The organism is Shinella sp. CPCC 101442, assembly GCF_024704725.1.
In the GTDB taxonomy this organism is placed as follows: Bacteria; Pseudomonadota; Alphaproteobacteria; order Rhizobiales; family Rhizobiaceae; genus Shinella.
Map to the genome: position 1 here is coordinate 273516 of NZ_JALIQS010000004.1, position 54248 is coordinate 327763.

The following is a 54248-nucleotide window of genomic DNA, read 5'->3' on the forward strand; positions in this document are numbered from 1 at the left end:
GTCGAGCAGCTTCATGTCGAGAAAGACCTTCTTGCCGTCCTTGGCGAGATCGCGGGCGAATTCCAGGCCGCCGGCAAAGACCAACTGGTAGCCGATCTTGTAGAAGAGGGCGGTGCTGCCGAGTGTCCGGACCACCTTTTCCGCCTCCGCGATGGTCGGTACATCGAGGCCAACGATCAGGCGGTCGCGCGCGGACATGGTCAAAACCCTTTCCAAGATTCCATTGGCGTCCAGTCGCATGTGACAGCGCGGTCCGCAAGCCGGAATGCAAAAAGATTGCCGCCACCGGCCGGCTGGTCGCCGTCGCGGGCAATCGGTTTTCCCATGAGATGACACTTCAGCAGCGTACCGACGCCGCCGTGACCGATGAAGGCGATGGGACGTCCGGGATCATGGCCGGCCAGCACGCCCGCGACAGCGGCAACGATGCGCGCCTGCGCATCCACCGCGCGCTCCCAGCCTTTGAAGCTTTCCTCAGGATGCGCGAAAAACCAGTTGGCGGCATCCTCGAAGGCATCGGGCGGTAGGAAGCCGGTGGCGGAACGGTCGTTCTCGCCCATGGCATGGTCGGTCTCGACCGGAAGCCGCCCGGCGGACAGGATTTGCGCCGTCTCGATCGCCTTGCGTTCGGTGCTTGCGGCGAAGCGGCTGATTTCTTTCGCCCAGTTCGAGGATGCGGCAAGCTCTGCCCGTTCGCGGCCGCGGTCTGAAAGACCCCAGTCGGGCACCGGCACGGCCGGGTCGATCCGGACCTGCGGATGCGTGATGTAGAGGGCATACATGGCCGCACCTCAATGGGTGCGGCGGTAGGTCCACAGCTGTGCGGGCGGGATGTTGCGCACGACGAAGTCGAGATGGGTGATCTGGTAGCGATCCGGCATCGCGACGACGGGCGAGAGCGGGCCGTAGGAGATCTGCACCACGGGGCGACCGGCGGGGATACGCGACAGCAAATCCTCGATCATCGAGACGCGCATATGCATCGGGAAGTTCAGGAGCGGCACGGCGGAGACGACGCTGTCGAAGGTCGTGTCGCGCAGTTCGCCAAGCGTCTTGTCGAGATCGAAGGCGTCGCCATTGATGAAATTGACGCCGTCGAAGCGGGCGACGAGATGGTTGTAGAAATCCGTCGAGAATTCGATGGAGGTCAGCTTTTCCGGGGCAAGACCGGTTTCCAGGATCGCCTTGGTGATGACCCCGGTGCCGGGGCCAAGTTCCAGAACCGGAAGGCCGGACTTGGGATCGATGACGCTCGCCATGCGGCGCGCGGTGATGGAGGAGGTGGGGATGATCGAGCCGACGGCTCGCGTATTGTTCATCCAGCCCTTGAAGAAACGGATTTCGTCGCCGAATTTCTTGCCGAGCCGTTCCTTGACCTTCACGCGCAACGTCATGCCATCCCCCTTCATGGTGCATTTTCTGGCCGGCAGCGGGATTCATTCCCATCCGCGTCGTCCGGCCATGGCGAATATGTGACGCGGTTTACGTCAAAAACAAGTCTGATTGCGCCGTCGCCTTCAAGTTTCCCCGACATGCGAAAGCGTCTGCTTAAAAAAGAACCCGCCGGCGGCCGGCGGGTTCGAGAACGGTTTCCCAATGCCGCGCGGACGGTCCTAGACGCGCATCGGCATGAGTACGTAGAGCGCGTCGTCGCCGGCGAGATCGCGAACCAGCGTCGGCGAGCCCGGATCGGCGAGCATGAAGACGGCTTCGGAGCCCGAAAGCTGCGCGGTGATGTCGAGCAGGTATTTCGCGTTGAAGCCGATTTCGAGCGGGTCGTTGTCGTAGCCGACGGCCAGTTCTTCCGTGGCGCTGCCCGAATCCGGATTGTTGACCGTCAGTGTCAGCTGGCCCTCGACGAGCGCCAGTTTCACGGCGCGGCCGCGCTCGGAGGAAATGGTGGAGACGCGGTCGACGGCCTGCGCGAAGGACTGGCAGTCGATCTTCAGTTCCTTGTCGTTGTTGGCGGGGATCACGCGCTGGTAATCCGGGAACGTGCCGTCGATCAGCTTGGATGTCAGCACGATCGAGCCGATGGTGAAGCGGATTTTTGCATCGGACACTTCGACCGTGACGATCAATTCCGGATTGTCGACCAGCTTCTGCAACTCGCCGACCGTCTTGCGCGGGATGATGATGCCGGGCATGCCCTCGGAGCCCGAGGGTGCTTCGACATCGGCGCGGGCGAGGCGGTGGCCGTCGGTGGCGACGGCGCGCAGCTTCAGCTGGCCGGCGCTTTCGATCGTGTGAATGAAGATGCCGTTGAGATAGTAACGGGTCTCTTCCGTCGAGATCGCAAACTGCGTGCGATCGATCAGCATCTTGAGGTCCGTCGCCTTGAGGCGGAACGTGTGCGAAAAGCTGCCGGCTGTAAGGTCGGGGAAATCCGACTGCGGCAGGCACTGCAGCGAGAATTTCGAGCGGCCCGAGGTGACCGTCATGGAGGCGCCGTCGGCACTGGTGGCGAGCAGCACTTCCGAACCGTCCGAAAGCTTGCGCACGATATCGTAGAGCAGATGGGCGGGAACGGTCGTGGCACCCGCCTGCTCGACCTGGGCGGGGGTCGCCTCGGTGATTTCGAGGTCGAGGTCGGTCGCCTTCATATCGAGGCTCGCGCCGTCGGCGCGCAGCAGCACGTTCGAGAGGATCGGGATCGTGTTGCGCCGCTCGACCACGCGGTGAACGTGGTTCAACGACTTCAGAAGATTGGACCGCTCGAGAGTAATGCGCATGAACTGTACCGCTTTCGACCGCTGGCACGCCGGAACCCGGCGCGGCATTGCCTTGAAACTCCGGCTGGGCCGGAAAGATGGGACCGGCAAAATGGCAGAATTTCCCGCCCGATTGCAAGTGCTAACGGCGCGGCACACACGATAGTCAACGGTCCGGCCTTGCGGGGGCATCGGTGCTCGCCCATAAGGAGTGAAAACTGCGGCCGTCCACCGGCCGGAAAGGCGACGGCAATGCGGGACGAGACGGCGGCGGGCGGCACGGGCGAAAGCGGCAAGACATTCCGCCTGCACAATGCCGTCATCCCCGCCCGGCCGCTGGAGCCGGCGCTCTATCTCGTCGCAACCCCCATCGGCAATCTCTCCGACATTACGCTGCGCGCGTTGGAAACACTTGCTGGAGCCGACGTGCTCGCCTGCGAGGACACCCGCGTCACCCGCGTGCTGCTCGACCGCTACGGCATCGTCAACCGGCCCTACGCCTATCACGAGCATAATGCGGATGAAGCAGGCCCGCGCCTCATCGCGGCGCTGGACGCCGGCAAATCCGTGGCGCTCGTTTCCGATGCCGGCACGCCGCTCGTTTCCGATCCCGGCTATCGCCTCGCGCTGCTGGCCATCGCGGCCGGCCACCGCGTCGTGCCCATTCCCGGCGCTTCCGCGCCGCTTGCCGCGCTCGTCGGCTCGGGCCTGCCGAACGACGCCTTCTTCTTCGCCGGCTTCCTTCCGACCAAGGACAAGGCAAAGCGCGACCGTCTCGCCGAATTGGCGAGTGTGCCCGCGACGCTGCTGTTCTTCGAATCACCGCACCGCATCGCCGCGACCGTTGCCGCCGCCGCCGACGTGCTGGGCGAGGGGCGGGCAGCCTGCGTCAGCCGCGAACTGACCAAGACCTTCGAAGAATTCCGACGCGGCACGCTCGGCGAACTCGCGGCCCACTATGGCGACGGCCACACCGTCAAGGGCGAGATCGTTTTCGTCATCGGTCCGCCCGGCGAGGCGGCCGCCCCCGAGGCAGAGGATGTCGACAGGCTTCTGACGGCTTTGGTGAAGGACATGTCGGCCGGCAAGGCGGCGACGGAAGCGGCACGCCAGACGGGCCTGCCGCGCCGCGACCTCTATCAACGCCTCATCGATCTCAAGGGTGGCGATGCGGGATAGAGCGGCGGACCCCAACCGGCTCAAGGCTTTTCGCCGGGGTCACGTCTCCGAATATCTCGCCGCGCTCTATCTTCTCGCCAAAGGCTACCGCATCCGCGCGATCCGCTACCGCACGAAGCTCGGCGAGATCGACATCATCGCGCGTCGCGGCGATCTTGTCGTCTGCGTCGAGGTGAAGGCGCGTCGCGATGTGGGCAGCGCCGTCTTCGCCGTCACCGGCACCGCGCAGCACCGCATCCGCGCGGCCAGCGACATCTGGCTGTCCCGCCAGCCGGACGCCCATCGCCTCTCGTTACGGTATGATATCGTTGCGGTCTTGCCGTGGCGGCTTCCAAAACACTTCGTGGATGCGTTTTGAGCAAAAGGAAAATGTAGCGAAACTGACATGAAAGCGTAACGCGCCTGTCACGGTCGCTGCTTAGTGCACGCCTCACACCAAGTCCGGTGAAGAGGAGCTCCCATGTTCAAGCCGCTTTCCCTCGCAGGTTTCGCACTCGCCATGTCCGCTACGGCATCGATGGCCGCCACCAACATCACCTGGTGGCACGGCATGGCCGGCCGCAACGGCGAAGTCATCAACGAAGTCGCCAAGAAGTTCAACGACGCCCAGACGGCCTGCGCCATCACCCCGGTTTCCAAGGGCACCTATGAGGAGGCGCTCGCTTCCGGCATCGCGGCCTTCCGCGCCGGCGAACAGCCGAACATCCTGCAGGTTTTTGATGCCGGCGCAGCGACGATCATCAACGCTCCAGGCGCCGTCATTCCGGCCGAAGACCTGATCACCCAGGCCGGCTACACCTTCGACCGGGAAGCCTTCATCGAGGGCGTGCGCTACTTCTACGCTGCTCCGGATGGTAAGTTCGTCGGCATGCCGTTCAACTCCTCGGCGCCGATCATGTATGTCAACACCGAAGCCCTGGAAAAGGTCGGCGTCGAAGCGCCGAAGACCTGGGAAGAGTTCGAGGCGATCGCACCGAAGCTGAAGGAAGCCGGCTACCTGCCGCTCGTCCAGTCGCAGCTGACCTGGCAGTTCACGGAAAACTTCTTCTCGCGCCACAACATCCAGTTCGCGACGAACAACAACGGTTACGACTCGGTCGTCGACACCAAGATCAACATGACGGACCCGAACCTCGTCATGATGTTCACCAAGCTCAAGGCCTGGGCTGACGAAGGCTATTTCGGCTACTACGGCGCCGGCTGGAACGACAACCAGAAGCTCTTCGAAGACGGCAAGGCCGCCTTCTGGATCGGTTCCTCGGGTTCGTTCGGCGGCCTCCAGAAGACCGCGCAGAAGCCGTTCTCGGCAACCTTCCTGCCCTACTGGAACAGCATCCAGGGTGCCGGCACCAACACCTTCATCGGCGGCGCTGCTCTCTTCGCCATGTCCGGCAAGCCGGAAGCCGAAAACAAGTGCACGGCCGACTTCTTCCAGTTCCTGACCTCGCCGGAAGTGCAGAAGTTCTACCACGAGGCCACCGGCTACGTCGCCATCACCAAGGCAGCCTATGAACTCGCGAAGTCCGAAGGCTATTACAAGGAAAAGCCGGCTGCCGAAGTCGGCATCCAGCAGTTGATGCTCAAGTCCGGCGACTGGTCGAAGGGCTACCGCCTCGGCTTCTACCCGCAGATCCGTGAAATCATGGAACGCGAATACGGCCGCATCTTCGCTGGCGAAACCTCCGTCGAAGACGCCCTGAAGACGATCGAGACCGAAGCGAACGACCTGCTCGCCCGCTTCGCCAAGACCGCCGGCTGATCCGTCGCTCGCCTGAAATCCGTGCCGGGGGCTGAAGCTCCCGGCACGCCGCTATGAAGGTGGCCCCATGAAGCGCGTGCAGTTTTCCTCGCCCTATCTGCCCTATCTCTTTATCGCACCGCAGATGGCGATCATCTTCGTGTTCTTCTACTGGCCGTCCGTACAGGCGATCCAGTCGTCCTTCTATCTCGAAGACCCGTTCGGTTTCGGCTCGACCTTCGTCGGCCTGTCCAACTATGTCGATGCGCTGGGCTCTGCGCAGTACCAGTCGATTGCCCGCTTCACGGTGGTCTTCACCGCGCTGGTGACCTTCCTCTCGCTCGGGTTCGGCATGCTGCTCGCCGTCAAGGCCGATGCGGTGCTGAAGGGCAGCTCGACCTACAAGACGCTGCTCATCTGGGTCTACGCCATCGCCCCGCCCGTCGCCGGCCTGATGGGCATGATGTTCTTCGACCAGCATATCGGCCCGCTGGTGAAGTTCGCCGCCCTTTTCGGCTGGGACATGAAGGTCGGTCTCAATTACAATGACACCGCCTTCGCAATGATCGCCGTCTCGGTCTGGAAGCAGATCCCGTACAATTTCATCTTCATTCTCTCGGGCCTCCAGAGCATTCCCGTTTCGGTGCGCGAAGCTGCCGCCATCGATTGCCGCTCGGGCGTGCGCCGCTTCTGGACGATGACGCTGCCGCTGCTGGCGCCCACCGCCTTCTTCCTGCTCATCATCAACATGACCTATGCGCTGTTCGACACGTTCGGCGTCATCGACGTGATGGTGAAGGACAAGGCCGCCAACAACCCGATCACGCTGGTTTACAAGGTCTATATGGACGGGTTCCGCGGCAACGATCTCGGCGGTTCCTCGGCCCAGTCCGTCATCCTGATGATCGTCGTCTTCGTGCTGACTGTCTTCCAGTTCCGCTTCATCGAGCGGCGCGTGCACTACAATTGAGAGGGCGAGCCCCATGAACCGCATCCGCCTTTTCGATCATCTGGTGCTCATGTTCGGCGTCTTCATCATGGTGGCGCCCGTCGTGGTCGCCTTCATGACCTCGACGCACGAGGCCGCCGACATTCACCGCAACGGCCTTTCGCTGACCTGGGGCGACCATTTCGCGGAAACCTACGACAAAGTCCTGACGCGCAAGGGCGGTTTCACCGGCGAGATCACCGGCGCCCGCATGATCTGGAACTCCATGATCCTCGGCGTGGGCTTTGCGGCCGGCAAGATCGTCCTGTCGATGCTCGCCGCCTATGCCATCGTCTATTTCCGCTTCAGGCTCGGCACGCTGTTCTTCTGGATGATTTTCACGACGCTGCTGCTGCCGCTCGAAGTGCGCATCGTCCCCTCCTACGAGGTGATGAACAAGCTGGCGCTCACCAACACCTATACCGGCCTCATCGTGCCGCTCCTGGCGTCGGCCACCGGCACCTTCTTCTTCCGCCAGTTCTTCAAGTCCGTGCCCGAAGAGCTGCTGGAGGCCGCGCGCATCGACGGGGCGGGGCCGTTCAAGTTCTTCATCGACGTGCTGGTGCCGCTCTCGCGCACCATGATCGCGGCGATCTTCATCATCATGTTCGTCTATGGCTGGAACCAGTATCTCTGGCCGACGCTGATGACGACCGACGAGCGCTTCTTCACGCTGGTGCGCGGCATCAAGCAGATCCTGCTCGTGTGGGTCGGCTCCAACATTCCCGATTACAACGAGGCCTTTGCGCTGGCGATCCTCGCCATGCTGCCGCCGGTCATGATCGTGCTGATCTTCCAGCGGTGGTTCATCAAGGGCCTCACCGAAAGCGACAAGTAAGGAGACAGTCCGATGGCATCGATCGGCATTCGCGACGTATCCAAGATCTATAATGGCGGCGTGACCGCGGTCAGCGCCGTCAATATCGACATCGCCGACGGCGAATTCATCGTGCTCGTCGGCCCCTCGGGCTGCGGAAAATCGACGCTTTTGCGCATGGTCGCGGGACTGGAGACGATCAGCCAGGGCGAGGTGACGATCGGCGGGCGCACCGTCAACGATATCGACCCGGCCGATCGGGACATCGCCATGGTGTTCCAGAACTATGCGCTCTATCCGCACATGACCGTTTACGAAAATCTCGCCTACGGCCTAAAGAACCGCCGCACGCCGAAAGCGGAGATCGAAGCGCGCGTGGCGGAAGCCGCCCGCATGCTCGAACTCCAGCCCTATCTGGAGCGCAAGCCGCGCGCGCTTTCGGGCGGCCAGCGCCAGCGTGTCGCCATGGGACGCGCCATCGTGCGCAAACCCTCGGCCTTCCTGTTCGACGAACCGCTGTCGAACCTCGACGCGAAGTTGCGCGTCTCCATGCGCGGCGAGATCAAGCGCCTGCAGCGCCGCGTCGGCACGACCTCGATCTACGTCACCCATGACCAGCTCGAAGCGATGACGCTCGCCGACCGGCTCGTCGTTCTCTCGGGCGGCAGGATCGAGCAGATCGGCCGTCCGCTCGATGTCTATCACCGCCCGGCAACGACCTTTGTCGCAAGCTTCATCGGCTCGCCAGCCATGAATCTCGTCAACGGCGAAGTGCATGGCAGCAAGCTCGCGCTCGGTCCGGCGCTGATCGATCTCGGCGCCGCCGTGCCGACTCAGGGTGCCGTCACCGTCGGCCTGCGTGCCGAAGACCTGCGCCTCCATGACGATGGGCAGGGCGGCCTGCCGTTCCGCATCGACTATGTCGAGGAACTCGGCGCCCAGCGCCTCGTCCATGGCATGGTCGGCGACCAGCCGCTTGTCGCGGCCCTCTCTTCGGAAATCCCGTTGCCCGAAACGGCATCGCTTTCCATCGCACCGTCGCGGCTGCATTTCTTCGATACGGCAAGCGGCCGGCGCATCGACTGGTCGGCCGAGGCGGCCGGGCCGGTCGCGGCTGCCGTCGTCTCGGAGGTCGTGGCATGATGATCCGCACCACCGTAGACCGGCTCGCCGCCCCGAGCGAAGATGACCGCAAGGCGATTGCCACGCTGGAAAAATCCATTGCCGCCCATGATGGCCGCATGGCGGAGCTTGCCTGCATGAATGCGGTGGAGGCGGGTGGAAGCGCCGAACGCGCCGAGCCGCTGCCGTTCCCCCTCACCGTCGCCGCCTGGAACCTGGAGCGCTGCCTCTTTCCGAAGCAGAGTGCCGACCATCTTGGCGTCACCGGCGCCGAGGTCGTGCTGCTCTCCGAAATGGATGACGGCATGGCGCGCACGCGGCAGGCCCATACGACGGCTGAACTCGCTGACGAACTTGGCATGGCCTATCTGTACGGCGTGGAGTTCATCGAACTCGGTCTCGGCTCCGATACGGAGCTGGAATTCTGCAAGGATAATTTCAACAGCCGTGGCCTGCACGGCAACGGCCTGCTTTCCACCGTGCCGCTGCATCAACCTTTCCTGCACCGCTTGGCAGGCGAGCGCCTGTGGTTCATGGGCGAGGTCGATCAGCCGCGGCTGGGCGAGCGCATGGCGATCGGCGCCGTCATCAACACCGAATCCGGTCCGCTCGTGCTCGTCTCCACCCATCTGGAGAGCGCCACGACGGCCACCTGGCGCGAACGGCAGGTCGTCGACCTGATGGACGCAGTTGATGCCGCTTTCCCTGGCCTACCCGTTCTCATCGGCGGCGATCTCAACACCGGCAACCATGCCGGCGGCGATTTCGAGGCGGAGGGTCTTTTCACCCGCTCGGCCGAGCGTGGCTTTACCCGCCATGGCGGCCCGCTCGATGGGATGACGACGCGCCCGAGCCTCATCACCCGCTGGCCGGAACGCGCCATGAAGCTCGACTGGTTCCTGTCGCGCGGCCTTGCTGTCTCTGAGACGGCAATCGTCTCGTCGCTCTCTCCCTCCGGCCGGCCGCTGTCCGATCATGACCTCATCACCTGCCGGATCGATGGCTTCGCCTGAAATATGACGGATATTTAAAATTCGATCGATTGCTTGAACGGCGCTGTTACCCGCTTCGGCTAGTCTTTCCCCGGATTGTAAGGGGGATAAGATGGTCTTCAAGCTGATGTTCGTTGCGATGGTCGGTGCCGCCATGCGCTCGCGTTCGACCGAGGAGAAAACGCCTCGGCCGTTGGTCGCGGCTTCGCTCGATGACTTGGAAATGGCGCCGAGCCCGATCGAACCGTCATGGATACTGGAAGGAAACCCCGAGGCGCGGCTTTCGCTGCATTCGCGGGCCTATGACGAGCAGGCGACGACAGCGATCTGGGATTGCACGGCCGGCACCTTCCGCTGGTACTTCGGCTGGGACGAGACGGTGATGATCCTCGAGGGTGAAGTTCACATCACCGCCGAGGATGGCAGCCAGCGCACGCTGAAGGCCGGCGATATCGCCTATTTCCCCGGCAAGAGCTGGGCGACCTGGCGCATCGACACCTACGTCCGCAAGATCGCCTTCTGCCGCAAGGAGTTTCCCGCGCCCGTCAACCTGGCGCTGAAATTGCGCGACCGCCTGCGCGGCGGCAGTCCACCTTCCGGCGGTCTCGCCGCCTGACATTTTCAATACTGCATCAAAAATCCGGTATTGTATGTTGCCGGATGTGCTGTAAGCCATATTCACTCAACCCCGGAGGGTGTGCGGTGGTGGCTATATGGTTTGTCAGGCTGGCAATTCTTCTGCCTTTTTGCATGGGTCTTTCCGCCCGGGCCGATGATTTCGATCCGGCCCGCATCGCCTCAGACAGCGAATGGCGCATCATCGTCAGTCCCTATATTTGGGCGGCGTCGCTGAAGGGGGATGCCAAGCTTGCCGGCCGAACCACGGGCGTCGATGTGCCCTTCAGCGATGTCCTCGGCCATCTCGATTTCGCCGCGATGGGCAATATCGAGGCGACCAACGGCCAGTGGGGCGTCTATTTTGACGGCCAGCATGTCGTCACCAGCCAGGATGAGGAGGTATTCCACCACCAGCTTGGCCTCGATATCCAGACGACAGTTCTTTCGGCCGGAGCCTTCTACAAGGTCTACGAGGAGCAGCTTGGCGGCGTTACCGTGTTCGGCCAGCCGCGCCGCTTCTCCGTCGAGCCGACCGTCGGCGTGCGGTGGACCCGCCTCAGGGCGACGGTCGATGCCGGTTTCCTTGAAACGACGAAGCGGGCCGATTGGACTGATCCGTTCGTCGGCTTCCGCGTAAATGCCGATCTCAACGACCGCTGGACCCTCAACGCCGAGGCCGATGTCGGCGGTTTCGGCATTGGCTCGAAGCATAGCGTGAACGCCCAGGCCTATCTCGGCTATCGTACCCACATGGGAAGCCTGCCGACCATTCTTCGCGTCGGCTACCGCATGCTCTCGCAGGACTACGAAGGTGACGATTTCACCGGCAACACCTTCAAATGGAACGTGACCCAGCACGGGCCGGTTGTCGGCCTGTCCATCCGCTTCTGACGCAGGGAGAAAACCATGCGACGTACGATTCTCCTTAGAGCCAAGACGGTCTTCCTGGCGCTGGCCGCGTCTTGCATGGCGCTTGCGCCGGTTGCAGAGGCCTGCACACGCTTCGTCTATCATGGTTCCAATGATAACGTCATCACCGCCCGCTCGATGGACTGGAAGCTCGACGTCGCCACCAACCTCTGGGCCTTTCCGCGCGGCATGGAACGTAACGGCGAGGTGGGACCGAACTCGCTGAAATGGACCTCGAAATACGGCAGCGTCATTGCAACCGGCTATGACGTATCTACGACGGACGGCATGAACGAGCGTGGCCTCGTGGCCAATGTGCTGTGGCTGGTGGAATCGGACTATCCGAAAATCGATGGAAACAAGCCAGGCCTCACGATTGCGGCCTGGGCGCAATATGTGCTCGACAATTTCGCGACGGTCGACGAAGCCGTATCCGAGCTCGAGAAAGAGCCTTTCACAATCGTGTCGGACAGCGTGCCCGGCGAGGAGCGACTGACGACGCTGCATCTGTCCATTTCGGATTCGACCGGCGACAGTGCGATCATTGAATATATCGACGGCAAGCAGGTCATCCACCACGATCGCGCTTACCAGGTGATGACCAATTCGCCGGTCTTCAACCAGCAGCTGGCGCTTAACAGCTATTGGAAGCAGATTGGCGGGACGGTCATGTTGCCGGGTACCAATCGCGCTTCCGACCGTTTTGCGCGTGCATCTTTCTATGTGAATGCCATCCCAAAGGCCGAGGACCCGAACCGCGCGCTAGCCAGCGTCTTCAGCGTCATCCGCAACGTATCCGTGCCCTTCGGCATCACGACACCGGACGAGCCGAACATTTCCTCGACGCGCTGGCGCACCGTCGCCGATCACAAGCGTGGCCTCTACTTCTTCGAATCCGCCCTGACGCCGAACACCTTCTGGGTCGATCTGAAGAAGATCGATTTCACGCCGGAGACCGGCAAGGTGCTGAAGCTCGATCTCGGCAAGGATCAGGATCACACCTATTCCGGCGATGCCACGACGGATTTCGTGCCCACCGAGCCCTTCCACTTCCTCGGCCTGCAGCTCTGATCCTTTTGCAGGACCGCCGGAGATGCGCCGATTTCGCCGCTCCGGCGTTGTCTTCGCGCCTGCGACATCCTAAATGTGTCGGGCATTGCTGAGGGGACTTTCATGGCTAAGATCAAGAACGTCGCGGTCCAGATGGACCACGTGTCAACCATCAATATCGCGGGCGATTCCACCTTCGCCATGAGCCTCGAGGCGCAAAGCCGCGGCTACAAGCTCTTCCATTATACGCCCGATCGCCTGAGCCTGCGCGACGGCACGGTTTACGCGATCGTCGAGCCGATGGAGCTGCGCGACATCAAGGGCGATCACTATACGCTGGGCACGCCCGAACGGGTCGATCTGTCCACGATGGATGTGGTGCTGCTGCGCCAGGATCCGCCCTTCGACATGTCCTACATCACCTCGACGCACCTTCTGGAGCGCATCCATCCGAAGACCCTCGTCGTCAACGACCCGGCCTGGGTGCGCAATTCGCCGGAGAAGATCTTCGTCACCGAATTCGCCGACCTGATGCCGAAGACGCTGATCACCCGCGATCCCGCCGAAATCCGCCGCTTCCGCGACGAGATGGGCGACATGATCCTGAAGCCGCTCTATGGCAATGGCGGCGCCGGTGTCTTCCATTCCACCAAGGACGACCGCAACCTCTCCTCGCTGCTCGAAATGTTCGGCCAGATGTTCCGTGAGCCCTTCATCGCGCAGCAGTATCTGCCGGATGTGCGCAAGGGCGACAAGCGCATCCTGCTCGTCGATGGCGACCCGGTCGGCGCGATCAACCGGGTGCCGGCGGAACACGACGCCCGCTCGAATATGCATGCCGGCGGCCGCCCCGAGCCGACCGAACTGACAGCGCGCGAAAAGGAAATCTGCGCCCGCATCGGGCCCTCCCTGCGCGAGCGCGGCTTTCTGCTCGTCGGCATCGACGTCATCGGCGACTACATGACCGAGATCAACGTGACCTCGCCGACCGGCCTGCGCGAAGTGAAGAAGTTCGGTGGCGCCGATATCGCCGCCCTCCTCTGGGACGCGATCGAACGCAAGCGCTGAGCCGCGTTCCACGCGCCAAAACGTTTTTCCGGGGCGCTCCGTTCGCGAACGTCCCGGCTTCGTTCCGCAAATACAACCGGCCACAACCGTCGCGCGGAAAATTGCTCGGCAAGTTCTATAATTGTTCTTGTTTCATTCCAGCTTTCATGCCAGATTTCCAACTGCAACCCAGAGGCGGGTGGGCGGGCTGTTTTCGGCATAAAAGTGTTGCGGCGGTCCCGCGCCATGATGGCGCGCCGCGCTGCAGGACGGGCGGGGCGATCATGGTGGCACGGGTCGGTACGATTGCGTTTCAGGGCATCGAGGGCGTGCCTGTCGATGTGCAGGTCATGGTGGCGCCCGGAAAGATGGGCATGCAGATCGTCGGCCTGCCGGACAAGGCGGTCGCCGAAAGCCGCGAGCGGGTGCAGGCCGCTCTCCACGCCTCCGGCCTCTCGCTGCCGCCCAAGCGCGTGACGGTCAATCTCGCGCCGGCGGACCTGCCCAAGGAGGGCAGTCACTACGATCTGGCCATCGCGCTCGGCCTCATGGTCGCGCTCGGCGCCGTGCCGGCGGACGCGCTGGAGGATTTTCTCGTCATCGGCGAGCTCAATCTCGACGGTACGATCGCAGCCGTCGCAGGCGCTCTTCCAGCCGCCATGGGTGCCAATGCGCTCGGCAGGGGGCTCATCTGTCCGGCGGAGAATGGCGCGGAGGCGGCCTGGGCGGGCGGCGGGCTCGATATCCTCGCGCCGCGCAGCCTGATTGCGCTCGCCAATCATTTCAAGGGAACGCAGGTTCTTGGTCGTCCGACGCCGGCGATCCGCGCCGCGCCGGGAGACCTGCCCGATCTCTCGGACATTCGCGGGCAGGAAAGCGCCAAGCGCGCGCTGGAGGTGGCGGCCGCCGGCAGCCACAATCTCCTGATGGTCGGTCCGCCCGGTTCGGGAAAGTCGATGCTCGCGGCGCGGCTCGCCGCCATCCTGCCGCCGCTCGCTCCGGCCGAGCTGCTCGAAGTGTCGATGATCCATTCCATCGCCGGCCAGCTCTCGGGCGGGCGGCTGTCGGATCGCCGTCCCTTCCGCACGCCGCACCATTCCGCCACCATGGCGGCGCTGGTCGGCGGCGGCCCGCGGGCGCGGCCGGGCGAAGTCTCGCTCGCCCATAACGGCGTGCTCTTCCTCGACGAGCTGCCGGAGTTCACGCCGCAGGCGCTCGATGCGCTACGCCAGCCGCTCGAAACCGGCGAATGCATCATCGCGCGCGCCAACCACCGTGTCAGCTATCCCGCCGCCGTCCAGCTCGTCGCGGCGATGAACCCCTGCCGGTGCGGCATGGCGGGTGAGCCCGGCCGCTCTTGCGCCCGCGGCCCACGCTGCATGAGCGACTACCAGGCTCGCGTTTCCGGTCCGCTGATGGATCGCATCGATATCCGCATCGACGTGCCCGCCGTCTCGGCATCGGACCTTATCCGGCCGATGACCGGGGAATCGAGTGCGGTGGTGGCAAAGCGTGTCGCCCAGGCCCGCGCCCTGCAGGCCGATCGCTTCGCCCGCCTCGGCATGGCTTCGGTGACGAGCAATGCGCGCGCCTCGACCGCCCTCGTGGAGAGGGTCGCGGAACCCGATCCCGGCGGTCTCCAGCTGTTGCGCGACGCGGCGGAGAAGATGCGGTTTTCCGCCCGCGGCTATCACCGCGTCCTCAAGGTCGCCCGCACCCTTGCCGATCTCGACCAAGCCGCGATCGTCGGTCGTATCCATCTGGCAGAGGCGATTTCCTATCGCATCGCAGGCGAACGGCTCGTTTCGGCCTGACGATCTGTGGGATCGGCGCAAGGCAAACACCAAACGGTGTGATGTGTCGTTTGCGAGGTGCTGGCGGTGTCCTTGCATGTGTCCGGCACGGCGGCGCGCTGTTCTGGTCGGTTGTGGCGGATTGCATATTGGCCGGCAAAGGCGGAGCCGGCGGCATCACCGTCATGCCGGCCCTTTGAAAACCGATTCGATATGGTGCCCGTCCGGATCGACGATGAAGGCGGCATAATAGGTGGGGCCGTAGTGCGGGCGCAGGCCGGGCGGGCCGTTGTCGCAGCCTCCGGCGGCGATTGCTGCGGCATGGAAGGCATCGACGGCGGCGCGGCTTGGTGCGGTAAAGGCGGCGTGAAAACCGGGGCCGGGTGCGCGGGCTGCATCGTCATGGGCCTTGAGGGTCAGCTTGTCACCACCGTCAGGTGGCCCGTAGCCGGCGGCCTGGCCGGTTTCGCCACGCCGGAGGTCGGACCACACGCGGACATAGCCGAGCGGCGCCAGCGCCGCGTCGTAGAAGGCGACTGCGCGGTCGATATCGCGAACGCCGAGGGAGAGGTGATGAAGCATGGTCGACGGCCGGTTTGGTCTGGCGGGGACCGCCGCATGGCGAGCCAGGCGGCAGTTCTGTCCGAACTAGCGCATTTCCAGCAAAAGCGCGAAGCGGTTCTGTTGGAAATGCGCCAGGACAAGACGTCAGGGTCTTTTCGCTGCTCGGAGAAAAGCGGAAATGCTCTAGCTGGCGAGCCCTTCGAAGAGCGCGGTCGAGAGATAGCGTTCGGCGAAGGAGGGGATGATGACCACGATGGTTTTTCCGGCATTTTCCGGGCGGCTGCCGACCTTGGCGGCGGCGGCGAGTGCGGCGCCTGAGGAAATGCCGACGGGCACGCCTTCGAGTCTTGCGACAAGACGGGCATTGGCGAAGGCTTCGTCATTGCTGACGGTCACGACCTCGTCATAGACGTCCTTGTCGAGGATGGCGGGCGCAAAACCCGCGCCGATCCCCTGGATCTTGTGCGGGCCGGGGTTGCCGCCCGAGAGCACCGGGCTGTCGGCGGGCTCGACCGCCACGACCTTGAAACCGGGTTTTCTGGCCTTCAGAACCTGACCGACGCCGGTGATGGTGCCGCCCGTGCCGATGCCGGAGACGAGAATATCGACAGCGCCGTCGGTATCGTTCCAGATTTCCTCCGCCGTCGTCTTGCGGTGGATTTCCGGGTTGGCGGGGTTTTCGAATTGTTGGGGAATGACAGCGCCGGGGATGGTGCTTGCCAGCTCCTCGGCCATGGCGATCGCGCCCTTCATGCCCTTCGGTCCCTCGGTCAACACCAGTTCGGCGCCGAGCAGGGCCAGCATCTTGCGCCGCTCGATCGACATGGTCTCGGGCATGGTGAGGATGAGGCGGTATCCTTTCGCGGCGGCGGCGAAGGCGAGCGCAATACCCGTATTGCCGGAGGTCGGCTCGACCAGCGTCGATTTGCCGGGCGTGATCTTGCCCTGCGCTTCCAGCGATTCGATCATCGCGACGCCGATGCGGTCCTTCACCGAGGCGATCGGGTTGAAGAATTCGAGTTTGGCGAGAAGGGTGGCGACGACGCCCTTTTCCTTGGCAAACTTGTCGAGCCGCACGATCGGCGTGTCGCCGATGGTCTCGGTGATGGAGGCGTAAATCCGGCCCCGGCCGGGTTTGCGTGTGTCGCTCATCGGGTTCTCCCTCGTTTCTCGTTGGAGGAAGATAGGAGGGAATGGCGCGCGAGACGAGTCCGGAATTCGCGACAAAAACGCTTCATGCGAAATAATCGATTCACGTACCGACAAAAGCCGGAAAAACCGTCACGCCGCGCGGGTGGCGATATAGGCCGCAGTGCCTGCGAGAATGCCGGCGGCGACGCGGTTCAGCCGCTGCAGCGCCTTCGGCTGCTTGAGCAGGACCCGGGCGCGTGAGGCGAGCGCGATATAGGGCACGACCACGATGAGCAGCACGACGAAGGTCGCGGCAAGCAGCACACCATAGTCCGTGAGGCCGATTGCGCCGAGATCGACCAGCGTCGGAACGAGCGCGACATAGAACAGCATCGTTTTCGGATTGCCGAGCGTCACGAAAAGGCCGGACAGGAAAGACATGCTCACGCTGGTCGAGCGCTGCTCCTCGATATTTTGCGGCAACAGGCTGCCCGTCCAGAGCTTCCAGGCAATGTAGGCGAGATAGAGCGCGCCGGCGATCTTGATCACCATGAAGGCGGTCGTAAAGGTCTGGGCGATGAAGGCAAGGCCAAGAATGACCGCCGTCAGATAGACCATGTCGCCGAGGATGAGGCCGAGCCCCATGAAGAAGGTCGGCCGGAAACCGGAGCCGAGCGCGCGGGCGACAATCGCGGTAATACCGGGGCCGGGAATGATGGCGGCGATGAACAGCGCACCGCTATAGGCGAGCAGGACGGCGAGGGTCATGGGAAACTCCTTGGGCGCGCTCCTTCTACGCCTGAAGGCGTTTTTCGACAATGGCCGCATGGCCGGGTGGGTGCCGCATCTGTCGCCTTTTTAGGAGTACGTGGCCGGGTCCGACAAATCCGGTCCTGCGGCGGGAGGGAAATCTTGTCACGGGGACGGGCGCGCGGCTTGTGGCGGCGGGGGGCGATGGATAATCCTTTCCTATCCACCAGGGGAGCCGCATCCGTGCCCGAACTGACCAGCCTTGTCGCCTTCGCCCTCATCGCGCTCGGCATGGTGCTGACGCCGGGTCCGAACATGATCTACCTCGTCTCCCGCTCGATCTGCCAGGGACCGGCGGCGGGCCTCGTCTCGCTCGGCGGCGTGGCACTCGGTTTTGTCTTCTACGTGCTGTCCGCGGCGCTCGGCATCACGGCGCTCCTGATGGCGGTGCCCTATGCCTATGACGTGCTGCGTCTCGCCGGCGCGTTTTATCTGGCCTGGCTCGCCTGGCAGGCGCTGCGCCCCGGCGGCCGCTCGGCCTTCGAGGTGAAGGCGCTGCCGCGTGACAGCAACAGAAAACTTTTTCTGATGGGGCTGCTGACCAATCTCCTGAACCCCAAGATTGCCGTGCTCTATCTTTCGCTGCTGCCGCAGTTCATCGATCCGGCAAAGGGCAGCGTCTTTCTGCAGGCGCTGCTGCTCGGTGGCATTCAGGTCGTCGTCAGCATCAGCGTCAATGCACTGATCGCCGTTTCCGCCGGCTCGATCGCATCCCTGCTGGCCACCCGCCCGCGCTGGGTTCTGGTGCAGCGCTGGCTGATGGGAACGGTGCTGGCGGGATTGGCCTTGCGCATGGCGACGGAAGCGCGTCGCTGATCAGAATTCTGCCATGGGCGGTAGGGCGAAAGGTCGTTCCGGTCGCAGGTTTTCCGCCCCGCGCAGCATGAGCACCATATCGCCGGCATCGGCGAGGGCCTCGCCCTCCCAGTCCAGATGATCGGGCGCGAAATGCACGAGTGCATTGGATGGTGAGATGCGCAGGCTCGCAAGGATGTCGGCAAGCGTGGGGACAGATGCCCCGGCCACGTCGAAAAGCGCGAACACGCCATCCGGCCCGCTCTGCCAGGCGATCACCGTATTCTCGTTCTCCAGCAGGCTTAGCCGAAGGTCCGGCATCAGGGCCGCGTTGAACAGGAACATTTCGGCCTGTCGCAGCGGCGCAAAGCGGTCGGAGACGGGGCGGCGAGCGTTCAGTAGCCGGCGAAGCAACGTCACGTCGGCGTCTCGGGCGATATCGAGGTGCCGCATTGCGCCCACGCGCCCGCCCGTCGGCGCAGGGCCGGCAAAGCGATGTTGCGGCAGCGTTCGAAAACCGTAGTTCTCATAGAGCGTGGGCTTGTCGGTCAAAAGCGCGACGGCTTCGAAGCCTTCGCTGTCGCAATGATCGAGTGCCGCCTCCATAACGGAGCGAAAGAGCCCCTGGCCGCGATAGTCCGGCCGCACCGCGCCGGATTGCAGCCCGGCGGCGCGCACGAAGGTGCCGTCTATGACGAGCGGCATGGAGAAGGCGCTGATATTGGCGATGCATCTGCCCGAAGCGTCGAACCATGCGAAGGGCGCGCTGGTCGGATCGGGGCCGCCGAGCCGGTCCAGCATCGTCACGTCGATGCCGAAGATATCCTCGAGCATGGCTGCGAGCGCTCGCCAGGCGGCCGCATCGCCAAAATAGTCCGTGCGAAAGACAAGACCCTTGCGGTCCGGCATGGTCTCAGCGAACGCCGGTGGAGCCGAAGCCGCCGGTGCCGCGGGTGGTCTCGCTGGCTTGCGTCGTCTCGCGCACGGCGACCTGCGTGACGGGCGCGATCACCATCTGGGCGATGCGCATGCCACGTTCGATCACGAAGGGTTCGTCGCCGAGATTGATGAGCAGGACCTTCACCTCGCCGCGATAGTCGCTGTCGATGGTGCCGGGCGCGTTGAGGCAGGTGATGCCGTTCTTGAAAGCGAGGCCGGAGCGCGGGCGGATCTGCGCCTCGTAGCCGAAGGGGATTTCGAAGACGAAGCCTGTCGGCACCAGCGCGCGCCTGCCCGGCGAAAGCGTCAGCGGCGCGTCGGTTTCCACGGCGGCGCGCAGGTCCATGCCGGCAGCCCCCGGCGTCTCGTAGGCGGGAAGATCGATGCCCTCGCCATGCGGCAGGCGGAGGAGGGCGAGGGACGGTTGTGCGGGGGCGTGCGCGTTCATGCGGCCCATAAGCCGGCCAGGGCGCCACCCCGTCAATTGCATCTTCCGGGCGGAGCCTGTAAAGACGCCGGCAACTCACAGGATATTGCAGAAAAATGGCTGAAACCCTTGCCGAGGCGGTCTCCCGCCGCCGCACTTTCGCGATCATCGCACACCCGGACGCCGGTAAAACCACACTCACCGAAAAGCTGCTGCTGTTCGGCGGCGCCATCCAGCTCGCCGGCGAAGTCAAGGCGAAGAAGGACCGCATCCAGACCCGTTCGGACTGGATGAAGATCGAGCGCGAGCGCGGCATCTCGGTCGTCACCTCGGTCATGACCTTCGAATATGACGGCAAGGTCTTCAACATCCTCGATACGCCCGGCCATGAAGACTTCGCCGACGACACCTATCGTACGCTGACGGCCGTCGATGCGGCCGTCATGGTCATCGACGCCGCCAAGGGTATCGAGCCGCGCACGCTAAAACTCTTCGAAGTCTGCCGCCTGCGCGATATCCCCATCATCACCTTCGTCAACAAGATGGACCGCGAAAGCCGCGACCCGTTCGAAATTCTCGACGAGGTGGAAGAGAAGCTGGCCCTCGACACGGCTCCGGTGACGTGGCCTGTCGGCCGCTCCAAGACGTTCTGCGGCTCCTATCACCTCGCCGACCGCACCTTCCGCGGCTCGGATACGCAGGTGCAGCCGGTGAAGATGGAAGACGTGGCGGATGTCGCCAAACATCTGCCGGAAAACGAGCGGGACGTCTTCTCCGAGGAACTGGAACTCGCCCGCGAAGCCTGCCGCCCGTTCGATCGGGAAGCCTTCCTCGAAGGCCACCTGACCCCGGTCTTCTTCGGTTCGGCGCTCCGGAATTTCGGCGTACGCGATCTCATCAACGCGCTTGGCGATTTCGCACCGCCGCCGCGTGACCAGGTGGCGGATATCCGCAAGGTCCATGCCGCCGAGGACAAGATGACGGCCTTCGTCTTCAAGATCCAGGCCAATATGGACCCGAATCACCGCGACCGCATCGCCTTTGCCCGCGTCTGCTCCGGTATGCTGGAGCGCGGCATGAAGGTGCGCCTTGCCCGCACGGGCAAGCAGATCGGCCTGTCCGCGCCGCAGTTCTTCTTTGCCTCCCAGCGCCAGCTCGCCGATACGGCCTATGCCGGCGACGTGGTGGGCATCCCCAACCACGGCACGCTGCGCATCGGCGATACGCTGACGGAAGGCGAACCGTTGGTCTTCGAAGGCGTGCCGAACTTCGCGCCGGAAATTCTTCGCCGTGTGCGGCTGGAAGACGCGATGAAGGCCAAGAAGCTCAAGGAAGCCTTGCAGCAGATGGCGGAAGAGGGCGTCGTGCAGCTCTTTTCGCCGGAAGACGGCTCGCCCGCCATCGTCGGCGTCGTCGGCGCACTACAGCTCGACGTTCTGAAGGAACGGCTTCAGGGGGAATACGGCCTGCCGGTCTCCTTCGAAATGTCGCGCTTCTCCGTCTGCCGCTGGATTTCCTCCGACAGCCCGGCGGAACTGGACAAATTCGTCACCCAGCGCCGCGGCGATATCGCACGCGACCTCGACGGCGATCCGGTGTTCCTGGCGCAGGACAGCTTCTCGCTGCGCTACGAGGCGGAGCGCTATCCCGCGATCAAGATGGTTGCCATCAAGGAATACCACGTCACCAAGGCGTAACGGATTGATGCCACTTTGCCGCCTGTCACTTTCGGGGTGACAGGCGGCTCTTCATTTGCGAAAAGCATTGCCGAGACAGGGGCGTCCGCCGGAAGGCGGGCTGAGAAGCACCCTTTGAACCTGAACCGGATCATGCCGGCGGAGGGAGTCGAACGGGCGCCGCATCGCTGCGCGCCTCAAGGCCGCCTCCGTCCCAAGGAGGCGTTATGGCCGATACGATCGCAAACATCCTCTCCATCGCGGGCTCGGACCCGTCTGGCGGTGCCGGCATTCAGGCCGACCTCAAGACGTTTGCCGCACGCGGCACCTACGGCATGGCGGTGCTGACGGCGCTGACGGCGCAGAACACGCAAGGGGTTTCCGGCGTGCATCTCGTGCCGCCGGCTTTCGTCGCGGCGCAGATCAGGGACGTCTTTGCCGATGTGCAGGTTCACGCGGTGAAGATCGGCATGATCGCATCGGCCGAGATCGCGGAAGCGATCGCCGGTGCGCTCGCGCGCCATCGCGGCGCGCCGCTGGTGCTCGATCCTGTCATGGTCGCCAAGGGGGGCGCGTCGCTTCTGGCGCGCGAGGCCGTCGAGGCGCTCACGCGCCATCTGCTGCCGCTTGCCACCGTGCTGACGCCGAACCTGCCGGAGGCGGCTGCTTTGCTCGGCGAGGCGGAGGCAGCCGACCGGGAAACCATGGCGGGCCAGGCTAACCGGCTGCTCGCGCTCGGCCCCAAGGCGGTGCTTCTGAAGGGCGGGCACTTGCCGGGCAACCAGTGCCCGGACGTGCTGGCGACGCGAGATAGGCTGCGCTGGTTCGAGGGCGTGCGCGTGCTGACGCGCAACACCCACGGCACCGGCTGCTCGCTGTCGAGCGCGATTGCCGCCGAGCTCGGCAAGGGAAAGACCCTCCCCGATGCGGTGGCGGCGGCAAAAAGCTTTGTCGCCGGCGCCGTGCGCGGGTCGGATGCGCTGGCCGTCGGCTCCGGCCACGGCCCGCTGCATCATTTCCACGCTCTCTGGAATGAGAGCATTTCCAGCCGAAGCGGCATCGCTTCGGCATCGGATAATTCGGCTAAAACAAACCCATAGAATGTTTCCGGTGAAACGGATGTCACCGGAAACATTCTAGCGGTCCGCAAGCGCGAGCCGCAGGCCCATCAGGCCGAGGGCGGCGGCAAAGCTTCGCTGCATCCAGATCATGATCCCGGGACGGCTCAGGACCTGCCGGCGCAGGCCTGCTGCGAGCGCGGCATAGAGCGCGAAGACGACGAAGGTCATGAACATGAAGACGCCGCCGAGGACGAGCATCCGGGCGGTTACATCAGGCGCGTCCGCCGGCACGAACTGCGGTAGGAAGGCGAGGAAGAACAACGAGAGTTTCGGGTTGAAGATATTGGTCAGAATGCCCTTTCGCACGATGCGAGGCGCGCGTTCCGCCGGCTGGTCCGGCCCGAAATCGAGCGTGTTGCTGTTCTTCAAAAGGCTCCACGCGATGAAGATGAGGTAGGCGACGCCGATGTAGCGCAGCACTTCGAAGGCCAGCGCACTGGCATGCAGCACGGCGGCAAGGCCGACGACGCTGGCGAGAATATGGGGAATGATGCCGAGCGTGCAGCCGAAGGCGGCCAGAACGCCGGCGCGAAAGCCGCCGCTGATGCCGAGCGCCAGCGTGTAGATGACGCCCGTACCCGGCAGCAGGATGACGACGAGCGAGGTGATGAGGAATTCGGTGGTCATGTGGTGTTCCCATGCTGAGGAGCGGGCAGGAAACACCGGAGCGACCATCGCGGTCTTGAACGAAATTGCAGGACAAGCAATTCCAGCAAAAGCGTGAAGCGGTTTGCGTCCGGAGTTGCGAAAGGTCCCTAGGTGCGGGCGGCGAGCCAGGCACCCGGCGTATAACCGTAGCGGCGGGTAAAGTTGCGCGTCATATGGCTCTGGTCGGCAAAGCCCGCCTCCGACGCCGCTGCGGCGAGCGGCGTTCCCGTGGCAATCAGCCGGCGGGCGAGTTCGGTGCGGCGCTGGAGCAGATAGGCGTGCGGCGTCAACCCTGTCATGCGGGCGAAATCGCGCACCAGCCGGAAGCGGCCGATGCCGCTTTCCTCGGCGAGTTCTTCGAGGGTGATCGCTGTGGCCGGTGCGCTGTCGAGCCGGTCGCGGGCGCGGCCGATGCTCGAGGTAGCGATGCCGGCGCGCCTTGGCGGGCGTTCGTGCAGCACGGCCGCCAGCAGCAGGAGAAGACGCTCTTCGTGGGCGAGCGGTGCTGCGATGCCGTCCAGCAAGGCGGCGAGGGCTGCTGAGGCCAGGGCGGCCACGCGCCGATCCTCCAGCACCGGTGCATGAAATTCCTCGCGCGGCGGGCCTTCAAAGATGTCATCCGCCGCGGCCGCGACGATCTCCGGTCGGAGATAAAGCATCCGCCAGGCACGCGGCGTGTCGCCGATCGGGACGCCGTCATGGACCTCGCCGGGATTGACGGTGATCGTATTGCCGGCCTCCGCCATCACGCGGCCCCGCCCACTTGCGGATGTCTGAGCGCCGCGTTCGATCATCCCGATGCCGTAGGTGTCGTGGCTGTGGCGCGCGAAGGTGTGGCTGCTGTCAGCGACGACGGCCTCGACGCCGTCGATATCGGTCCGGAAGATCTGGAAGTGCCCGATGGACATGCCTCACTCCCGGGGTGTGCCGGCAAGGGCGGTCGTTTCGCCAAACCAGTCGGTGGCGGAGGAGCACCAGATCTGGCGCGCCGGTTTCAGGCTAGCGCGCTGGTTGATGCTCCCCCAGCGGATGCCCCAGGTTTCGGCATCCTCGCCCGTTCCCGTCGAAAAGAGCGGCGTGCCGCATTCGGGGCAGAAGGACAGCAGGCGCGCACGGCCGCTTTCGGCGATCTTGGTGTAGATTTTTGGCGGGTTGGCGGTGAGGCGCACAGCCGCGCGTGGCGCACGGACGGTCACACGATAGGGCGAACCGGTCAGCCGCTGGCAGTCCGTGCAATGGCAGATCAGCACGGCGCCGGGGTCGATCTCGGCCTCGTAGGTGACGAAGCCGCAATGGCATTGCCCGTCAATGTGCATGAGAAATCCTTCCGCCGCAGCGATGGACGGAAGGATAGGGGCTTGGCGCGTGGCGTCAATGCGCCGGCTTGATGAAGGTGCCGTTGCGAAGCTCGCGCATCGCCTGCTCCAGCTCGGCCTGCGTGTTCATCACGATCGGGCCGTGCCAGGCGACCGGCTCCTGGATCGGCTTGCCGGAGACGAGCAGAAAGCGGATGCCTTTCTCGCCGGCCTGCACCGTTACCTCGTCGCCGGTGTCGAAGACGACGAGCGTGCGGTTGCCGGAGAGGTCGCGGATGTTCAGCTCCTCGCCCTGGAACTCCTTCTCCACCTTCACGCCGAACGGCTTGGACGCGTCCCGGAACGTGCCGGAACCCGCGAAGATATAGGCGAAGGCCGAGCGGTAGGTGTCGACCGGCAGCCGCTTCGTCTGGCCCGGCGGCACGGAGATGTCGAGATAGACGGGCTCGGCGGCGATACCGTCGACCGGGCCGGTCTTGCCCCAGAAGCTGCCGGCGATCACACGGGCCACGGTGCCGTCGTCATCGACGACGACGGGGATATCGCCGGACTTTATGTCCTGGTAGCGCGGCGCGGTCATTTTGAGCGACGAGGGCAGGTTGGCCCAGAGCTGGAAGCCGTGCATCTTGCCGGCGAAATCGCCGCGCGGCATTTCCTGGTGCAGGATGCCGCTGCCGGCGGTCATCCACTGCACGTCGCCCGCGCCCATCACACCGTGATTGCCGAGGCTGTCGCCGTGTTCGACGGAGCCGGCCAGAACGTATGTAATGGTTTCGATACCGCGATGCGGATGCCAGGGAAAGCCGCGGATATAGTCCTGCGGATCGTCGTTGCGGAAATCATCCATCATCAGGAAGGGATCGGTCATCGACGGATCGCCGAAACCGAAGACGCGGTGCAGTTTCACGCCCGCGCCTTCCATGGCGGGGCGGGCAATGCTTTCATGTTTGACGGGGCGTATGGACATGGGAAAGTCCTTTCGTTCGGGGTGTTGAAGCCCTTATACGCCGCAGCCATCGTTCACGAAATCTGGCGCGTGCAGAACGGACTGTTCACAAAATCCTGTTCCGCCGGAAACTGCCGCCGGAGACCATCGTCATCACAATGACACGCATGGTTTCGCCCTGTTTACTTTCGTTAACGCATTTTTACCCATTTGCGTTGAAAATCCGGGCAGTGCCATGGTTAATGCGTCGGGTCGAGCACCGGTTCGCGCCGGTCCAAACAAGCGGGAAGTGTCATGTGCCGTTGGGCAGCCTATCGCGGAGAGCCGCTTTTCCTCGAGGAACTTGTATCCTCGCCCGCGCACTCGCTGATCGAACAATCCCATTGCGCCACCCGCGCCAAGACGGCGACCAATGGCGACGGCTTCGGCATCGCCTGGTATGGCGAACGTCCAGAGCCCGGCCGTTACCGCGATATCCTGCCGGCGTGGTCGGACTGCAACCTGCGCAGCATCGCGCGCCAGGTCCGCTCGCCGCTCTTCCTCGCCCATGTGCGGGCAGCCACCGGCGGCGGCACGCGGCGCGACAATTGCCATCCCTTCGTGCAGGGCATCTGGTCCTTTATGCACAATGGCCAGATCGCCGATTTCGAGCATCTGCGCCGCCCGCTCGAAACGATGCTGGACAACGACCTCTACCACGCCCGCACCGGCTCGACGGATTCGGAGCTTCTCTTCCTGCTGGCGCTGCAGTTCGGCCTTGCCCGCGATCCGCTGGGCGCCATGGCCGAGACGATCGCCTTCGTGGAGCGCCTCGCCGCGCATCTGGAACGCCATGTGCTCGTACGCTTCACCGCCGCCTTCACGGATGGTCAGCAGCTTTATGCGGTGCGCTACGCCACGGACTACAAGGCCCCGACACTCTATGCCGCGCCGATGGGCGAGACGGGCGGGTACTGCCTCGTTTCCGAGCCGTTGAACGACGATACGGAAGCCTGGGTGGAAATTCCCGATGGCAGCGCCGTGGTGCTCGGCGAAAACGGCGTCGACGTGCGCATCTTCTCACCCGCCGGCCGGCCGGCAAGCGCCATGGACGCAAAGCTCAGCCTCGTCAGGTAAGTCTTGCCGCGATCCAGTCGGCGAGACGACCCGCGACGTCGTCCTTGGCAAGCTCCGGCCATGCCTCGATGCCATCGGCCGTGATCAGCTTCACGCTGTTGCGCGTGCCGCCCATGATGCCGGTTTCCGGTGAGACGTCGTTGGCGACGATCAGGTCGGCGCCCTTCTTCTGAAGTTTGATCCGGCCGTTGCTTTCGACATCCTGCGTTTCGGCGGCAAAACCGACGACGACTTTCGGACGCTTCTCGTGGTGTCCGACGGTCTTCAGAATGTCGGGGTTTTCCGCCAGCATCAGCGGCGGCGGGCCTTCGCCCGGCTGCTTCTTGATCTTTTCCATGTTCGGCGTTGCCACGCGCCAGTCCGCGACGGCCGCGACCATGACGGCGATATCCGCCGGCAGCGCGGACAACACGGCGTCCAGCATTTCCGAGGCGCGCTCGACATGGATGACCTCGACGCCCGGCGGATCGGCAAGCGTCACGGGGCCGGAGACGAGTGTCACGTCGGCACCGAGCCGGGCAAGGGCCGCCGCGATGGCGTGGCCCTGCCGGCCGGAGGAGCGGTTGGCGATGTAACGCACCGGGTCGATCGGCTCATGCGTCGGACCCGATGTGACCACGGCCTTGCGGCCGGAAAGCGGTTTGGCGCCATCCTCGAGCAGGCGCTCGGCTTCAGCGACGATCTCCAGCGGCTCGGCCATGCGGCCAAGCCCGGCTTCGCCGCTTTCCGCCATCTCGCCGGCATTGGGGCCGATGAAGGTGAGGCCATCCTTGCGCAGCGTCTCGACATTGCGTCGCGTGGCCGGATGTACCCACATCTTCGGGTTCATGGCGGGCGCCACCAGAACCGGCCGGTCGGTGGCGAGCAGGATGGTGGAGGCGAGATCGTCGGCAAGGCCGTTGGCCATCTTCGCCATCAGGTCGGCCGTGGCGGGTGCGACGACGATGAGGTCGCAGTCGCGCGCCAGCCGGATATGCCCGACATCCTGCTCGTCCTCGCGCGAAAACAGCTCCGTATAGACATGACCCGACGATAGCGCGCCGACGGCGAGCGGCGTCACGAACTGCTGCGCACCCGCCGTCATGACCGGCCGAACCTCCGCACCGCGCTCGCGAAAACGGCGGATGAGGTCAAGGCTCTTGTAGGCGGCGATGCCGCCGGAGATGACGAGGAGGAGGCGTTTTCCTGCAAGCGGCATGACGGATCCCGGGCTCATGAGGCACAAGACCGTCCCCAGACAGGACGGTCATCCCGTCCTACCCCGTTGCCGCGGCATTTCCAAGTCTCGGCCGGCGACGGACGTCTCAGTGGCAGACCTTCACCTTCTTGATGACGAGGTTGCCGTAATAGTCGTATTTCTTGATTTTCTTCCAGAAACATTTCGGCTTGTGGCCGTAGTAATGGGTGACGTGTTCGACGCCGCCCGACATGCGCAGACCGGAGACATCCGGCATCACGCCCGCAGATACGGACACGGAAAAGAAGCTGAAGGACAAGGCGGCAATCGTGGAAACAAGCATGATCCTGCGCATGGGACGGCTCCCCTTTGGCCCTTGGAGAATACGGTCTTGCACTGCAATTCGCCGGTCGATCCGGCTTTGCTAAAGTAACACCTTCGCGCATTGCCGCAAGCGGTCGGCGCGGGCCAACACGGGGTGGTTTTGCACTCAGGCCCCTTCGTCGGGAATATTGAGCACATGGCCGCAGGCCTTGCAGTGCACGGCATCGGCATCATGGCGCGAAAGACCGCATTCAGGACAGGGGAATGTCACCTTGTAGGGTCGGACGATCGCTTGCGCGAGGCGCACGAAAAGCGAAATACCGACGATCATCGTGACGATGGAGGTGAGTTTTCCGAGCGTGCCGGGCAGCGTGATGTCGCCGAAGCCCGTCGTCGTGACCGTCGCGACGGAGAAATAGAGCGCATCGACAAAACCCGCGAACCCTTCGGCGCCGTAGAAGAAGTTGGCGTAGACGAAGCCGGTGACGAGGAAGAGAAAGACGAGAAAGTTCACGCAGGCCTGGATGACGTCTTCCAGATAGCCATAGCCGAAGCGGCGCAAAAGCAATGTCACGAGCTTGCTCTGGCTGATCGACCAGATGCGCAGGACACGCAGGAAGGCGAAATTGTGCAACTGGTTCGGAAAGAGCAGCGTGCCGAGAATGACGATGTCCACCCAGGTCATCGGCCTGAGCGCCCAGTACCGCAGGTTCGGCGCAATCAGCGCCCTTGCGCCAAGCTCGAAGGCGATGACCGCCGCAATGGCATAGTCGAGGATGACATAGGCCGAGCCGGTGCGCAGATACGGCCCGGCGATGAAGAAAATCAACACCACGATGTCGATGAACAGCATAGCAAGCTGAAACCGCACTGCCTCCCGGTCACGCCCGAAATAGAGCCCGCGCAACTGGCGGCGCGTCCGTTCGAGAAAGGATGGCGGTTCGGTTGCGATTAGCGGTTTGTCGATCATGCCGAAAAGACTAGCGCCGGGCGGGTGCCGGTCAAGCGGCGTATCAGAAGTTCGCTTTCAGCGTCGCAAGGAAGCTGCGGCGGGGGCCGGGAACGTCGAAGGCCATGTCGACATGGTTGTCGAAGATGTTGAGCAGCGTCAGGCCGAGTTCGAGATGCCCGGTTTGGGATTTCCAGGTCAGCGCCGCATCGGTCGTCGTATAGCTGTCGATATCGATGACGAAGGGGCCTGAGTCGAGATCGTAGCCCTGCACGCCCGTACGCTCGCCGACAAAGGTCTGGGCGAGACTGAAGGTGATGCGCGACGGGTGCACATAAGTGAAGCCGACCTGCCCGACATAGTCGGGCACGAGAGGAACGGGGAGGTCCCCGCCGGTCAGGAAGGTCGTATCCTTGCTGTCGTACCAGGTGAAGGAGCCGAACAGCCCGAGCCCTTCGCCCACCCAGTAGTTGGCGCTGACATTCACGCGATCGATTTCGCCGGTCGCTGTCTCGAACGCGCTTGCGAAGCCCGGAGCGCCGATGCTGGAGCCATCGAACGTGACATGCTGGTAGTCGAGCGAGGTGAAGAAGCGATCGCTCCACTCCGCGTCCCAGCGCACCATCGTCGTGTCTTTTTCACCCTGGATGAAGAGCGGAATACTCAGCGGCACAAGGCCGACCGTGGAGACGGGCGAGAGCGTCTGGGTAACGGGATATTGCGTATCGCGGCGATAGGCGGCGCGCAGCCAGTGGTTTTCGACCGGCGTCCAGGCAATGCCGAAGCGCGGATCGACTTCTTCCAGCGTTCCGCTCTTCGAATCGAACCAGGAATAGTAGGCGCCAGCCTGAAGCTTCAAGTCGTTGGACACATCGAGTGTCGCATCGGCGTAGAGCCGCGCGGCGCGCCAGTCGGACGGGTAGCCGTATTCCGAGATAAGGTCGTCCGCCGGCCGGTTGAAATAGCGCGCGACGTTCCATGAGGTGCTGTCATACAGTTCCGCGCCGTAGCGCATCGTGAACGGGCCCACGCCAAAAAGGTGGCTTACGCCGCCACTCAGGCTTTTGGCCTCCGATGTCTGTTCGAACGTATACCCGCCGTCGCCTTCGGGATTGATATCCCAGTCGAAGCCTTCGTAGTGTTCGAGCGACGTGCTGTGTTCGTACATGGCGAAGGCCTGGACGACGTTCTTTTCGGAAATCGTGTGGCTCCATCCGCCGCCGATCGTGTCGCCCTTGCTGGTCAAGGCATCGTTTGGCGTCGGGTAGAACAATTGCCCGGGATAGCCGATGCGTGCCCGGTTGAGATGACCGAAGAGATAGACATTGTCCGCAAGCGTCGGGCGCAGGCCGAGCTCGAACGCCCCGCCTTCGAAATCGTTTCTGTCGTTCTCGCGCACGCTTTCCGGCCGGGAGATCTGGCCCATGAAATTGTAGCTGAGCGGGACGACGTCGTAATTGGTGCCGTGGAAGCTGACGTCGCCGTTCCAGCCGGTGACCCCGGGCTGGGCGGAAAAGCCGCCGATCACCGAGGTCTCGAAGAACGCCCGGCTTTCAATGGAGTTGGCGCGCTGCTGCGAGGCGACGCCGAGCGGATCGAGCAGGAAGTTCTGGATGTTGGTCGGCAGGAAGATCGAGCCCGAACCGTAGCGATAAAGGCCGCTCGGCGGCGTGACGACGAACGGGCTGAGCTGGCCGGCGGACTGTTCGTCATCATAGCTGGCGGCCAGGAACGGATCGTAGGCGCGCGCCTTGTGGTACTTGCCCCATTCGTCCAGGCCGAGATTTTCCAGCGCGTCGCCGAGTACCGAGGAGGCCTGCCGGTGTACGTCATAGCCGGAATAGAAGCCGCCGCGTGCCTGGCGCCGGCGCAACCCCTCGCGCGCGTCGCGGATCGCATCGTCGGCGCGGAACTGGTCGATGGCGACACCCGCACGGATCATGGCGATCGAGGGATTGTCCTTGTCGAAGCGGTCGGCATTGTCGAGCGCCTGTTCGGTCTCCTGGACCGCGCCGCTCTGGTAGCTGGCAATGGCAAGGCCGATCAGCGCGCCGCCATAGGTCGGGTTGATGGCGGCGGCCTCGAGAAGAACCTTCTTGCCCTCCTCCGTCTTGCCCATGCGCAGGAGATAGCGCCCCTTGGCGGCGAGCACGGCATAGGTGTTGGGGTCCAGCGCCTCCGCCGCGTCCAGTTCGCGCTTCGCGTCCGCCATCTGTTCGTGGCCCATCAGGAAGAGCGCGTAGTTGGTGCGCACGGCGATGTTTTCGGGATTGAGCGCGACGGCGCGGCGGTGCGCCGCATCCGCCTCCATCGTGGCATCACGGTCGCTCTGGACGCCGGCGAGGTCGTCCCAGGCCGCGTCGTCGCCGGGGGCGATCTCGATTGCGCGTTTCAGGTCGGCGAGCGCCCCGTCGATATCGCTCGAAATGACGGAGCGGTAGCGGGCGTTCGTTGTCAGATAGCCGACATCGTCAGGGTCGATCGAGCGGGCACGGTCCAATGCCGCGCGGGCCTCGTCGCGCCGGTCGAGTTCGAGGGCAAGGCTCGCGCGCATCGCCGGCAGGCCGGCATCGTCCGGGAACCGTTTCTCGGCCTGTGCCAGAAGGGCGATCGCGGCGGCCTGTCCCTGCAGATGCGCGACGACCGAAGCCTGCACGGAGGCTTCGCCGGGTGTGGCGGGCGTGCGGGTGAGATAGGCCGGCACCTTCTTCTTGTCGGGATAGGCGAGCGACGACGCGATCCATTCGCCATAGTCGGCCATCACGCGCCGCTCGCCGGAAAGCCGGGGCCGAGCCTCGCGGAAGAGGCGGATCGCATCGCCATAGCGCAGCGCATTGCCGGCGATCATGGCTTCTACCAGGACGGCGCGGGCCTCCAGCGCCGCGGGAAGGGGGCGCGGCAGATGCGAAAGCGCGTCTTCCGCCACCTGGCGGCCGTCGGCGGGCAGCGCCAGCTCGGCGAGCTTCAGCCAGTCCTCCCGGCTGCGCGAAGCCTCCGGCTTGTCGAGAAGCCGCCGCCTGTCGCCCCGCGCATCGATCGTATTCTCGCCCGAGATCGGCAACGTGATGAACATGCCGCGGATCTCGCCATAGAGCAGTATCTGCTCGCGCTCTTCGAGATTGACGAGCACATATTTGCGGGGGGCCTCGCCAAGGGTCGCCACGGCGCCTTCGCCCTGGTTGACGGTGACGCTGCCATGGGCGTTGCTGAGTTCGACCGTACCTTCGAGCACGGTGAGCGTGGTGCGGGTGCCGTTCGTGTTGAGTGCCCAGTCGGTGCCACGAATGGCGGCTGCCGCGGCAGGGGTGTCGATCACGATACCACTGCCGCCGCGTTGGGCGCGGCCCCAGATCGTGCCGCCCTCGAGGTTCAGCAGGCTGTCGGAGGTGCCGTCGATCTTGCGCACGCGCAATACCGTCTCGCGCGCCATGCGCACCAGCGTGTTATCGGCAAAGCGGATGGCGAGGCTACCCAATGCATTGGTGCGCAGCGTGTCGCCGGCCAGCAGGTCCTGGTTGACTTCGACGCCCTGCCAGTCCTTGGCCTCGACGAACTGGACTTCTTCGCCGCTTTTGCGCTCGACGACGGCACCATCCGCGGTGGAGGCGCGCGGGAGCACATCGGCAAAAGCCGGCACGACACCCCCAACGAACGCCAAGGTGGCAACGCCCAGTCTCAAAGCACGCATGAAATAGTTGATCGTTCACCCTCGAAGGCGACGATATGGGTGCAATTGTTTGGCGTTGTCAACGATGGGCGACAACCGCGTCAGCCGAGTTTCCAGGCGATGTAGACGAGTGTTGCAGCAATGACCCAAAGCGCGATGCGCCCCGATCTGCCATGGCGGGCCTCCGAACGGCCGATGGCCTCGGCGGTATCCGCATCGAAACGCAGCCCTTTTTCGGCCATCGATGTCAGGTCCTGCGAGAATTTCTCGGCCTTGGCGGCGATTTCGGGGGCGGCTTCCGCAAGGCGCAACGCGGCATGCGCACCGTCGCGCAGGTCGGTCAACAGGCGCTTCGGTCCCAGATTGTCCCGGATCCAGTCGCCGACGACCCCTTCGGAAGCTTTCCACATGTTGAAGCGGGGGTTCAGCGTGCGCGACACGCCTTCCACCACGACCATGGTCTTCTGCAGCATGACGAGTTCGGTGCGGGTTTCCATGTCGAAAAGCTCCGTCACCTCGAAGAGTAGCGTCAAGAGCTTGGCCATGGAGATCGTCTCGGCCGGCTGGCCGTGGATCGGCTCGCCGATGGCGCGGATCGCCTGGGCGAAGCTCGCGGTATTGTGGTGGGAGGGCACGTAACCCGCCTCGAAATGCACATTGGCGACGCGCTGGTAGTCTCGCGTGATGAAGCCGTAGAGGATTTCCGCGAGGAAGCGGCGTTCTTTCTTGCCCAGTCTCCCGACGATGCCCATGTCGACCGCGACGACGACGCCCTCAGGGTCGACGAAGAGGTTGCCCTGGTGCATGTCGGCATGGAAGAAGCCGTCGCGCAGCGTGTGGCGCAGGAAGGACTGGATCAGCGTGTCGGCGAGCTTGTCCAGATCATGGCCGGCGGCGCGCAGGCCCTCGACATCCGACATCTTGATGCCGTCGATCCATTCCATCGTGACGACGTCGCGGCCGGTGCGCTCCCAATCGACTTTCGGAACACGGAATCCGGGGTCGCCGCTGGTGTTTTCGCCGAGTTCGGAAAGGGCAGCGGCCTCCAGCCGGAGATCCATCTCGACCTTGGTCGTCTGCTCCAGCGTGCGCGTCACCTCGACGGGCTTCAAGCGGCGCGTGTTGGGCAGGATCTTCTCCTGCAGATGTGCGGCGGCATACATCGCCTCGAGGTCATGGGCGAAGCGCTGACGCACGCCGGGACGGATGACCTTGACCGCCACCTTGCGCTCGCCAGTGGCATCGCGCACCGTCGCGGGATGGACCTGGGCGATGGAAGCGGCCGCGACCGGATCGCCAAAATCCGCATAGAGATCGTCGAGCGTCCGGCCGAGCGACCCTTCGACCGTCGCCACCGCCGCCGCGCGCGGAAATGTCGCCATGCGGTCCTGAAGGGCGGAAAGCTCGACGGCGATCTCGGCGCCGACGACGTCGGGGCGCGTCGCCAGAAACTGGCCCATCTTCACATAGGAGGGGCCGAGGCGCTCGATGGCGCGGGCAAGCCGGTCGCCCCGGTCTTCACGCGACGCCTTGCGACGCTCGAGGAGGCCGGCGAATGCGTGCGCCGTGCGGGCGAGCGGCGGCATGCCCTCGGTCGGCAGCGCCGAGACGACGCCCTCGCGCACGAGAACCCAGCCCACGCGGGCGAGGCGAAGATAGGCGCCGATGACACTCATGCGAAAAGGCACTGCTTGGGGAGGGGACGAACCATGTTCAGAGCTTCCAGCCCGAATGCAGCGCGGCGATGCCACCCGTGTAATTGGTGTAGCTCACGCGCGAAAACCCGGCGGCGCGGATCATCGCGGCGAAGTCTTCCTGATTGGGGAACTTGCGGATCGATTCCACGAGATACTGATAGGGCTCGGCATCGCCCGTGATCATCTTGCCGAACTGTGGGATCGCGTTGAACGACCAGGCGTCATAGACCTTGTCGAGCAGCGGCATTTCCACCTCGGAGAATTCCAGCACCAGGAGGCGGCCGCCGCGCTTCAGCACGCGATAGGCTTCCGACAGCGCGACATCGATGCGCGGCACGTTGCGGATACCGAAGGCGATCGTATAGGCGTCGAAACTGTTCGCCTCGAAGGGCAGGTCTTCGGCATTAGCCTCGACGAAGTCGAGATTGGCGGAAAGGCCCTTCTTGGCGGCGCGGTCGGCGCCCACGCCGAGCATCGAGCCGTTGATATCGAGCACGGTGGAATGGGCCAGGCGGTCGGAGGCCTCGATGATGCGGAAGGCGATGTCGCCCGTGCCGCCGGCAACATCGAGCGTCCGGTAGGACGCATCCTTGCGCGGGTTGAGGCTTGCGATCATCGCGTCCTTCCAGACCCGGTGCAGGCCGGCGGACATGACGTCGTTCATGATGTCGTAGCGCTTGGCGACCTTGTGGAAGACGTCGTTGACGAGCGCCTGCTTTTCGCCCTCGCGAACCTCGCGAAAACCGTAGGAGGTTGCCATGCCGCCGTCTGCGGATGTGCGCTGTTCCGTCATCGTCGTCTCCATGGGCCGGTCTGTCGCAGCCATATTGCCGCAAAGACCATAGCGAATTGGCTTTGGCCGCGCTATCTGAACGCTTCGCCGGGTATATAGGACATAGATTGCCGAGAGGGAAATGCCGGAGCGCGGCAAATGCGCTCAAGGTTAAATCCCGTTCAAGGAGACGAACATGCCGGAACTGCCGGAAGTGGAAACGGTCAAGCGCGGGCTGGCCCCCGTCATGGAGGGATCGCGGATCCGCCGGGCGGAGCTGCGCCGTCCGGATTTGCGTTTTCCCTTTCCTCCGGCCTTTTCCGAAAAGCTGGAAGGCCGACGCGTCACCTCGCTTGGCCGGCGGGCCAAATACCTGCTGATCGATATCGAGGGCGGCGATGTCGTCATCGCCCATCTCGGCATGTCCGGCTCCTTCCGGGTGGAGGGGGCGGAGGTTGCCGAGACGCCCGGCGAATTCCACATGCCGCGCAGCAAGGACACGCGCCACGATCACGTCGTCTTCCATCTGGAGACGCCCGAAGGCGAGCGCCGGGTCGTCTACAACGACCCGCGCCGCTTCGGCTTCATGGATCTCGCCAAACGCGAGGACCTTGCCGGCCACGCCTTCTTCCGCGATCTCGGCGCGGAGCCGACGGGCAACACGCTCGATGCCGATTATATCGCTGCAAAATTCCGCGGCCGGCAGACGCCGTTGAAGTCGGCCCTGCTCGACCAGAAGAACATAGCAGGCCTCGGCAACATCTATGTCTGCGAGGCGCTCTGGCGGTCGCATCTGTCGCCCGAGCGGCTGGCCGGAACGCTGGTGACGGCGGCGGGCAAGCCGAAGAAGGAGCTTCTCGCCCTGACCGAGGCGATCCGGCAGGTCATCGCCGATGCGATCGAGGCGGGCGGCTCCACGCTGCGCGACCATATTCGCGCCGATGGCTCGCTCGGCTATTTCCAGCACTCCTTTGCCGCCTATGACCGCGCGGGAGAGCCTTGCCGAACGCCCGGTTGCACGGGCACGATCGGCCGCATCGTGCAGAGCGGGCGATCGACATTCCACTGCGCCGCCTGTCAGAAATAGACCGGCCGAAGCAATCAAGAGGAGAGAGACACATGGCCTATGAAACCCTGCTGGTGGAGACGCGCGGACGCGTCGGCCTCATCACGCTCAACCGGCCGCAGGCGCTGAATGCGCTGAACCGCAAGCTGCTCGAGGAGCTGAAGAGCGTGCTTTCCGGCTTCGAGGCGGATGCAGGCATCGGCGCCATCGTCCTCACCGGCTCGGAAAAGGCTTTTGCCGCCGGTGCCGACATCAAGGAAATGCAGCCCTACGGCTTTGCCGATGCCATGATGGACGATCTCGCCGCCGGCTGGGACGAGGTCGCGGCCTGCCGCAAGCCGATGATCGCGGCCGTCAGCGGCTTTGCGCTCGGCGGCGGCTGCGAGGTCGCGATGATGTGCGATTTCATCATCTCCTCGGAGACGGCGAAGTTCGGCCAGCCGGAGATCACGCTCGGCATCATTCCGGGCATGGGCGGCACGCAGCGCCTGACGCGCGCGCTCGGCAAGTCGAAGGCGATGGATCTCATCCTGACCGGCCGCCTGATGGATGCGGCCGAGGCCGAGCGCTGCGGCCTCGTCGCCCGGGTGGTCGCGCCGGAAAAGCTCCTCGACGAGGCGCTGGCGGCGGCGGAAAAGATCGCGGGCTACTCGCTGCCCTCGACCATGATGGCCAAGGAGGCGGTAAGCCGCGCCCATGAGACGGTGCTGTCGGAGGGCATGCGCGCCGAGCGGCGGCTGTTCCATGCGCTCTTCGCCACCGAGGACCAGAAAGAGGGCATGACGGCCTTCATCGAGAAGCGCAAGCCGGTCTTCAAGAACCGTTGAACCTGTCGGGACGGCGTTTCTTGCAGAATCCGCGTTGACGACCCCGCCGTTTCCAGCTATACGCCGCCCACAGTTTGGAAAGCCGAATTCTGAGGTTTTCCGATATTGCTCCCGAATTGCTTGGATGACAGGTCGCAGTGACCCGGCACGGCGAGGGTGGAGTTCGTGTCAGATTTCTGAAGAGAGGCATACATGGCCAATACAACCTCGGCAAAGAAGGCGACCCGCAAGATCGCCGCGCGCACCGCAGTCAACAAGTCGCGCCGTTCGCGCGTCCGCAACTTCATCCGCAAGGTCGAAGAAGCCATCGCTTCCGGCGACCAGGTTTCGGCCGCTGCCGCTCTCAAGGCTGCCCAGCCGGAGCTGATGCGCGCTGCGACGAAGGGCGTGCTTCATTCCAACACAGCGTCCCGCAAGGTTTCGCGTCTCGCGAACCGCGTCAAGACGATGACGGCCTGATCAGCTCACAACCAGAGCTATGCAATATTAGCAAAAGCCCGGCGCCTGCGCCGGGCTTTTTGTTTTGTTTTTCGGCCTCGCTATGGTTAACGTGCACGGCTCGATCGTGTCAAAAGGGTGACGAAGAAAACTCTTTAAATTCAGTTACTTGCGAGAGGTTATCCCGTCCTGTGGTCCCTTTCGTAGCGGGAGTTTGACAGCAATTTGAGTCAAGCGAATTTTTATTTTTTTCGTTTTTGGAGTGCTGCGAAACCCACCCGAAAACAAAGCCATTGATTCCTAACGGATTCTATTGGGAGAGAGGCTTTCCGAGTCAAAAACGCTTCTCCGAGTCAACGCCCGCCCCTTAATTTTGCGTAAAATTCGTGATTGATCTTGGGGCATGATCCTGCCTAAATGCTTTCCACAGGGGGCGCGGACAAAGCCTAAAAATGATCGCCGGAAAGACTGTCTCACAAGGCAGCGGTGGTTGTTTTGCCCCCTGGAACGGAGCGGCCCACGCTTCGTAAAATCATCCAACCGGCAAAGCTTGCCCCAGGTGCCCTGGCACTCTGGAAGAGGCTTTTTGTGACTTTGGTTGCGCCGGATGAAAGCCGCGAGGACGGCCGGATGAACGCGGGCATGCCGGCCGGACGCTCAACGAGGGAGCGGATGGCATGGCTCACAAACGGACCGACAAGGATCGGGCATGATGCCGGATCTTTCGAGGGCCGACTTGTGTTTGGGAACAAGGGGCAGTGCCGAAGGTAGGGGGTCGGCGCAGCCCGGGACACCGGAACTCGTCCGTGCGATTGGCTCGACACGGAAGGGGGATGGCAAACATGGAAGGCGTCGGCAGGACTGCCGGCGTGGCGAAGAAGCATGAAAGAAGGCGGCAAGATGCAGATGAATACGGCCAGGACGACTGGTGCATTCGCGAACGGGGAAAATGCACTCAAGGCGCTTCCGAAAGAAGAAGTGCAGGCGGCGGGGGCCTCATCCGATATGAAGCAGGACGCGATTTTCGAACGGGTCAGCACGCGCCTCAAGGCGCAGGTCGGGCCGGACGTCTTCGCAAGCTGGTTCGGTCGGCTGAAGATCCATTCCGTCTCCAAGAGCGTCGTGCGCCTTTCGGTGCCCACGACCTTTCTGAAATCCTGGATCAACAACCGTTATCTCGATCTCATCACCAGCCTGTTCCAGCAGGAGGATGCCGAAATCCTCAAGGTGGAGATCCTGGTGCGCACTGCGACCCGCGGCGTGCGTCCCGGCAGCCTCGACGAGGCCGTTGCCGAACCCGTGCCGCAGGCCCAGCCGCGCCGCAGTGCCGGTGGCCCGCAGCCTATCGCCAATGCCATTGCCTCCATCACTCCGGCTGCCCAGCCGCGCGTCCAGCACACCGGCCCGCTGTTCGGCTCGCCGCTCGATCAGCGCTATACGTTCGACGCCTTCGTCGAGGGCACCTCGAACCGTGTCGCCCTTGCCGCCGCCCGCACCATTGCGGAAGCCGGTGCCGGCGCCGTGCGCTTCAACCCGCTCTTCGTCCATTCCAGCGTCGGCCTCGGCAAGACGCATCTCCTGCAGGCCATCGCGCTCGGCGCGCTTTCCAGCGCCCGCAATCCACGCGTCGTCTATCTGACCGCCGAATATTTCATGTGGCGCTTCGCAACCGCGATCCGCGACAATGACGCGCTCTCCCTCAAGGAGACGCTGCGCAACATCGATCTTCTGATCATCGACGACATGCAGTTCCTGCAGGGCAACTCGATCCAGAACGAATTCTGCCATCTCCTCAACATGCTGCTCGATTCCGCCAAGCAGGTCGTCGTCGCCGCCGACCGTGCGCCCTGGGAACTGGAATCGCTCGATCCGCGGGTGCGCTCGCGTCTTCAGGGCGGCGTTGCCATCGAGATGGAGGCGCCCGACTATGAGATGCGTCTGGAAATCCTCAAGCGCCGCCTCGCGGTTGCCCAGCGGGAGGATGGCTCGCTCGATATCCCCGTCGAAATCCTGAGCCACGTTGCCCGCAACATCACGGCGAGCGGTCGCGAACTGGAAGGCGCCTTCAACCAGCTGCTCTTCCGCCGCTCGTTTGAGCCGAACCTGACGATCGAGCGCGTCGACGAGCTGCTCGGTCATCTCGTCGCCGCCGGCGAGCCGCGTCGCGTGCGCATCGAAGACATCCAGCGCGTCGTTGCAAAACACTACAACGTCTCGCGCCAGGAACTGGTCTCGAACCGCCGCACCCGCGTCATCGTCAAGCCGCGCCAGATCGCCATGTATCTGTCGAAGACATTGACGCCGCGCTCCTTCCCGGAAATCGGCCGCCGCTTTGGCGGACGCGACCATACGACCGTGCTGCATGCCGTACGCAAGATCGAGGACCTGATCTCGGGCGATACCAAGCTCAGCCACGAGATCGAGCTGTTGAAGCGCCTGATCAACGAATAGGCCCTTTGCCTTCAGCGCGAACGCCGTGCCGTCCTCTGGATGCGCACGGCGTTCGTCTTTCGGGATACCCGCATGCGACTGCTCGTCACCTATATGGACCTGCGTGAACCGCCGGCGGGCCGGCCGATGCTGCCGGTGCCTGATGTCAATCTCCCCCTCCAGTCGGAGCGTCTTTCGGTCGAGGACTATCTGGCTCTCTACCGGGAAATCGGCACGCCGCTCACCTGGGATTCCCGCCTGCAAATGCGACAGGCGGCGCTCGCGGCATTCCTGTCCGCACCGTCGACAGCGACCTTCGTCCTGCGCGAGGAAGGGCGGGCGATCGGCCTCTGCGAATTCGATGCCGTCGACACCGAGGATGTCGAGCTCACGCATTTCGGCCTCGTGCCCGCTGCCTATGGCCGCCGCCTTGGGCCCTGGCTGCTCGATACGGCGCTACGGGCGATCTGGCGCGGGACGACGCGGCGCATCTGGCTGCATACGGACACGAACGATCATCCCAAGGCGCAGGCAACCTACAGGCGTGCCGGGTTCGAGGTCTACAAAGAGCAAATGGAAGATTTTTTGGACTAGCTGCCGCGTACCGCGCGCGCCTCCTCGGTCAGCCATTGCCGGAGGCTGGAGACGGCCGGGCGATCGAGCGCGCCGGGCGGATAGACGATGTAGTAGGCAAGCCCCGTCGTAACGCCCTTCGAGAAGGGGGCGATCAGCCGGCGCTCCTGGATTTCCCGCGCTACCAGCGAGAGGCGCACCAGCACGACACCGTCGCCGGCCTTCGCCGCTTCGATCGCGCCGTTGCTGTCGGTGAAGACAGGGCCGCGCTGGGTATCGATGTCCCGCACCCCCATGGATTCCAGCCAGAGCCGCCAGTCCTGCCGATGCACGTCATGGATCAGCACATGGTTGCGGAGATCCGCGGGGTCGTCGAGGGGTATCCGTTCGCGCAGCGCAGGGGCGATGACAGGCACGAGATCGTCGTCCAGCAGCCGTTCGCTGACCAACCCCTCGTAGCGCCCAAAGCCGTGGCGGATCGCGATATCAACGCCATCGCGGGCGAAATCGACGAGGCGGTTGGAGGCGCTGATGCGGATATCGGCGCCGGGCAGGCGCTCCTCGAATTTCGGCAGGCGCGGCACCAGCCATTGCGCCGCGAAGGTCGGCGTGCAGCTGATGAGCAGCGTGGCGGGCGAGCGCGCCCGGATCAGAAGTTCCTCCGTCGCCTCGCGCATCAGCCGGAAGGCCGAGCGCATGGCCTTGAAGTACCCTTCGCCATCGTCGGTCAGGAGAAGCCGACGCGGCTTGCGCTCGAAGAGCCGCACGCCGAGCGTCTCTTCGAGATCGCGGATCTGCAGGCTGACGGCGCCGGGTGTGACGGAAAGTTCACCGGCGGCGAGCGTGACGGAGAGGTGCCGCGCCGTCGCCTCGAAGGCGCGCAGACCGGACAGAGAGGGAAGGCGACCGTTCATGGTTTAGTTTTCCTCGCGCATCTCGGGAAATATGATCGTTTGTCTCAGGCGGAAACAACCGGAATTATAGCATTAATTCCGGTGTTTCGCATCCGGCTCTTTCATCCGGTTTAGAATTAATCTTTGAGGAGACTATCATGGCAACGCGTCCCATGACGACCATCGAATGGGGCCTGCTCATCGCGCTTTCCGCGCTCTGGGGCGGTTCCTTCCTGTTCAACGGCATTCTCGTGCGCGAGCTGCCGCCGCTCACCATCGTTGCCGCCCGCGTGGCGCTGGCGGCGGTTGCGCTCTGGACCATCGTGCGCCTCTCCGGCCATGCGGTGCCGCGCAGCCGCGAGGTGTGGCTCGCCTTTCTCGGCATGGGCGTGCTCAACAACGTCATCCCCTTCTCGCTGATCGTCTGGGGCCAGACACATATCGCAAGCGGCCTCGCTTCGATCCTCAACGCCACGACCCCGCTCTTTGCCGTCATCGTCGCCCATGTACTGACGCAGGACGAGAAGATGACGGGAGGCCGGCTGATGGGCGTGCTCGTCGGCTTTGCCGGCGTCGCCCTGATGATCGGCCCCTCCGTGCTCTCCGATCTCGGCACGAACGTGCTCGCGCAGCTTGCCGTGCTGGGGGCCGCGATTTCCTATTCCTTTGCCGGTATCTGGGGTCGCCGCTTCCGCCGCATGGGCTTGCCGCCGATATTGCCGGCCGCGGGGCAGGTCACCGCGTCGGCGCTCATCATGCTGCCGGTGGCATTGGTCGTCGATCGCCCCTGGACGCTCGCCATGCCCTCGCAGGAGGCCTGGTTCGCGCTGTTCGGCCTCGCGGTGCTCGCCACTGCGCTCGCCTATGTCATCTTCTTCCGCATCCTCGCAACGGCGGGAGCAACGAACCTGATGCTCGTCACCTTCCTGATCCCCGTCAGCGCCATCCTGCTCGGCGCGCTGGTGCTTGGCGAGGTTCTGGCGCCGAAGCACTTTGCCGGCATAGCGCTGATCGCCGTCGGCCTTGCGGCCATCGACGGGCGCCTGTTGAAGATGGTGAGGGGAAAGCCGCGGGCGCAGGACGCCTAGCAGGCGAGGTCAGCCACGACGGCGTCGAGGATCAGCATGCCGGCCGGCGTACAGCGCAGGCGGGAATTGCCGAGGCGCTCGATAAAACCGTGCTCGATGAGAAACTGTTCGCGATCCGGATCCGGTTCGCGGCCGGACAAGGCCTGCCAGCGTACGAGATCGATGCCCTCCTTGAGGCGCAGGCCCATCAGCAGCAGCTCGTCGGCCTGCGCTTCGCGCTCCAAAAGCTCCTGGTCGACCATGCCATGGCCTTCCGTCTCCACGAGGCTCAGCCAACCCTCGGGCTTGCGCTCCGTGGCGGTCGCGATCTTCGCCCCGCCGGTCGTCAGCCGGCCATGCGCGCCGGGGCCGATGCCGACATAGTCGCCATAACGCCAATAGGTGAGGTTGTGGCGGCTCTCGGAGCCGGGGCGGGCATGGTTGGAGACCTCGTAGGCCGGCATGCCCTCGCGCTCGGTGATTTCCTGCGTCGCCTCGTAGAGAACGGCGGATTGCTCGCCGTCGGGCACGATCAGCTTGCCGGCCTTGTGCAGGCCGTAGAAGGGCGTGCCCTCCTCGATGGTGAGCTGGTAGAGCGAGAGATGGTCGACGGCGTAGGAGACGGCCTCCCTCAGCTCGCGGTCCCATTCCTCCACGGTCTGGTTCGGGCGGGCATAGATGAGGTCGAAGGACATGCGCGGAAAGATGTCGCGCGCCAGCCGGATCGCCTTCAGCGCGTCGGCGACGTCATGCAGTCGTCCCAGAAATTTCAGGTCGCGGTCGTTCAGCGCCTGAACGCCGAGCGAGACGCGGTTGACGCCGGCGGCGCGATAGCCGCGGAAGCGCTCGGCCTCGACGCTGGAGGGGTTGGCCTCCATGGTGATCTCGATACCGTCAGGCACATGCCAGTGGCGGGCGATGCCGTTGAGGATCGCGTCCACCGTCTCCGGCGCCATCAGCGAGGGCGTGCCGCCGCCCATGAAGATGCTGGTGACGGTGCGCGAGCCGGTCAGCCGGCGCATCGTCGCCATTTCCTTCAGGAAAGCCTGCACGAAGCGCGGCTGGTCGACCGGCTGGTGGCGCACATGGCTGTTGAAGTCGCAATAGGGGCATTTGGCGGCACAGAAGGGCCAGTGCACATAAATGCCGAAGCCGGGATCGGAAAGATCCGGCGTAAAACTCGGCCGCATGTCGAAGGGCACTGCCGTCATGTGTCTGTTACGCCTTCAGGCAGGTTTCGACGAAAATCTTGAAGGCGCGCGCGCGGTGCGAGAGGGCCGCCTCGTCGCCGGGCTTCCAGCCGTGTTTTTCCTCCGCGCTCATCTCGCCGAAGGTCGTCTCGTAGCCCTCGGGCTGGAACACGGGGTCGTAGCCGAAACCCTTGGCGCCGCGCGGCGGCCAGACGACGGTGCCTTCCACTTCGCCACGGAAGAGTTCCGTATGGCCATCCGGCCAGGCAAGGCAGAGTACGGAGACGAAGCGCGCGGTGCGCTCCTTCGCGTCGGTCGCGCCCTTGTCGGCGAGCGCCTTTTCGACCTTCTCCATGGCCATCGCGAAATCGCGCGTGCCGTCTTCCTTTTCCGCCCAGTTGGCGGTGTAGACACCCGGCGCACCATCGAGCGCGTCGATGACGAGGCCGGAATCGTCGGAAAGCGCGGGCAGGCCGGAGGCTTTCGCGGAGGCAAGCGCCTTGATCGCGGCATTCTCTTCAAAGGTCGTGCCCGTTTCGTCCGGCTCGTCAAACTTCAGTTCGGCGGCGGATTTGGCGGAGAAGCCGAAGGGGCCGATCAGGTCCTCGATCTCGCGGATTTTTCCCGCATTGTGGCTGGCGACGACGATCGTCTTGGTGTCGAGCTTGCGCATAAGGGTCCTAAGCGATGTTCCAGAGACCGGGCTCGGCACATTCGAGACTGTTGCCGGCGGGGTCGCGGAAATAGATGGAGCGGGCGCCGTTCGGCCAGCGAAAGTCCGCTTCGATGGTGATGTCGGCTTCTATGAGCTTTTTTACCCAGAAATCAAGCGCCGGGCCTTGAACGCGGAAACAGGCATGGCCCGCACCCGTCGCCCCGTGCACCGGCACGGGAAAGGCCTGGGGTGGTGGCGGATGCACGGTCTCGCCGGGATTGAAGATCAGGAGAACGCCGGGGCCGCAGCGAAAGAAGACATGGCGGTTTGCCTGCCGCGTGATCTTTTCGAGCCCCAGGATGCCGCCGTAAAAGGCTTCCGCCGCGTCGAGGTCATCGGCATAGAGTGCCGTTTCCAGAATGCCTTCGATCGCGGCGGTCATGAGCGGCCTTTATCCGGCGATCGCCTGCTTCTGCAGGGCGACGAGTTCGGCAATGCCGTTGCGGGCAAGCGTCATCAGGCTGGAGAATTCCTCCTCGGTGAACGGCTTGCCTTCGGCGGTGCCCTGGATTTCGACGATCCCGCCAGAACCGGTCATGACGAAGTTGGCATCGGTCTCGGCGGCCGAATCCTCGAGATAGTCGAGGTCGATCACCGACTGGGCGGCAAAGATGCCGCAGGAGATCGCGGCGATATGATCCTTCAGGACCTTCTCGACCTTGATCATGCTGCGGGCTTCCATCCACTTCAGGCAATCGTGCAGGGCAACGAAGGCGCCGGTGATGGAGGCAGTGCGCGTGCCGCCATCGGCCTGGATCACGTCGCAGTCGATGGTGATCTGACGTTCGCCAAGCGCTTCGAGATCGACGATGGCGCGCAGGGACCGGCCGATCAGGCGCTGGATTTCCTGCGTGCGGCCGCCCTGCTTGCCGGCGGCGGCTTCGCGCCGCATGCGGTCGCCGGTGGCACGCGGCAGCATGCCGTACTCGGCCGTCACCCAGCCCTTGCCGCTGTTGCGCAGCCACGGCGGCGTCTTGTCCTCGAGGCTTGCCGTCACCAGCACATGCGTGTCGCCGAACTTGACGAGACAGGATCCCTCGGCATGTTTGGAAACGTTGCGCTCGAAGGAAACCTTGCGCATCTGATCGGTTTTTCTGCCGGACGGCCGCATTGCGAACTCCTGTCTGAGATATATTGGAAGCTGCTTTAGACCAGTTCGCCGGGTGATGGAATGGTGCAAGGCGGGTGGCTGGGAAAATCCGTTTTGCGCTGACCGTCTAAATCACTATATTCCGTTTGGGATAACGGCGTTATTCCCAGGGAATAACAAGGTTGCAGATGAAAGATGGTTTTGAGGTCTCCGGGTCCTGATATTCAAGCGGCGCTGGACGAGCGTTCGGGTGAAGTCTTCCGCCGTATCGTGGAAAGCTATCTGGAAAGCGGCGAGCCGCTCGGTTCGCGCAATCTGTCGCGCATCCTGCCCATGTCGCTCTCCCCCGCTTCCGTGCGCAACGTGATGAGCGATCTCGAAGAATTGGGCCTCGTCTACTCCCCGCATGTCAGCGCCGGGCGTCTGCCCACGCAGCTCGGCCTGCGCTTCTTCGTCGATGCCTTCATGCAGGTCGGCAATATCTCCGCGGAGGATCGTGCCTCGATCGAACGGCATGTGCGTCCGCACGGGCAAAAGCATACCGCCGTCGAGACCATGATGAACGAGGCGAGCCAGGCTCTATCCGGCATGTCGCGCGGCGCCGGCCTCGTTATCACCACGAAGAACGATGCCGTCCTCAAGCATGTCGAGTTCATCCGCCTGGAGCCGACCAAGGCGCTTGTCGTGCTCGTCGGCGACCACGACCAGGTGGAAAACCGGATTATCGAGCTGCCGGCGGGCGTCACGAGTTCGCAGCTTACGGAAGCCGCCAATTTCCTCAATGCCCACCTTGCCGGCAACACGCTGCTCGAGGCGCGTTCCCAGCTGGAGCGCCTGCGCGGCGAAATCAGCGGCGAGCTGGACAAGCTGTCGCAGGATCTGGTCGAGCGCGGCCTTGCTGTCTGGTCCGGCGGCTTCGACGAGGCGAAGCCGACACGGCTTATCGTGCGCGGTCGGGCGAACCTGCTGGAAGGCCTTGCCGGCGTCGAGGATATCGATCGCCTGCGTATGCTTTTTGACGATCTCGAACGCAAGGACAGCCTGATCGAGCTTCTGAACCTCGCGGAAACCGGTCCGGGTGTGCGCATCTTTATCGGCTCGGAGAACAAGCTCTTCTCGCTGTCGGGATCGTCGCTCATCGTCGCGCCCTACCGGGACAGCGAGGAGAAGATCGTCGGCGCCGTCGGCGTCATCGGTCCGACACGGCTCAACTATTCCCGTATCGTGCCGATGGTGGACTATACGGCGCAGCTGATGTCGCGCCTTTCCCGCTGAACCGCGTCATTCCAGCCATCGGCCCTTGATTTTTCAGGCTCAAAGCTCGATATCGGGCCCAAACCCAAGAACAGCAATTCGGAGTACGTCATGACCGACGAGACCAAGAAACACGGACCTGACGACGCGGTGGATATCAGCCTCGCTGCGGAAGCAGCGGCAGACGCCGCCGTCGAGGCTGACACCCCGGCCGAGCCGGACCCGATCGACGTGCTGCGCGCGGAAAATTCGGATCTTCGCGACAAGTATCTGCGCCTTGCCGCCGAGATGGACAACCTGCGCCGCCGTACCGAGCGCGACGTCAAGGATGCAAAATCCTATTCCGTCGCCGGCTTTGCCCGCGACATGCTGGCCGTCTCGGACAACCTGCGCCGTGCGCTCGATGCCATCCCGGCCGAAGCGCTTGCGAACGATGAAAGCGTGAAGACGCTTGCCGAAGGCGTCGAGATGACCGAGCGTTCGATGCTCGCAGCCCTCGAACGCCACGGCGTGCGCAAGCTTGAGCCGGTCGGCGAGAAATTCGATCCGAACTTCCACCAGGCGATGTTCGAAGTGCCGAACCCGGAGGTCCCCAACAACACGGTGGTCCAGGTCGTGCAGGAAGGCTACGTCATCGGCGAGCGCGTTCTGCGGCCGGCCATGGTCGGCGTCGCCAAGGGCGGCCCGAAGGTGCCCGCCGGCGAAGCGAACACCGCACAGGCCTGATCAAGCCTTTTACGGACAAAGAAAAACCGGCGACCGCAAGGCCGCCGGTTTTTTTATGGGAATCGAAAAGCCTCAGGCCGCGTTCGACGCGTGTTCTTCACTGAGGCAGGCATAGATCGCGCTTTCGCTGTCGGAAGCACGCAGCTTTGCGACCATGGTGGGGTCGCGCAGCACGCGGGCGATGCGTGAAAGAGCCTTCAGGTGGTCCGCCCCTGCGCCTTCCGGCGCCAGGAGCAGGAAGACGAGATCGACCGGCTGGTCGTCCAACGCTTCGAAATCCACGGGGGTCTCGAGCCTCGCGAAGAGGCCGGTAATCTGCGAAAGTTCCTTCAGCTTGCCGTGCGGGATGGCGATGCCATTGCCCACGCCGGTCGAACCGAGCCGCTCGCGCTGAAGGATGACGTCGAAGATCTCTCGTTCCGGAAGCCCGGTGATCTTTGCCGCTTTTACCGCCAGTTCCTGAAGCAGCTGCTTCTTGGAATTGGCCTTCATCGCCGGAATAATCGCACTCTGCTGCAGTAGACCTGCCAATGCCATGCTTTTGTCCTCGTGCGCTGGGTGAAGGTTTGAAGAAGCGTGGTGCCCGTCCCGGCACCACGCTTCCATCACTCAGCTTTTGATATTGGCTGCGTCTATCCAGCCAATATTGCCGTCGTTGCGTCGGTAGACGATATTGAGCTGCTCCGATCCGGCGCTGCGGAAGAGAAGAACCGGGTCATCCGTCATGTCGAGCGCCATGACAGCGCCTGCGACGGACATCGTCCTCAGTTTCTTCGTGCTTTCCGCAACGATGGTCGGTGCGTAGTCCTCGGGAAGCTCATCTTCTTCATCGGGGACCGAATCCATCACCGTGTAAGCCACTTCTGCAAAGGCGTCGTGACCATTGCCGTTGTGGTGGGCCTTGAGTTTGCGCTTGTACCGACGCAGGCGCTTCTCGATCCGTTCCGAGGCCGATTGGAAGGCCACGAAGGGATCATTTGCTTCGCCATTGGCTTGCAACGCCATCCCGGTATCGAGATGGACCTTGCAGTCGGCACTGTACCGCGATCCCGCTTTTTCTACGGTGACCTGGCTCGAATATCCTCCGTCAAAATACTTGGTTACGGCCTCTTCCACCTGCTCTTCAATGCGCTGGCGGAAGCTGTCACCGATTTCCATATGTTTACCGGACACACGCACACTCATGGAGGTTACCTCTCTTTCATGATTTGCGCGCACCAGTCTATTCCAACCTCATCTGTGTTCCAAGCTTTTCACGCACGCGCTGTGTGCTGCACTGCACGCTCGAAAAAAACCGGGGATATGTTTGGAAGTCCGGCATTTCTTCCCTTCGGAATTGGGGCGCGAGTTAGCCCTTCCCGTTAACGAAGTCAATCGCCGGATTCAGGCATTGTTAACTTCGGTTTACTGGAAACGCTGATTTTCCAGCTGTTTCCTCAGGAAGCGGCGACCTTGGCGAGCGCCCGCTTCTCGCGCCGGCGCTGCACGGAGGAGGGAATATTCATCGCCTCGCGATATTTGGCGACCGTCCGGCGGGCAAGATCCACGCCGCCCGTGCGCAGGATATCGACGATGTCGTCGTCCGACAGCACGGCGTCGGGGGCTTCCTGCGTGATCATTGTGCGGATGCGATGGCGCACGCTCTCGGCGGAATGAGAATCACCACCCTCCGCCGAGCCGATCGAGACGGTGAAGAAATATTTGAGTTCGAACAGGCCGCGCGGCGTCAGCATGTACTTGTTCGATGTGACGCGGCTCACCGTCGACTCGTGCATCTTGATCGCTTCGGCGACGGTTTTCAGATTGAGCGGCCGCAGGTGATCGACGCCGTGCATCAGGAAGGCGTCCTGCTGGCGTACGATCTCGGTCGCCACCTTCATGATGGTGCGGGCGCGCTGATCGAGGCTGCGCGTCAGCCAGTTCGCCGTCTGGAGGCAATCGTTGAGGAAGGCGTAGTCCTCGCTGTTGCGGTTCGCATGGCGGGAGACGGCGGTGTGGTAGTCGCGGTTCACAAGGACGCGCGGCAGCGTGTCGGCATTGAGTTCGATATGCCAGGTGCCGTCGGGAGCCGCCCGCACGAGGATATCGGGCATCACGGCCTCGGACGGGCTCGTTTCGTAGCGCGTGCCGGGCTTCGGGTCGAGCTTGCGGATCTCCGCGAGCATGTCGAGAAGGTCTTCCTCGCCGACGCCGCAGAGCTTCTTCAGCGTCGAAAAATCGCGCCGGGCGAGCAGTTCGAGATTGTCGACGAGCACCGCCATGGCGGGGTCCAGCCGGTCGCGCGCCTTCAGCTGGATGGCGAGACACTCGCTGAGCGAGCGGGCGAACACGCCGGGCGGGTCGAGCTCCTGCAGGCGGGCAAGCACGCGCTCGATCTCGCCGACGGGTTTGCCGAGTTTCAACGCCGTCTCCGCGGTACTGCCCTGCAGATAACCGGCCTCATCGAGCTGATCGACGAGATGCTGGGCGATCAGCCGGTCGACGGGATCGGGAAGGACGAACGGAATCTGTTCATTGAGCACGTCGGACAGTGTCTTGCGGCTCGCCACGAAGTCGTCGAGATCGTAACCATCGCCATCCCCGCCGCCGCCGGGCATGGATTTCCACTGGCCGATGAGCTCGGGCGCATCCGCGCTGCGGGGGCCGGCATCGTCGGGAAAGATATTGTCGAGGCCGCCGTCGAAACTTTCCGGCGCACCGCCGGTACCGCCTTCGGTGGCGGAATCGTAGAGGTCCGGCTGGAAACTTTCGTCACTGCCTGTGTTTTCGGCATGCAGGCGTTCGCCGCCGGATGCGGAATAGTCATCCACACCGGGATAATCGTCGCGCACGCCGTCCTCGGCGGGGGCGATTTCAAGCAGCGGATTTTTTTCGATTTCCTGCTCGATGAATTGATTGAGCTCGACATGCGTCATCTGCAGCAGCTGAATCGACTGCATCAGTTGCGGTGTCATCACCAGCGACTGACTTTGGCGCAGGAAAAGGCTTGCGGCGAGGGCCATGCGGACGCTCTACTCCTGGAAAAATCCGCGCAAAACCCAGACGGCCGGCGGCTAAAATCCAACTGGCCCAAAAATTGCTTTTTTGAGGGGTTTGGTCAAGCGCCGGCTGCGCGGATGGTGAAGATCGGCCTCAGAGGCTGAAATTGTCACCAAGATAGAGGCGGCGCACATCCGGGTTGCTGACGATGTCGTTCGCCCGGCCATGCGTCAGCACTTCGCCGGCATGGATGATATAGGCGCGGTCGATCAGCCCGAGCGTCTCGCGCACATTGTGGTCGGTGATGAGCACGCCGATGCCGCGCGAGGTCAGGTGGCGCACCAGCGCCTGGATATCCGCCACCGAGATCGGATCGACGCCCGCGAAAGGTTCGTCGAGCAGCATGAAGGTCGGGTCGGTGGCAAGCGCACGGGCGATTTCGAGACGGCGGCGCTCGCCGCCCGACAGCGCGATGGCCGGCGACTTGCGCAGATGCGAGATCGAGAATTCGGCCAGCAGGCTGTCGAGCTTCTGCTCGCGCCGGGCCTTGTCCTTGTCGTGCACTTCCAGCACCGCGCGGATGTTTTCCTCAACCGTCAGGCCGCGAAAGATCGAGGCTTCCTGCGGCAGGTAGCCGACGCCGAGGCGGGCGCGACGGTACATGGGCATCGTCGTCACGTCGTTGCCGTTGATCTCGATCGAACCCTCATCGACCGGCACGAGACCGGTGATCATGTAGAAACAGGTCGTCTTGCCCGCACCGTTCGGGCCGAGCAGGCCCACGGCCTCACCACGGCGCACGACGAGCGAGACACCATTGACGACGCGGCGGTCGCGATAGGTCTTCGTCAGGCCGCGCGCGATCAGCGTTCCCTCATAGCGCGAGAGATCGGTGCTGTGATGGGCGTCCGGCGCGGCCTTTTTCGGGCGGCGCTTCAGCCGGGAGAGGAGGGACAACGACACAGGGCTGCTGATCAGTTGGTCGTCTTGCGCGACTTCGGGTCGAGCTGGATCATGACGCGGCCGCCGCAGGCGTCGAGCTTGGCTTCGCCCGTGCGCATGGTGACGGCGAGCTGGCAGCCGACGAAGACATTCTTGCCTTCCGACAGCACGACCTTGTCGCCCTTCAGAAGCAGCGTCTCGTTGACGAGGTTGAAGGTGCCGGTATCGGCCGTCGCTTCCTGCGTTCCGGACTTGAGGTAGACCTTGCCGGACACATCGATCTTCTCGATGTCCGCATCGCCGCTTGCCACCGAGCCGCCGCCCGACTTGTAGTAGACCACCATATTGCCGGCCTGCAGCGTCGTCGTGCCCTGCACGACCTTCACATTGCCGGTGAACTCGGCCTTGTTCTCCTGGTCGCGGATCTCGAGCTTGTCGCTCTGGATCTGGATCGGCTGGTCGTTCGAAAGCTGCATGCCCTTCATGCGGCTGGTGGTCTGCTGCGCGCCCGCGGGCCCAGAAGCCAGCGCGAGGCCGGCGGCGAGAACGAAAAGGCTGGCGGCCCGGACGGGGGCGGAGAGACTGGCGAACATGGCGCTCTTACTTTTCTCGGTTACGGATGGCGGCGGGGTCGACATCGACGACGACCTTGCCTTCGAAGACGACGGTCCGGCCTTTATCCGTCATTCGCAGCGACTGCGCAACAATGGATGCCTCCGGCGAACGGATGGAAACCGGCTCCGTCGTGTGCATGCTGCCGCCGTTGATATCGAGATGGGCGGAGCGGAAGGCGGCTTCCAGACCGGTGTTGAGATTGATCGTGAAGGGTGCGACCATGTCGAGCAGGTTCTTGCCGCGGTCGTAGATACCGGTTGCGGCCACCACTTCGGCAACCGTCGTCTCGTTGACCGGCATCTTCGCCTTGATGTTTTCGAGCGTGATGACGTCGGGCTGCTTCATATCCTGCAGCGCCCGTTCGGCCTTCATGGAATAGCTGATGCCGGCGTCGTTGCGGCCCGATATCGCCGGATTGCGCATGACGATCTTGCCGTCCTCGATGGACGCACTTTCGACCTGCAGGTCGGCGGGAATCCAGGTGCGCACGATCGAAACGACGACGAAGATGGCTCCGACGACAAGGGCTGCGGCCGGTAGCGCCACCTTGAGAAAGCGCACGCGCGAGGAATGCCGCGTCGCGAGGCGATATGCCTCGGCGGAAACATTCATGCCCGGCGCACCCGTCGGTGCCTCTGTCACGCTGTTCAGCATTCTGCCTGCTTGGTTCGAGCCATCCGGCCTTCGCTCGCGGAAGCGACGGGCCGCATGCATAACGGGGCCCATATGGCGATTATTCCTGAACAAACAATGGATGTGCAAGAAACTTCAGCGACGATTTGCCATTTGCGCCGGGAATGCCATATCGATAAGGCCTTCGGCAAGCCAAGACTTCGCCGAACCAGGACATCGAGGACAGGGAATGGATCAATCCGCCATCGCCGATCGCCGGCACCTGCGACGCAAGCTGACCTTCTGGCGCGTCGTGGCCATCGTGATCGCGCTCGCCGCCGTTTTTGCCGCCGCAAGCTGGGGCTGGAAGGACAAGGGCGCGGTCGACCACATCGCCCGCGTCAGCATTTCCGGCATCATCCAGGATGACAGCGAGCTTCTCGAACGCCTCGACCGCATCGCGAAAAACGACCGGGCCAAGGCGCTCGTCGTGACGATTTCCTCGCCCGGCGGAACGACCTATGGCGGTGAAGTCATCTTCAAGGCGCTGCGCAAGGTGGCGGAAAAGAAGCCTGTCGTGTCCGACGTGCGCACGCTCGCGGCCTCCGCGGGCTATATGATCGCCACCGCCGGCGACACGATCATTGCCGGCGAAAGCTCGATCACCGGTTCCATCGGCGTGCTCTTCCAGTATCCGCAGATGAAGGAGCTGATGGACAAAATCGGGGTTTCCCTCGAGGAGATCAAGTCGGCGCCGCTGAAGGCCGAACCCTCGCCCTTCCATCCGGCAAGCGAGGATGCCAAGGCGATGATCCGCGCCATGGTGATGGACAGCTACGACTGGTTCGTCGATCTCGTCGTGGAGCGCCGCAAATTGCCGCGTGATCAGGTTCTGCGTCTTGCCGACGGCAGCATCTTCACCGGCCGCCAGGCGCTCGCCGCCAAGCTGGTCGATACGCTCGGCGGACCGGAGGCGATCCGTGCCTATCTGGATGAGCGCAAGGTGGCCGCGGACCTTCCCTTCGTCGATTATGACGCGCCGCGCAGGTCCGGCTTCCCGTTTCTCGGCGGCAGTATCCAGGAACTTGCTCGCTCTATTCTCGGCCTCTCGCTCGACCTTCAACCGACGATCGAAAAGCTGACCGGCGAAAAGTTGTTTCTTGACGGTCTGGTCTCGGTTTGGCAGGTTGATCGCGATTGAAAAACAAGAATTTTTGAGGGGGATACAGTGATCAAGTCGGAACTGGTTCAGATTGTCGCCGCACGCAATCCCCACCTCTATCACCGCGACGTCGAGAACATCGTCAACGCGGTGCTCGACGAGATCACCGATGCGCTGGCTGCCGGAAACCGCGTCGAACTGCGCGGCTTCGGTGCTTTCTCCGTCAAGAACCGCCCGTCGCGCTCCGGTCGCAATCCGCGCACGGGCGACGCCGTCTTCGTCGAGGAGAAGTGGGTCCCCTTCTTCAAGACCGGCAAGGAACTGCGTGAGCGCCTGAATCCCGGCCAGGCCGATCAGGACGATTGAGGGCTTCGCGCCAGACAGGTGACGCCATGATCAAGAGAATAATCAACGTCGTCGTGCTTCTGCCGATCGCCATCGTGCTGATCGTGCTTTCGGTGGCCAATCGCCAATCCGTGACGCTGGCGCTCAATCCCTTCCGCCCTGAGGACAGCGTGCTGTCGGTGACCGCACCGTTCTTCGTCTATCTCTTCCTCGCCGTGATCCTCGGGCTCGTCATCGGTTCGCTGGCGACCTGGTTTGCCCAGAGCAAGTACCGCAAGCGCGCCC

Annotated in this window: 57 protein-coding genes and 1 riboswitch (2 of these 58 cut by a window edge); of the genes, 27 read left to right on the forward strand and 30 right to left on the reverse strand. The window is 63.7% G+C overall.

The window, feature by feature from the left end:
* From pyrF to dnaN, 4 genes are all read right to left on the reverse strand, one after another.
* Positions 1-198, reverse strand: partial view of an orotidine-5'-phosphate decarboxylase gene (gene pyrF, locus MUO32_RS16740; RefSeq protein WP_257949502.1) — the 5' portion only. It extends 501 nt beyond the left edge of the window; the window shows 198 of its 699 coding nt (coding positions 1-198); its start codon is at positions 196-198; the stop codon falls past the left edge of the window.
* A 2-nt stretch (positions 199-200) separates the two neighbouring features.
* Positions 201-782: a histidine phosphatase family protein gene (locus tag MUO32_RS16745; RefSeq protein WP_257949503.1), complete on the reverse strand. Its 582-nt coding sequence runs from the start codon at positions 780-782 to the stop codon at positions 201-203.
* Between the two features lie 9 nt (positions 783-791).
* On the reverse strand, positions 792-1394 hold the full coding sequence (pmtA, locus tag MUO32_RS16750) for a phospholipid N-methyltransferase PmtA (RefSeq protein WP_257949504.1): 603 nt from the start codon (positions 1392-1394) through the stop codon (positions 792-794).
* A gap of 219 nt (positions 1395-1613) precedes the next feature.
* Positions 1614-2732 carry a DNA polymerase III subunit beta gene (gene dnaN / locus MUO32_RS16755; RefSeq protein WP_257949505.1) on the reverse strand — a complete coding sequence of 373 codons (1119 nt, stop codon included), beginning with the start codon at positions 2730-2732 and terminating at the stop codon, positions 1614-1616.
* Positions 2733-2963: 231 nt separating this feature from the next.
* Here dnaN and rsmI point away from each other — a divergent pair, with 231 nt between their 5' ends.
* From rsmI to MUO32_RS16815, 12 genes are all read left to right on the forward strand, one after another.
* Complete coding sequence (gene rsmI / locus MUO32_RS16760) at positions 2964-3890, forward strand: 16S rRNA (cytidine(1402)-2'-O)-methyltransferase (protein ID WP_257949506.1); 927 nt, start codon at positions 2964-2966, stop codon at positions 3888-3890.
* Positions 3880-4248: a YraN family protein gene (locus tag MUO32_RS16765; RefSeq protein WP_257949508.1), complete on the forward strand. Its 369-nt coding sequence runs from the start codon at positions 3880-3882 to the stop codon at positions 4246-4248. The genes rsmI and MUO32_RS16765 overlap by 11 nt, the downstream gene beginning before the upstream one ends.
* Positions 4249-4350: 102 nt before the next feature.
* Positions 4351-5649 carry an extracellular solute-binding protein gene (locus MUO32_RS16770; protein WP_257949509.1) on the forward strand — a complete coding sequence of 433 codons (1299 nt, stop codon included), beginning with the start codon at positions 4351-4353 and terminating at the stop codon, positions 5647-5649.
* A 67-nt stretch (positions 5650-5716) separates the two neighbouring features.
* A complete protein-coding gene (locus MUO32_RS16775; RefSeq protein ID WP_257949510.1) occupies positions 5717-6598 on the forward strand; it encodes an ABC transporter permease subunit in 882 nt (293 codons plus the stop codon).
* A 13-nt stretch (positions 6599-6611) separates the two neighbouring features.
* Complete coding sequence (ugpE, locus tag MUO32_RS16780; RefSeq protein ID WP_257949511.1) at positions 6612-7454, forward strand: sn-glycerol-3-phosphate ABC transporter permease UgpE; 843 nt, start codon at positions 6612-6614, stop codon at positions 7452-7454.
* Between the two features lie 12 nt (positions 7455-7466).
* A complete protein-coding gene (locus tag MUO32_RS16785) occupies positions 7467-8576 on the forward strand; it encodes a sn-glycerol-3-phosphate import ATP-binding protein UgpC (protein WP_257949512.1) in 1110 nt (369 codons plus the stop codon).
* A complete protein-coding gene (locus MUO32_RS16790; protein WP_308311301.1) occupies positions 8573-9568 on the forward strand; it encodes an endonuclease/exonuclease/phosphatase family protein in 996 nt (331 codons plus the stop codon). The genes MUO32_RS16785 and MUO32_RS16790 overlap by 4 nt, the downstream gene beginning before the upstream one ends.
* 91 nt (positions 9569-9659) lie before the next feature.
* Entirely contained in the window at positions 9660-10163 is a 504-nt protein-coding gene (locus tag MUO32_RS16795) for a cupin domain-containing protein (protein WP_257949513.1), read from the forward strand.
* Positions 10164-10297: 134 nt separating this feature from the next.
* Positions 10298-11056 (forward strand): hypothetical protein, encoded by a 759-nt coding sequence (locus MUO32_RS16800; protein ID WP_257949514.1) that lies wholly within the window; start codon positions 10298-10300, stop codon positions 11054-11056.
* A 75-nt stretch (positions 11057-11131) separates the two neighbouring features.
* On the forward strand, positions 11132-12145 hold the full coding sequence (locus MUO32_RS16805; protein ID WP_374708682.1) for a linear amide C-N hydrolase: 1014 nt from the start codon (positions 11132-11134) through the stop codon (positions 12143-12145).
* Between the two features lie 102 nt (positions 12146-12247).
* Positions 12248-13192: a glutathione synthase gene (gene gshB / locus MUO32_RS16810; protein WP_257949516.1), complete on the forward strand. Its 945-nt coding sequence runs from the start codon at positions 12248-12250 to the stop codon at positions 13190-13192.
* Between the two features lie 263 nt (positions 13193-13455).
* Entirely contained in the window at positions 13456-14985 is a 1530-nt protein-coding gene (locus MUO32_RS16815) for a YifB family Mg chelatase-like AAA ATPase (RefSeq protein WP_257949517.1), read from the forward strand.
* Between the two features lie 162 nt (positions 14986-15147).
* On the opposite strand, the gene MUO32_RS16820 is transcribed toward MUO32_RS16815, so the two are convergent.
* The 3 genes from MUO32_RS16820 to MUO32_RS16830 form a co-directional block, all read right to left on the reverse strand.
* The gene (locus MUO32_RS16820) at positions 15148-15546 is read right to left on the reverse strand and encodes a VOC family protein (RefSeq protein ID WP_257949518.1); all 399 of its coding nucleotides are present in this window, start codon (positions 15544-15546) and stop codon (positions 15148-15150) included.
* Positions 15547-15711: 165 nt separating this feature from the next.
* Positions 15712-16680 carry a cysteine synthase A gene (gene cysK, locus MUO32_RS16825; RefSeq protein WP_257949519.1) on the reverse strand — a complete coding sequence of 323 codons (969 nt, stop codon included), beginning with the start codon at positions 16678-16680 and terminating at the stop codon, positions 15712-15714.
* 129 nt (positions 16681-16809) lie between these two features.
* Positions 16810-17427, reverse strand: a complete 618-nt coding sequence (locus tag MUO32_RS16830; protein ID WP_257949520.1) for a LysE family translocator — start codon at positions 17425-17427, stop codon at positions 16810-16812.
* A 225-nt stretch (positions 17428-17652) separates the two neighbouring features.
* Here MUO32_RS16830 and MUO32_RS16835 point away from each other — a divergent pair, with 225 nt between their 5' ends.
* Positions 17653-18285, forward strand: coding sequence for a LysE family translocator (locus MUO32_RS16835; RefSeq protein WP_257949521.1), 633 nt, complete (start codon positions 17653-17655; stop codon positions 18283-18285).
* Here the strand turns inward: MUO32_RS16835 and MUO32_RS16840 are convergent, their stop codons facing one another.
* Together MUO32_RS16840 and dut are read right to left on the reverse strand one after the other, a co-directional pair.
* Entirely contained in the window at positions 18286-19173 is an 888-nt protein-coding gene (locus MUO32_RS16840; protein WP_257949522.1) for a GNAT family N-acetyltransferase, read from the reverse strand.
* 4 nt (positions 19174-19177) lie between these two features.
* Complete coding sequence (gene dut / locus MUO32_RS16845) at positions 19178-19651, reverse strand: dUTP diphosphatase (RefSeq protein ID WP_257949523.1); 474 nt, start codon at positions 19649-19651, stop codon at positions 19178-19180.
* A 95-nt stretch (positions 19652-19746) separates the two neighbouring features.
* On the opposite strand from dut, the gene MUO32_RS16850 reads away from it, so the two are divergent.
* Positions 19747-21327 carry a peptide chain release factor 3 gene (locus tag MUO32_RS16850; RefSeq protein WP_257949524.1) on the forward strand — a complete coding sequence of 527 codons (1581 nt, stop codon included), beginning with the start codon at positions 19747-19749 and terminating at the stop codon, positions 21325-21327.
* 67 nt (positions 21328-21394) lie between these two features.
* A riboswitch (TPP riboswitch) is annotated at positions 21395-21491 on the forward strand.
* A gap of 42 nt (positions 21492-21533) precedes the next feature.
* Positions 21534-22406: a bifunctional hydroxymethylpyrimidine kinase/phosphomethylpyrimidine kinase gene (gene thiD / locus MUO32_RS16855; RefSeq protein WP_257949525.1), complete on the forward strand. Its 873-nt coding sequence runs from the start codon at positions 21534-21536 to the stop codon at positions 22404-22406.
* A 36-nt stretch (positions 22407-22442) separates the two neighbouring features.
* Here the strand turns inward: thiD and MUO32_RS16860 are convergent, their stop codons facing one another.
* From MUO32_RS16860 to MUO32_RS16875, 4 genes are all read right to left on the reverse strand, one after another.
* Entirely contained in the window at positions 22443-23054 is a 612-nt protein-coding gene (locus MUO32_RS16860) for a LysE family translocator (RefSeq protein WP_257949527.1), read from the reverse strand.
* Between the two features lie 128 nt (positions 23055-23182).
* Positions 23183-23983 carry an AraC family transcriptional regulator gene (locus MUO32_RS16865; protein ID WP_257949528.1) on the reverse strand — a complete coding sequence of 267 codons (801 nt, stop codon included), beginning with the start codon at positions 23981-23983 and terminating at the stop codon, positions 23183-23185.
* Positions 23984-23986: 3 nt separating this feature from the next.
* Entirely contained in the window at positions 23987-24391 is a 405-nt protein-coding gene (locus tag MUO32_RS16870; protein ID WP_257949529.1) for a GFA family protein, read from the reverse strand.
* Between the two features lie 55 nt (positions 24392-24446).
* Positions 24447-25358, reverse strand: a complete 912-nt coding sequence (locus tag MUO32_RS16875; protein WP_257949530.1) for a pirin family protein — start codon at positions 25356-25358, stop codon at positions 24447-24449.
* Between the two features lie 273 nt (positions 25359-25631).
* On the opposite strand from MUO32_RS16875, the gene MUO32_RS16880 reads away from it, so the two are divergent.
* Positions 25632-26453 (forward strand): class II glutamine amidotransferase, encoded by an 822-nt coding sequence (locus MUO32_RS16880; protein ID WP_257949531.1) that lies wholly within the window; start codon positions 25632-25634, stop codon positions 26451-26453.
* Here the strand turns inward: MUO32_RS16880 and coaBC are convergent.
* The 6 genes from coaBC to ubiE all read right to left on the reverse strand — a co-directional run bounded on the left by coaBC (position 26446) and on the right by ubiE (position 35060).
* Complete coding sequence (coaBC, locus tag MUO32_RS16885; protein ID WP_257949960.1) at positions 26446-27651, reverse strand: bifunctional phosphopantothenoylcysteine decarboxylase/phosphopantothenate--cysteine ligase CoaBC; 1206 nt, start codon at positions 27649-27651, stop codon at positions 26446-26448. The genes MUO32_RS16880 and coaBC overlap by 8 nt on opposite strands.
* A gap of 106 nt (positions 27652-27757) precedes the next feature.
* Positions 27758-27985: a hypothetical protein gene (locus MUO32_RS16890; RefSeq protein WP_257949532.1), complete on the reverse strand. Its 228-nt coding sequence runs from the start codon at positions 27983-27985 to the stop codon at positions 27758-27760.
* A gap of 135 nt (positions 27986-28120) precedes the next feature.
* A complete protein-coding gene (locus tag MUO32_RS16895) occupies positions 28121-28924 on the reverse strand; it encodes an ion channel (RefSeq protein ID WP_257949534.1) in 804 nt (267 codons plus the stop codon).
* Positions 28925-28967: 43 nt separating this feature from the next.
* Positions 28968-32561 (reverse strand): TonB-dependent receptor domain-containing protein, encoded by a 3594-nt coding sequence (locus tag MUO32_RS16900; protein WP_257949535.1) that lies wholly within the window; start codon positions 32559-32561, stop codon positions 28968-28970.
* Between the two features lie 110 nt (positions 32562-32671).
* The gene (ubiB, locus tag MUO32_RS16905; protein WP_257949536.1) at positions 32672-34246 is read right to left on the reverse strand and encodes a 2-polyprenylphenol 6-hydroxylase; all 1575 of its coding nucleotides are present in this window, start codon (positions 34244-34246) and stop codon (positions 32672-32674) included.
* A 37-nt stretch (positions 34247-34283) separates the two neighbouring features.
* Positions 34284-35060, reverse strand: coding sequence for a bifunctional demethylmenaquinone methyltransferase/2-methoxy-6-polyprenyl-1,4-benzoquinol methylase UbiE (gene ubiE / locus MUO32_RS16910; RefSeq protein WP_257949537.1), 777 nt, complete (start codon positions 35058-35060; stop codon positions 34284-34286).
* A gap of 175 nt (positions 35061-35235) precedes the next feature.
* Here ubiE and mutM point away from each other — a divergent pair, with 175 nt between their 5' ends.
* From mutM to MUO32_RS16935, 5 genes are all read left to right on the forward strand, one after another.
* On the forward strand, positions 35236-36126 hold the full coding sequence (gene mutM, locus MUO32_RS16915; RefSeq protein WP_257949538.1) for a bifunctional DNA-formamidopyrimidine glycosylase/DNA-(apurinic or apyrimidinic site) lyase: 891 nt from the start codon (positions 35236-35238) through the stop codon (positions 36124-36126).
* A gap of 32 nt (positions 36127-36158) precedes the next feature.
* A complete protein-coding gene (locus MUO32_RS16920; protein ID WP_257949539.1) occupies positions 36159-36932 on the forward strand; it encodes an enoyl-CoA hydratase in 774 nt (257 codons plus the stop codon).
* Positions 36933-37124: 192 nt separating this feature from the next.
* Positions 37125-37391, forward strand: coding sequence for a 30S ribosomal protein S20 (gene rpsT / locus MUO32_RS16925; protein ID WP_257949540.1), 267 nt, complete (start codon positions 37125-37127; stop codon positions 37389-37391).
* An 879-nt stretch (positions 37392-38270) separates the two neighbouring features.
* On the forward strand, positions 38271-39821 hold the full coding sequence (gene dnaA / locus MUO32_RS16930; RefSeq protein WP_308311302.1) for a chromosomal replication initiator protein DnaA: 1551 nt from the start codon (positions 38271-38273) through the stop codon (positions 39819-39821).
* A 72-nt stretch (positions 39822-39893) separates the two neighbouring features.
* Positions 39894-40394 (forward strand): N-acetyltransferase, encoded by a 501-nt coding sequence (locus tag MUO32_RS16935; protein ID WP_257949543.1) that lies wholly within the window; start codon positions 39894-39896, stop codon positions 40392-40394.
* Here MUO32_RS16935 and gcvA read toward each other — a convergent pair.
* A complete protein-coding gene (gcvA, locus tag MUO32_RS16940) occupies positions 40391-41287 on the reverse strand; it encodes a transcriptional regulator GcvA (protein WP_257949544.1) in 897 nt (298 codons plus the stop codon). The two genes, MUO32_RS16935 and gcvA, sit on opposite strands and share 4 nt — an antisense overlap.
* A 137-nt stretch (positions 41288-41424) precedes the next feature.
* Between gcvA and MUO32_RS16945 the strand changes: the two genes are divergently transcribed.
* Positions 41425-42354: a DMT family transporter gene (locus tag MUO32_RS16945; protein WP_257949545.1), complete on the forward strand. Its 930-nt coding sequence runs from the start codon at positions 41425-41427 to the stop codon at positions 42352-42354.
* On the opposite strand, the gene hemW is transcribed toward MUO32_RS16945, so the two are convergent.
* The 4 genes from hemW to rph are packed head-to-tail and all read right to left on the reverse strand — an operon-like array spanning position 42351 to position 45349.
* On the reverse strand, positions 42351-43544 hold the full coding sequence (gene hemW / locus MUO32_RS16950) for a radical SAM family heme chaperone HemW (protein WP_257949547.1): 1194 nt from the start codon (positions 43542-43544) through the stop codon (positions 42351-42353). The two genes, MUO32_RS16945 and hemW, sit on opposite strands and share 4 nt — an antisense overlap.
* Positions 43545-43551: 7 nt before the next feature.
* Entirely contained in the window at positions 43552-44196 is a 645-nt protein-coding gene (gene rdgB / locus MUO32_RS16955; RefSeq protein WP_257949548.1) for an RdgB/HAM1 family non-canonical purine NTP pyrophosphatase, read from the reverse strand.
* A 7-nt stretch (positions 44197-44203) separates the two neighbouring features.
* Positions 44204-44620, reverse strand: a complete 417-nt coding sequence (locus tag MUO32_RS16960) for a VOC family protein (RefSeq protein WP_257949549.1) — start codon at positions 44618-44620, stop codon at positions 44204-44206.
* A 9-nt stretch (positions 44621-44629) separates the two neighbouring features.
* On the reverse strand, positions 44630-45349 hold the full coding sequence (gene rph, locus MUO32_RS16965; RefSeq protein WP_257949551.1) for a ribonuclease PH: 720 nt from the start codon (positions 45347-45349) through the stop codon (positions 44630-44632).
* Positions 45350-45523: 174 nt separating this feature from the next.
* Between rph and hrcA the strand changes: the two genes are divergently transcribed.
* Positions 45524-46603 (forward strand): heat-inducible transcriptional repressor HrcA, encoded by a 1080-nt coding sequence (hrcA, locus tag MUO32_RS16970; RefSeq protein WP_257949552.1) that lies wholly within the window; start codon positions 45524-45526, stop codon positions 46601-46603.
* Between the two features lie 90 nt (positions 46604-46693).
* On the forward strand, positions 46694-47308 hold the full coding sequence (gene grpE / locus MUO32_RS16975; protein WP_257949553.1) for a nucleotide exchange factor GrpE: 615 nt from the start codon (positions 46694-46696) through the stop codon (positions 47306-47308).
* Positions 47309-47380: 72 nt separating this feature from the next.
* Here the strand turns inward: grpE and ptsN are convergent, their stop codons facing one another.
* The 6 genes from ptsN to lptC all read right to left on the reverse strand — a co-directional run bounded on the left by ptsN (position 47381) and on the right by lptC (position 52498).
* Complete coding sequence (gene ptsN / locus MUO32_RS16980) at positions 47381-47845, reverse strand: PTS IIA-like nitrogen regulatory protein PtsN (RefSeq protein WP_244761270.1); 465 nt, start codon at positions 47843-47845, stop codon at positions 47381-47383.
* 72 nt (positions 47846-47917) lie between these two features.
* Positions 47918-48493: a ribosome hibernation-promoting factor, HPF/YfiA family gene (gene hpf, locus MUO32_RS16985; RefSeq protein WP_257949554.1), complete on the reverse strand. Its 576-nt coding sequence runs from the start codon at positions 48491-48493 to the stop codon at positions 47918-47920.
* Between the two features lie 251 nt (positions 48494-48744).
* Entirely contained in the window at positions 48745-50310 is a 1566-nt protein-coding gene (gene rpoN / locus MUO32_RS16990) for an RNA polymerase factor sigma-54 (protein WP_257949555.1), read from the reverse strand.
* A gap of 130 nt (positions 50311-50440) precedes the next feature.
* Entirely contained in the window at positions 50441-51226 is a 786-nt protein-coding gene (gene lptB, locus MUO32_RS16995; RefSeq protein ID WP_257949961.1) for an LPS export ABC transporter ATP-binding protein, read from the reverse strand.
* Positions 51227-51261: 35 nt separating this feature from the next.
* Positions 51262-51822 carry an LptA/OstA family protein gene (locus MUO32_RS17000; protein ID WP_257949556.1) on the reverse strand — a complete coding sequence of 187 codons (561 nt, stop codon included), beginning with the start codon at positions 51820-51822 and terminating at the stop codon, positions 51262-51264.
* A gap of 7 nt (positions 51823-51829) precedes the next feature.
* Complete coding sequence (gene lptC, locus MUO32_RS17005) at positions 51830-52498, reverse strand: LPS export ABC transporter periplasmic protein LptC (RefSeq protein WP_257949557.1); 669 nt, start codon at positions 52496-52498, stop codon at positions 51830-51832.
* Between the two features lie 208 nt (positions 52499-52706).
* On the opposite strand from lptC, the gene sppA reads away from it, so the two are divergent.
* The 3 genes in view from sppA to MUO32_RS17020 are tightly spaced (at most 26 nt apart) and all read left to right on the forward strand, a layout consistent with a single transcriptional unit that may run on beyond the window.
* The gene (sppA, locus tag MUO32_RS17010; RefSeq protein WP_257949558.1) at positions 52707-53657 is read left to right on the forward strand and encodes a signal peptide peptidase SppA; all 951 of its coding nucleotides are present in this window, start codon (positions 52707-52709) and stop codon (positions 53655-53657) included.
* Between the two features lie 9 nt (positions 53658-53666).
* Positions 53667-53984, forward strand: a complete 318-nt coding sequence (locus MUO32_RS17015; RefSeq protein WP_158565422.1) for an integration host factor subunit beta — start codon at positions 53667-53669, stop codon at positions 53982-53984.
* Between the two features lie 26 nt (positions 53985-54010).
* On the forward strand, positions 54011-54248 hold the 5' portion of the coding sequence (locus MUO32_RS17020) for a DUF1049 domain-containing protein (RefSeq protein WP_257949559.1). 101 nt of this gene lie beyond the right edge of the window; the window shows 238 of its 339 coding nt (coding positions 1-238); it begins with the start codon at positions 54011-54013; the stop codon falls past the right edge of the window.

Bases quoted from the DNA above. Each gene is read 5' to 3' on its own strand.
- MUO32_RS16745 (WP_257949503.1), bottom strand. From the start codon at position 782: ATGTATGCCCTCTACATCACGCATCCGCAGGTCCGGATCGACCCGGCC.
- pmtA (WP_257949504.1), bottom strand. From the start codon at position 1,394: ATGACGTTGCGCGTGAAGGTCAAGGAACGGCTCGGCAAGAAATTCGGC.
- dnaN (WP_257949505.1), bottom strand. From the start codon at position 2,732: ATGCGCATTACTCTCGAGCGGTCCAATCTTCTGAAGTCGTTGAACCAC.
- rsmI (WP_257949506.1), top strand. From the start codon at position 2,964: ATGCGGGACGAGACGGCGGCGGGCGGCACGGGCGAAAGCGGCAAGACA.
- MUO32_RS16765 (WP_257949508.1), top strand. From the start codon at position 3,880: ATGCGGGATAGAGCGGCGGACCCCAACCGGCTCAAGGCTTTTCGCCGG.
- MUO32_RS16770 (WP_257949509.1), top strand. From the start codon at position 4,351: ATGTTCAAGCCGCTTTCCCTCGCAGGTTTCGCACTCGCCATGTCCGCT.
- MUO32_RS16775 (WP_257949510.1), top strand. From the start codon at position 5,717: ATGAAGCGCGTGCAGTTTTCCTCGCCCTATCTGCCCTATCTCTTTATC.
- ugpE (WP_257949511.1), top strand. From the start codon at position 6,612: ATGAACCGCATCCGCCTTTTCGATCATCTGGTGCTCATGTTCGGCGTC.
- MUO32_RS16785 (WP_257949512.1), top strand. From the start codon at position 7,467: ATGGCATCGATCGGCATTCGCGACGTATCCAAGATCTATAATGGCGGC.
- MUO32_RS16790 (WP_308311301.1), top strand. From the start codon at position 8,573: ATGATGATCCGCACCACCGTAGACCGGCTCGCCGCCCCGAGCGAAGAT.
- MUO32_RS16795 (WP_257949513.1), top strand. From the start codon at position 9,660: ATGGTCTTCAAGCTGATGTTCGTTGCGATGGTCGGTGCCGCCATGCGC.
- MUO32_RS16800 (WP_257949514.1), top strand. From the start codon at position 10,298: ATGGGTCTTTCCGCCCGGGCCGATGATTTCGATCCGGCCCGCATCGCC.
- MUO32_RS16805 (WP_374708682.1), top strand. From the start codon at position 11,132: ATGGCGCTTGCGCCGGTTGCAGAGGCCTGCACACGCTTCGTCTATCAT.
- gshB (WP_257949516.1), top strand. From the start codon at position 12,248: ATGGCTAAGATCAAGAACGTCGCGGTCCAGATGGACCACGTGTCAACC.
- MUO32_RS16815 (WP_257949517.1), top strand. From the start codon at position 13,456: ATGGTGGCACGGGTCGGTACGATTGCGTTTCAGGGCATCGAGGGCGTG.
- MUO32_RS16820 (WP_257949518.1), bottom strand. From the start codon at position 15,546: ATGCTTCATCACCTCTCCCTCGGCGTTCGCGATATCGACCGCGCAGTC.
- cysK (WP_257949519.1), bottom strand. From the start codon at position 16,680: ATGAGCGACACACGCAAACCCGGCCGGGGCCGGATTTACGCCTCCATC.
- MUO32_RS16830 (WP_257949520.1), bottom strand. From the start codon at position 17,427: ATGACCCTCGCCGTCCTGCTCGCCTATAGCGGTGCGCTGTTCATCGCC.
- MUO32_RS16840 (WP_257949522.1), bottom strand. From the start codon at position 19,173: ATGCCGGACCGCAAGGGTCTTGTCTTTCGCACGGACTATTTTGGCGAT.
- dut (WP_257949523.1), bottom strand. From the start codon at position 19,651: ATGAACGCGCACGCCCCCGCACAACCGTCCCTCGCCCTCCTCCGCCTG.
- MUO32_RS16850 (WP_257949524.1), top strand. From the start codon at position 19,747: ATGGCTGAAACCCTTGCCGAGGCGGTCTCCCGCCGCCGCACTTTCGCG.
- thiD (WP_257949525.1), top strand. From the start codon at position 21,534: ATGGCCGATACGATCGCAAACATCCTCTCCATCGCGGGCTCGGACCCG.
- MUO32_RS16860 (WP_257949527.1), bottom strand. From the start codon at position 23,054: ATGACCACCGAATTCCTCATCACCTCGCTCGTCGTCATCCTGCTGCCG.
- MUO32_RS16865 (WP_257949528.1), bottom strand. From the start codon at position 23,983: ATGTCCATCGGGCACTTCCAGATCTTCCGGACCGATATCGACGGCGTC.
- MUO32_RS16870 (WP_257949529.1), bottom strand. From the start codon at position 24,391: ATGCACATTGACGGGCAATGCCATTGCGGCTTCGTCACCTACGAGGCC.
- MUO32_RS16875 (WP_257949530.1), bottom strand. From the start codon at position 25,358: ATGTCCATACGCCCCGTCAAACATGAAAGCATTGCCCGCCCCGCCATG.
- MUO32_RS16880 (WP_257949531.1), top strand. From the start codon at position 25,632: ATGTGCCGTTGGGCAGCCTATCGCGGAGAGCCGCTTTTCCTCGAGGAA.
- coaBC (WP_257949960.1), bottom strand. From the start codon at position 27,651: ATGCCGCTTGCAGGAAAACGCCTCCTCCTCGTCATCTCCGGCGGCATC.
- MUO32_RS16890 (WP_257949532.1), bottom strand. From the start codon at position 27,985: ATGCGCAGGATCATGCTTGTTTCCACGATTGCCGCCTTGTCCTTCAGC.
- MUO32_RS16895 (WP_257949534.1), bottom strand. From the start codon at position 28,924: ATGATCGACAAACCGCTAATCGCAACCGAACCGCCATCCTTTCTCGAA.
- ubiB (WP_257949536.1), bottom strand. From the start codon at position 34,246: ATGAGTGTCATCGGCGCCTATCTTCGCCTCGCCCGCGTGGGCTGGGTT.
- ubiE (WP_257949537.1), bottom strand. From the start codon at position 35,060: ATGACGGAACAGCGCACATCCGCAGACGGCGGCATGGCAACCTCCTAC.
- mutM (WP_257949538.1), top strand. From the start codon at position 35,236: ATGCCGGAACTGCCGGAAGTGGAAACGGTCAAGCGCGGGCTGGCCCCC.
- MUO32_RS16920 (WP_257949539.1), top strand. From the start codon at position 36,159: ATGGCCTATGAAACCCTGCTGGTGGAGACGCGCGGACGCGTCGGCCTC.
- rpsT (WP_257949540.1), top strand. From the start codon at position 37,125: ATGGCCAATACAACCTCGGCAAAGAAGGCGACCCGCAAGATCGCCGCG.
- dnaA (WP_308311302.1), top strand. From the start codon at position 38,271: ATGCAGATGAATACGGCCAGGACGACTGGTGCATTCGCGAACGGGGAA.
- MUO32_RS16935 (WP_257949543.1), top strand. From the start codon at position 39,894: ATGCGACTGCTCGTCACCTATATGGACCTGCGTGAACCGCCGGCGGGC.
- gcvA (WP_257949544.1), bottom strand. From the start codon at position 41,287: ATGAACGGTCGCCTTCCCTCTCTGTCCGGTCTGCGCGCCTTCGAGGCG.
- MUO32_RS16945 (WP_257949545.1), top strand. From the start codon at position 41,425: ATGGCAACGCGTCCCATGACGACCATCGAATGGGGCCTGCTCATCGCG.
- hemW (WP_257949547.1), bottom strand. From the start codon at position 43,544: ATGACGGCAGTGCCCTTCGACATGCGGCCGAGTTTTACGCCGGATCTT.
- rdgB (WP_257949548.1), bottom strand. From the start codon at position 44,196: ATGCGCAAGCTCGACACCAAGACGATCGTCGTCGCCAGCCACAATGCG.
- MUO32_RS16960 (WP_257949549.1), bottom strand. From the start codon at position 44,620: ATGACCGCCGCGATCGAAGGCATTCTGGAAACGGCACTCTATGCCGAT.
- rph (WP_257949551.1), bottom strand. From the start codon at position 45,349: ATGCGGCCGTCCGGCAGAAAAACCGATCAGATGCGCAAGGTTTCCTTC.
- hrcA (WP_257949552.1), top strand. From the start codon at position 45,524: ATGGTTTTGAGGTCTCCGGGTCCTGATATTCAAGCGGCGCTGGACGAG.
- grpE (WP_257949553.1), top strand. From the start codon at position 46,694: ATGACCGACGAGACCAAGAAACACGGACCTGACGACGCGGTGGATATC.
- ptsN (WP_244761270.1), bottom strand. From the start codon at position 47,845: ATGGCATTGGCAGGTCTACTGCAGCAGAGTGCGATTATTCCGGCGATG.
- hpf (WP_257949554.1), bottom strand. From the start codon at position 48,493: ATGAGTGTGCGTGTGTCCGGTAAACATATGGAAATCGGTGACAGCTTC.
- rpoN (WP_257949555.1), bottom strand. From the start codon at position 50,310: ATGGCCCTCGCCGCAAGCCTTTTCCTGCGCCAAAGTCAGTCGCTGGTG.
- MUO32_RS17000 (WP_257949556.1), bottom strand. From the start codon at position 51,822: ATGTTCGCCAGTCTCTCCGCCCCCGTCCGGGCCGCCAGCCTTTTCGTT.
- lptC (WP_257949557.1), bottom strand. From the start codon at position 52,498: ATGCTGAACAGCGTGACAGAGGCACCGACGGGTGCGCCGGGCATGAAT.
- sppA (WP_257949558.1), top strand. From the start codon at position 52,707: ATGGATCAATCCGCCATCGCCGATCGCCGGCACCTGCGACGCAAGCTG.